Consider the following 57,671-nt stretch of genomic DNA (forward strand, 5'->3'; position numbering starts at 1 on the left):
ATCGAGTGTAATTGCTACCCCGGTCTTGGTTTACTGCATTCACACCGGATTGGCGCACTGATTCCCAAGTGGAATATTTACGATTAGTCACATTATAAATTCCTCCACGTAAGGTGTAGTTTTTATAATTGATGTAACCGGTGATATCGTGAGTGTACCAAGAACCGGTAAGTTTGCCACCTAAATCAACGCGATGTATACCGTGATGACGTGTGCCTGCCACCTCATCGGCGTTTTTGGCTTTAGAATAGGTGGTAGTAATGCCAATTCCCCATTTTTCTTCTGGGTGATCGTAGCCGAATCCAAGCACATAGCGTGCTGGCTGAATCGCATCTAGAATAGGATCGTTTACGCTATCGAGTCTTGGGTCGGTTAGTTTCCGCTCTTTTACTTTTACACGGTTATAAGCAACTGATGAATAAAAACCATCTGGCAGCATAGATAAAATACCGTGTAAGTCAAATTTAGCGACTAAATTTATCCCGTTTAGTGCTACATCTTGAATATTATGGTAGTTAGAGAAACAGTGTGATTTTTGTATTATTCTTTTACATGCTGTCGCAATCATATTTTTATAGTTATTACGGAAATAGCTCACATCAAGGTAACCAAATTGACCTTTAAAGCTAACTCCAATCTCATGATTAGTCGATTTTTCTGGCTCTAACTGGTGGCTACGTTGCTCGCGTTGCACATATTCGTTATCTTTAAGCCCAATATGATCACGTTTACCATAAAGTTCATAGAATGCAGGCACTCTAAAACCGTTTGAAATGCGATAAGAAAGCGATACAAACTCTGTTGGTTTAAGCGTAATCCCGCCATTCCAAGACCAATTTCGATAAGTTCGGCTAAGTGTCCACGGATCATCAGATTTAAATCGATGTTGATCAAAACGCACCCCTAATCCCAAATCCACATACTCGCTTATCACTAGATCGCGGAAGCTAACAAAATGGCTATCGCCTTTAATTTTACGCGGTTCACAGTTTATGATGTCGCCGTGTGTATTATTACACAAAGATACCGTTTCAATACTGCGTGGATTGCGACGATAAATATATGGATTATCTAAACGCCCTCTACCGCGGTAGCTGGTATAACCGCCTTTGGTATATTGGGCAGTCATATCCCCATGATCCATAAGCGAATTAAATCGATCAAAGCCCAACCCTAAATTCAGTTTGTGGGTTTGCTTAAATACGCCTTGACCAGCATTTAGCGCTTTATCAAATTCTAAATGAATGACACGATGCTTTTCTTGGTAATTATTACGCTCAGTTCGATACATCGACCAAGATTTATCCAAAGTCGGACGACAGTTTTTATCTACTACAGGGTAATCACTACAATGTAAGCGATGTAGCCGGCTATATAGTTCAATATCTTGTTTATCCGCACTGAGTTTAATGTTATCCAACCAGCGATTATTCTCTGGTGTATATTGATAGTTAAATCCTAAACGACGTTTGTGGTGACGTTCATCAAAAAACTTCACATGGCTATAGCGCAACCCATAAGGGATCCTTCTATCGAACACTAAGCCATCTAAAATATTATCCCCTTCATAAACAGAAGAGTTCTTACGTGATAAGTTGTCTACCCTGATATTAATATCGTCTTTTGTATAGTAAGCTGGCGTTTGCATATCACGGATATCGTAGCGTTGTTTTGTATCTTCTAAGATTGCGCCAAGATAATGAGACGAGTTAAAGTGATAGCCAAACTTCATAAAAACAGAATTACTCTTGTAATCTAAAGGGTTTGGTGCAATGCGATCTTTACCGGTATATTCTTGGGCTGAGAGCTGCTCAGTGCGATAAGGAATCTGCTCAAGCTGTTTGCGCTCTTCAGGCGTATATTCCGGAAATGTTCTCACTGGGAAATTATCGCGGTTCAACTTAGGCCTTGCACGAGGAGTACAATCTAATGTTGGGCAAGTATCTTCCACAATAAAAAAAGATCCTCCAGGAGCATTCTGTGCGGAACCTGGGTAAAGATCGTAGCGATTTTCAAAGCCGGTTATACGCCGAATATTATGTTTTAATTTATTTGCCTCGGAATGAATTTTGGTCTCTTTACCGTGTCGGTGAGTTGCAATAACAAGTGCTTCAAAACCACCCGCCTCACTAGCCGCTGCGATAGACTGTAAAAAATGGCTATTTTTGCTGGCATAAGAGGTCTTACTATCTAAGCCCCAATGCTGCCCCTCTTTAATAATATCCTGCGCATCTTTAGTACGAAAACCAATAGCACCACCTAGCGCACCAGAGCCATATTCCGCAGAACTTGCTCCTTTGCTTAACTCAATTGAACGAATGTTTTCATACTCAATCTCATTAATTGCACCACCATTAGCATCTGAACCTAGCGTATGATAATGCTGCGCTTGTGGTAGCCCATCAACAAGTAAGCTGACACGGTTTTTATCTACACCTCGAATGGCATAGCCACTACTTGCACCGCGACCTTGTTCCACCACCGAAATACCAGGGTCATAGCGAGTTAAATCACGAATACCAAGAATTTGATTTTTACTCATTTCGTGATAATTTTTCACTACTTTCCCCAAGCCAGTTACTTCGTTTTGACGTTCGTGAGCATAATGGCTCTCTGTCACAATAACTTCATCCAGAACAGCTAGATCGTTATTTTCTTCTATTTTTTTATTTTCAGTCGCAGCACCGTATGAATGAGAAAGAGCAAATAACACTGTTAAGGCAACAGGTGAATAGCGAAAATGATGATATTTCATTATCATTAGGTAGGGTCTCCTTTATTTAAATTTTGCAAATTTTTATAAAAAATTGCCCGCTTGCTATCTACAACCAGCAAAAGGGAATTATGATTATTTTTCTATTTGACGTTTTCCGCCGAATGTAATACTGACTTTATCTTTATCCGTTTCTGCACTATGTACAATACCACCTAATTCCGTCGCCTTAGGGCCATAAAAACCCCCTTCAAATTGAGCATTCATATGCACTACCGTGCCACCATTCGTACTTTTCGGATCAAGATTAAAACCAGAATCGCCCGTTTTGGCTGTGCCTGCAAAACCATTCCCTTTCAGCTCGCCTTCAAGTGTCAGCATTGGGCGTTCTTCAACACCATCATTAGCAATCAGCTTGCCATTAATTTTTTTATTAGCAAAATCTACATCGAATAGTGAACGAGTACCACTTTCGCTGTTACTTGGCGATTCAGCCCCTGCCGAGCCAGATTTACTGTACATTACCCCGTCCCAAGTACCTCGATATTTTACCGTCCCTGTTGGCAAATCTGCCACAGCTGTACGTTCTCCTACTAAATATTGGTGAGCAGTATCACTATTCTTATTTCCCTCGCTATAAATCCCAAATTTGACATAATCTAAATTATTACAGCAGACTGAAACTCGATACGTTTTACCATCAATAGTACGGGTAACCAAATCATCAAATTTCATCTCGGCAAAGCTTTTTTTGCCTTCCGCAATAAGTGGAATCTGCTTATTGTTAATAATCAAATGTGTCGCATTCCCGAAAGTATCCATCTCAGATTTATTTAAATCTTTAAGATTAATTTTGAAAGCATCTAAGGTACGTTCACTATCATTTTCTTTGGCATCTCGTTTACCGGCAAAGACAACAAATACCGACTTATCATCAGCTAAGAATTTACCGGCAAGTTCTTGAGCCTCCCCACCAAAAAATCCACCTTCAAGTGTCGTAGAGCTTTTACCAAAATAAGGATCATTGGCATTTTTTGCGTTTGCTTTACCAGAAAAGCGATTACCTTTAATTTTTGCATCAATATCGTAAATTGGTGTAATTTTTTGCTCTTTGATACGACTAACATACCCATTACGAACCAATGTTCCAGTCAAAGTTTTATTAGCAAAATCAGCCGTAAATTCTCCTGTATGCCCCATTGGTTTTGTAGAATCATCAACATTAATATCGTGACTATTTTCCGGTATGGCGCCAATATTGATGCCTGCGGAATTAGAAAAATATTTACTATCTCTCCCTTTTCTCGCATCGGTAGTAAAATCCCAATATCCTTTATAAGTAGCTTTTTGAGTAGGTATTGCTTTTGCCGGCTCTATACCTAAATAGTAAACATACCCATGTGCACCTATTCTCAAAATTTCGTTAGACTTTATTTCAGGTTTTGCACCAGAATGCAGAACATAGCCAGAACGGACAAAATTAAAATCTCTAGTATGCAACTTATGATTTCCATCATGAGTATGGCTAAATCCATCATCACTACTACCGTACTTTTTAACCTCTTCTTCATGCGGAATTTTTGTCAGATCTCCAGTAATCTCTGTTATATCACCAATAGGGGCTACATCTTCCCTCCCCTTCGGATGGAGATTACGACGCGGAATTTTGGCTGAAAAACCAAACCCCGGCTGCAATAAAGCTTCAGCTTCAGAAGCGCTTACTGTACGTCTTGCGTTACTATTATCATCTTGTAAACTTGGCTTTTTGGGGGTAGTTTTCGTTTGAGATTCAACTTTGGCAGATTGAACATCAAAGCTTCCACCATTTGAGGAACAAGCAGCAAGTAGCGCCGCATTAAGCAGTACAAAACTACTTTTAAGTTTAAACATAATGTCTCCTTTTAAATATCTTTATGAAATAATAATCATTATCATTTTAATTTATTATGTAAACTAATGTAAAGGTTTGAACTTTATTATTTTCAGGATCATGTTAATCATTTCAAGGTGGAAACGCTTGTTTTTAGATTAGATAAAAAATAAGGAGGGTCGAAATAGAGGGTATACAGAAAGTGCTTATAGCCAAAAAATAGTCTATTGTTATTGAATACAAACGGTCTATTTTGTCACATTTTTGCCAAATTTGGTTAAAAACCAACCGCTTGTAATCTTAACTGAATATAGATAGTTCTTTATTTTTTCTACAGATCTACAGGGTTGGGTTTACCGCAGAATTGTACTTGCCAGTAACCATCATCAGCGCCCGATAGTCTACAGAAAAAGTAGGAGAAACTGTGTTAATGTGATGAAATAAAGAACGTCAATCAACTAATAGTGGAAAACCGCCCAAATCTTTTAGGCGATTAACCATTGCACAGAAAAGTTCTGCCGTGCGCTCGGTATCATACAACGCAGAATGCGCTTGCTTACCGTCAAACGGGATTTTTGCCACTTGGCAGGCTTTTACCAACACGGTTTGCCCATACATAAAACCGGCAAGGGTAGCGGTGTCAAACATCGCAAAAGGGTGAAAAGGATCACGCTTGGCATTAATTCGTTTAATCGCAGCCTGTAAAAAGCCCTGATCGAACGCGGCATTGTGGGCAACAATCACCGCCCGTTGGCAGCCTTGCTCCTTCATTGCTCTGCGAACCATTTTGAACATTTCCGGAATCGCAATATTCTCCGCAACCGCACCTCTTAGAGGGTTATCAATATCAATCCCGTTGAATTTTAATGATTCAGGATTAATATTCGCCCCTTCAAATGGCGCAATATGAAAATGGCATTGTTGATCCGGCACTAGATAACCTTGCTCGTCCATTTTTAAAGTAATTGCCGCCAATTCCAATAAGGCATCAGTTTGGGCATTTAAGCCTGCTGTTTCCACATCAATCACAACCGGTAAATAGCCACGAAAACGATGCTTTAATAATTTATAATCTATTTGTTCCGTTGTCTGTTCCATTTATCTATCAACCTAAAATACAAGCGGTCTGATTTGCAAAATTTTTTACAAATCCGACCGCTTGAATATTCATATTCGCAAAAATTAGTTTCCTAACGCTGCTTTCGCATCTTTATTCTCAATAAATTCGATTTTATAACCGTCCGGATCTTCAGCAAAGGCAATCACAGTTGTTCCACCCAATACCGGGCCCGGCTCACGGGTAATTTTACCGCCTGCCGCACGCACATCTTCAATGGTTTTGTAAATATCATCTACGCCTAACGCAATATGGCCATAAGCCGTGCCTAGCTCATATTTATCCACACCCCAGTTATAAGTCAGCTCAATCACCGCACTTTCGCTTTCATCAGCATAGCCTAAAAAAGCGAGCGAGTATTTATACTGTTCGTTCTCACTTCTACGCAATAAGCGCATACCTAACACATCGGTATAAAACTTAATTGAGCGCTCTAAATCTCCAACTCGTAACATTGTATGTAAAATTCGCATATTTTCTTCCCCCTGAAGTTAAAAAACGACCCCTATTATGGCATAATCTTGGCTTAAAATCATTTTCTTTACACCTTTTGGGATTATTTATGGCTCACGATCACGATTCGCCGTCAAAACTTGAAATTTCAACCCACGCTGCACTGCCAATGGTATTAATGCTGTTTATTGAAATGGCTCTTAACTTCTACTCTGCACCGAAAAATTCAATTTTTATTTCTCCTTACTTATTGGCGTTTTTCGTGACCTCATTAATCAGCTTTTTAGTGCTATGGAAAGGCGAAATCTGCCGAGGACAAGCCAGCCGTTTAAGCTTTATTTTACCCTTTTTACTTATTTTCGCCGTAGGGAATTTCCTTTATTCCATAGGCTTTACGCCAAAGCATAACCCAATGGCGGTGGCAAGCATTGCTGCAGTTTTTGCCTGCTTAATCTACTTCCGCCTGCCGGAAGATCAAACCTTATATAACACATTGATGTATTGTGGTTTGGCTATATCAAGTATTGGTATTATCCAATATTTAGCCATTTATTGGTTTGAACTGCCTTCATTGTTTAACGGGATTCGAGCCAACAATTTCGCCCAAGTGCTGTTAGGCATTTTATTAGCCGGCTGGTATTTAATGTTAGCGAAAAGCCGTTTAGATGTTTTCCTCAAGCTATTAGTCAAAGCAGCCCTTGTAGTGCTAATCCTCAATTATTGCTGGACAGCTTTTGTGCTTTATCAACATCTACAAATTATGCCTGATATGCCATTGCTTTCATTTAGCATCTATTTTGCAGCACAATTTGTGATTTTATTGATGTTGGCGTGGTTATTACTTGGAAAAAACATCAAAAATCCGACCGCTTGGACAGTTGCTACGCTGTTAGCGATTTTATACCCTTTCGCTAATGTAGTCTGATTTATGAAACGGGCATTAAAATTTTTCGGCATTGCAACCGTTCTATCTGTTGCGGCAATCTACTATTTTTTAATGCCCAGCCACTATCTTGCCACGCCGATTAACTGGATTTTGCCGAAAGCGTGGAAAGTTCAACTCCCACAAGGCTTAAACCTGAATTGGCAAGGCTCATCACTTGCTCAATTTCAACTCTCTTATCGAGATTGCCCGCTACTAAGTGCCGATAAAACCGATTTGGGTTGGATTGAGAAAAACCATCTTTCTGTCGATAAATTGGATATTGATTACCGCTGCCTTGCCTTGTTTCCACAAAATGAACACAGCAATTCCGACACTTCACTCAACGCATTGCTGGCGGTTATTCCTGATGGGGAAGCGACTATCCACTCCCTTAACTGGAAAAATTTGCCTGCCGATTTCAATCCAAGAATTACGCAGTTATTCGAGCAAACCTCTATTAACCTTTCGCTTTCAAAGGGTGGAATTCAAGCAACTGCCGCCCAACAAGCGGTCGATTTTGCTGCACATTTTGCAAACGGCAAACTCAATGCCAAGCTGGATTATCACCCCAACCGACAAGAACAACATCACCTCACGCTTACTGCCGATATTGAGGACAATTTTACTCAACTGCCGCCTACTCTTTCCGCGGAATATGCTTGGCAATTATCGGATGAAATCATCGCCAATAAAGCCCTGCAAAAAGGGCGTTCCACTCTCAGTTGGCAAAAAAATGCCGAACAAAAGTTGCAGGGCAACTGGCAGGTTGAACTTGCTAAAAGTGAAAACAATAAACTGGATTTCCCTTTTCTGTTTGATGGGGAAAGCCTAGAAATTCAACAAGGGCGGTTTGATTGGCACCTAACCCAACAATTTCCACTGCAAGGGTTTGTTAGCACCAAGCTCACACCGAAATCATTCAACCAAAACGGCTTTTTTCCGCTCAAAACGGCGATTCGTATCAGCCTGCTTTCCCAAAACAGTTGGGGTAAAGGTAATATTGTAATCTCTAATTCAGAGGGAGAAATTACCGAAAAAGGGCTGAATTTACCGCTTCGCTTAACAGGTAATATCAAACACGGCAATTTTATTCTTTACAGTAGCGTGCCACTGGATTTTCAAGGTAATTTTGACGATTTAAGCGTAAAATTTTTGCCTAGCTCATTGCTTCGTCTGACCGGTAAAGAGCGGTATTTAACTATTGAAGATTTACGTTTTCCGCTTGCCGGAATCAAAATTGACAAGCACGGCATTCACGGACGACTGCACGCAATTTTAAGAGGGCAAAGCCCTGATTTTAACAAAATCGAGTTCCATTTAGACGGACAAGCACAAAATTTTAAGGCCGGAGCCTTAACTTTTTTCCAAGATCCTAAAGATGCCAACGCAGTAAAAGACAGTTGGAAATGGCGAATTTGGGGAACATCTACCCTCAAAGCCTTCAACAGTAAAGTGAATTTAAGCGGCAGAGGACAATGGCATAAACAGCTTGTGCGGTTGGAAGAACTCAAAGGCGATTTAGCCACCGTAAAGCTGGCAGATACAACCATTTCTAAAATCACGCTTAACAATACGCAAGCTATTCGATTTAATGTTAAAAAATTCACCCTTGACGGAGCGGTAATGTTGCAATCGCCTGAGATTGCCTTCAGTTATGGCGGTGTGCTACCCAAACCACGAGTGAATCTCGCCTTTGATGGTGAAGTCGAAAAACTACGTTTTAAAGGAGCGGTGAATACCACCGAACTCGGCCCACTCAAACTGTTCGCCCGCCGCCAATTAAGCCAAGATGCCAGCCAAATTATCGGCAAACTTTATTGGCCGGAGCAATCTGCTCAAGGATTCCAGCCGCTTTTTCCGTTTCGAAGCCAATGGGTGATCAACAACGGTACAATTCGGGGCGAAACGGCGTTTAGTGCCGGCAGTAAAAACGGGCTGATTGCCGGTGGGCATTTAGCCATTCGTAACGGCGGTTTATCTTTGCCTAATGGCGAGGCAAAAGGGATTGAATTTTCGCTTCCCTACCGCTACCAAAACGGACGCTTTCATTTCGGAGCCAAAAAGCCGCTTGATGTAAAAATTGCTCAGATTAAATTAGGTGATTTAGCATTAGATAACGCTTCAATGAAACTCAACGGTTACTACCCTTATACCAAGGCGAAGCCATTGAATTTAAGTGAATTATCTTTTGAGCTTTTTGGCGGTAAGCTGAATATAAAACGCTTTGCACTGCCACAAACCGAGCTGGCTTATCTTAATTTAGAGCGGATTGATTTTGAGCAAATTTTACAATTTATGCAATATCAGCAAATTGATCTCAAAGGCAAAGCCAATGCCATCTTGCCGTTTTGGTTAAGTGGAAAACCTTGCTATATTTGCGATGGCTTACTGACACAGGCGGAAACCTCCTATTTAACCTTTACCCCTGAATTATTGTCAGAAATGCAGAAAAGTGGTTACACCGAGCAAATTTTGTTACATTTGGTAGATAAAAGCACGATTAATGATTTTCGCAGTCTGATTAATGTCGGGCCGAAAGGCGATTTAGTATTAGACGGAAAATTAAAATTATCTTCCAATCAAAATAAATCAAAAGTGAATTTAAACTATAATCACCGAGAAAATATGTTTGATTTGTGGCACTTAATTAACTATGGCTCACAATTTGAACAAAAATTAGAAAATTACCTCTATCAAAAACTGGAACGATGATAAAGAATGGAATAAATATGAAACCGGCCACATTTTATTTTGCAATATTTTTACTGAATTTGACCGCTTGTACGCCAAAAGTACAGCTTGAAACGCCAAGTGAAGGCATTACGATTAATATGAATGTGGTCGTTGATCACCGCATTGATGTGAAGATGGACGAGAAATCCCGAGCGGTGATCACGAAAAGTGAAAACAAAACGAAAAATTAGCTGAAGATGACCATTTGGTGATCTTTAAATTGTGCATAAATATCGGCTAATTTTTCCCCTGTCGGTAGCACTAAATCAGGCGTTAAATCAAACATCGGCACAATCACAAACTCCCGATTTTTCATCTCGATATGCGGCACGTTCAAACGCTCGGTTTGAATTTGCTGATTGCCGTACAAAATAATATCCAGATCTAAAGTTCTCTCCCCCCAACGGCGTACACGCACTCTGCCCTGTTCGTTTTCAATGCTTTGTAATTTATCCAGCAACGCTGTGGGCGATAAGTCGGTACTAAATTTCGCTACCGCATTAACATAATCAGGCTGATCTTGCGGCCCGACAGGCTTTGAGCCGTAAAACGGGCTGATTTCAAACTCATTTGCAAATTTTTTCAATTTTTCGACCGCTTGTTTAAGCTGTTCAAGCGGATTATCAAGGTTTGATCCTAAGGCGATATAGACTGTTTCCATCATTTTCCTTTCCTAAAAAGTAGGGGCTAAAAATCTTTCACCCTAAATAATATTTAAAATAAGGGCGAAAAATTTTTCGCCCCTACCATATTATTCTGCTTTCGCAGATTTTGATTTTTTCTTAAAGGTTCTGCAGCGACGTTTTTTCTTCGCTTCAGGTTGAACATTCGGTAAATGACGAACCGATTTCAGCAATTCAGTACGCTGACCGTCATTGCTAAATTGGTATTCGTGCCACCAAGCGGAAAGTTCAACCAAATCGCCGCCTTCAATTTCTGCACGCATCACTAATAAATCAAACCCTGCACGGAATTTGACGTGTTCAAGGGTTTGTTGCGGTCGGTTGCCACTTCGTTTCATCATCTGAAATTGCAATGCCCAAATATCTCGAATGACTGAAGTGTGTCTGCGGTGCAACGCAATCGCCTTGCAACTTTCCGCCAGCACATCATTTGCTGCCAGCATCATTGCATCGTGGCTGTTGAAGCCACCTTCGTTTTTAAGCTGCTCCATTTTCTCCCGGAGCGGATACCAAAGTAGTGCAGCAAATAAAAACGCAGGATTTACCGGTAATTTATCGGCAATTCGCTCATCAGTTGAATTTAACGCTTTGGTAATCATTCTTTCGGCATAGGAATCACCTTTGGCAGTAAAAAATGCCGGCAATACCGGAAACAAGAATTGCCATAGTTCATATTCACGCAAAAGCTGATAAGTTTTCAGCCCTGCACCGGTTTGTAATAATTTGAGTGATTCATCAAACAAACGGGCTGCCGGAATGTTGGTTAACAACACAGCCATATCCCGAATTGGGGAGGCAGTGGCTTTATCCAAGAACATATCCAACTTCGCCATAAAACGAACGGCTCGCAACATTCTCACCGGATCTTCTTGGTAACGAATAGTAGGCTCTCCGATAAGCGAAAGTTTACCTGCTCGTAAGTCTTCAATGCCGTTGAAGAAATCAAAAATAAGATTGCGTTTTATATCGTAATATAAGGCGTTTACGGTGAAATCACGGCGCTCTGCATCTTCACGGAGCGTACCGTAAACATTATCACGCAGTAGCATTCCTTCATCGCTGACTTTAGAAATTTTGTCATTGCGATGAGATTCGTGTCCAGCACGGAAAGTCGCCACTTCAAAAATTTCACGACCATACACAATATGTGCTAAGCGGAAACGACGACCAATTAAACGGCATTGTCTGCCAAAAATACGCTGAATTTCTTCAGGTCTCGCATTAGTCGCAATATCGAAATCTTTAGGCTTTTTCTCCAAGAGTAGATCTCGAATACAGCCACCTACAATATAAGCTTCATAACCGGCAATCTGCAATTTATCGACAATCGAAATTGCATTTTTAGGAAAATCCTTCGGGCTAATTCCATATTGGCTGGCATTTACTGCAAATTTCTTGTGTAACAAATGAGAAGGAGGATTATCTTGTTGTTTCTTCCCACTCTTGTGAAGTTTATTCTCTGTGATTTTAGGCTCTGAGCGTTTAGGACGATGATTTTTTAGCTCAGTCCTTTTTTCACTCACTACTTTTTCATTTTTCTGAGCCGACTTTTTAGGCTTCGAAAATAATGATTTAATATAATTAAAAATAATACACCTCTAAATAGTAAATGCCTCTTAAAAAAGAGGCACCCTGTAAAGTTGATTATAAGCCTAGCTGCTTTTCTCGAATTTCAGCTAAAGTTTTACAGTCAATACATAAATCAGCTGTTGGGCGTGCTTCTAAACGTTTAATCCCAATTTCTACACCACAAGTTTCGCAAAAACCGTAGTCATCTTCTTGAATTTTGTATAATGTTTGCTCAATCTTTTTCAGTAACTTACGCTCACGATCTCGATTACGTAGCTCTAAGCTAAATTCTTCTTCTTGGCTTGCGCGGTCATTTGGATCAGCAAAATTAGTCATATCTTCTTGAAGTTGGCTTTTTGTACGCTCCGCTTCTTCCATAATTTGGCTATGCCACGCTTTCAGAATTTTAGTGAAATGCTCACGTTGGGCTTCATTCATATATTCTTCATCTTTTTTCGGCTCATAAGGCTCAACGCCAGCTAATGCCAATAAACCAAGAGATGTGGTTTTAGCCACTTGAGTCATAGATCTACTCCTTGTTTGGAATTTTCATCGTTAAAATTATATCCGAATAAAACTAGCTTACTTTTAACTTACTTTTTTCGGGCTTTTTTGTAATGGCGGCTATAAATAACACGAAATGGAGTAACTAAGCAAATAAATTTGCAAAAATTTTGCATGCGAGTTGATTTATTTCGCAAAAAACAATAGCCGAATTAAGATTCGGCTATTTTTACAATGCTTTCTTTCTCCTTTATATCTACCAACTATTTGCCCAAGTAGCGAGCCATTTCTGAATAGTGTCGGAAGAAGGCGGATCAAAGCTTAATATTTTATAAGTAGGCATTTGGCTAAACGCAGGATCTGTCCCCTCAAGTAACACAGGATTCATCACATTATGGTATGAAATAATGTGCTGAGATTCAGGCTGGTGTAAAAATGCCAGAAATTGATTCGCCAACGCTTTTTGTTTGCTTGTTTTGAGAATAGCCGCATTTTCAACTTGAGTAAGATGCCCCTCCTCAAAGGCTGCTGCCACATATTTATCGGTCTTATCATACCATTGATGATATAAAGGCGAAGTAGTGTAACTTAACACTAGGTCTGATTCCCCTTTTAAAAAGGCACCATAAGTTTCAGACCAGCCTTTTCCAACCGTTACCGTATGTTTAGCCAATGTTTTCCAAGCATTTTCTGCCTCATTATCATACACTTGGTTCACCCATAATAGAAAACCTCGTCCAACACTACTGGTTCTCGGATCTTGATAAATCACTTTTAAATCTTGGCGTTCTACCAACTCTTTTAGGCTTTTAGGTGGATTAGCTAACTTTTCTTTATCATAAATAAAAGCGTAAGATCCCATATCATAAGGGAAGAAAATCTTATCTTTAATTTCCAATTTGGTTTTTGCCTCAAATTCGCTAAATAAACCTGATTTTTCAGCTTCCGGCTGTAAGAAATTATCAATACCGACCACGACATCGGCTTTTGTTTTTTTCCCTTCTAAACGTAAGCGGTTAAACATCGTGACACTATCGTCAAACGGCATAAATTTAAGATCACAGCCACACACCTTCTCAAAATTCTGTTCTAATTTAGCTGCCGGGCCATATTCCGAGGCAAAAGAGCTATAGGTATAAACCGTTAAAGTTGGCTGATTAGCGAATGCTACTGTGCTTAATAAAGCAAATGAAGATAAAATGAATTTCATAAAGTGTCCTTCTAAATTAAATGAATAGAAGGATTTAAGAGAGGCAAATTTGCTATCTCAAATCCCTACGCTGATATTAATCAGATCAGGTTCTATGGGTATTTCTCAGCAACAAGCGGTGTGATTTAGTGAAAAATTTGCAAAGTTTCGCTCAAAAACAACCGCTTGTAGCACCCCAATGAGAACGCCGTATTGTAGAAAGTTTACTGCTGAATTTCAACCATAAGCAAACGTTTGCCATTGCCCCTAAAAATCATTATACTATCGCCCTAGTCCAAATAAGGAACTAGAAATGAATCGCATACATCATAATATATACAAAATCCCCCACAGCTACGCATCTTTGTTTGAGGCGTAGCTGTTTTTTTATTCATTTCTTAACTTAATCTCAACGCCCTCCTTGCTTTGATAAGCCAATAGTTAAGCATGGGCGTTTGTTACGTAAATTCACCATATCGAAAGGAACAGCATAAATGAGCCAACTGATTCGTACCCTAAAAGGTCATATCCGTGATGAAATCATCAAGCAAGGCGGCTGGGTAAATGCACATGCACACGCAGACCGTGCCTTTACTATGACACCAGAAAAAATCACTGTTTACCAAAATGCGAATCTGCAACAAAAATGGGATTTAGTCGATGAAGTGAAACGTAATTCTACGGTGGAAGACTACTACCGCCGCTTTTCACAAGCGATTGAGTTAATGATTTCTCAAGGAGTGACTGCCTTCGGAACCTTTGTCGATATTGACCAAGTGTGCGAAGACCGAGCTATCATTGCGGCTCATAAAGCCCGTGAAGTCTATAAAAACGACATTATCCTCAAGTTTGCCAACCAAACGCTCAAAGGCGTGATTGAGCCAAATGCAAAAAAATGGTTCGATATTGGATCTGAAATGGTGGATATGATTGGTGGCTTGCCTTACCGTGACGAACTGGATTACGGCAAAGGGCTAGAGGCAATGGATATTTTAATGGATAAAGCCAAATCGCTCGGCAAAATGCTCCACGTCCACGTTGATCAATTTAACTCACCTAAAGAAAAAGAGACCGAACAACTGTGTGATAAATCGATTGAGCATGGTATGCAAGGGCGAGTGGTTGCCATTCACGGAATTTCCATCGGTTCGCACCCGAAAGAATATCGAAAAATGCTTTACCAAAAAATGCGTGATAGCCAAATGATGGTTATTGCCTGTCCGATGGCGTGGATTGATAGCGGACGTAAGGAAGATTTACAACCGTTCCATAACGCTTTAACCCCTGCTGATGAACTCATTCCTGAAGGCATTACCGTTGCTATCGGCACAGATAATATTTGCGATTATATGGTCCCACTTTGTGAAGGGGATATGTGGCAGGAATTAAGCCTTTTATCAGCAGGCTGTCGTTTTACTAACCTAGAAGAAATGGCAAATATTGCTAGTATCAATGGTCGAAAAGTACTGGGTTTAGTCTAACCGAATAAATGAAAGGCGAACCCTTAGGTCCGCCTTTAATAACAGCATAACCGATTATTTAAACAAGTTACCCAAAATCCCTTTTGCCGCTTGAGCTAATAAGTCATTTGCATCAAAGTTTTTTAAGTCTTCAACATTACCATTCGGGGTTAAAGTATCCACGATTTTTGGCAAGAACTGGGCTAATAAATCGCTCGCATCAGCAGCATCAACACCCGCTTCTTGAGCCACATTTTGAATGTTTTTTTGCCCGAACACATTACTGATTTGTTCGCCCGAAACAGGTGCATTATCTTCATCGCTGCTGATCCAAGTACGTAACACATTATCTAATCCGCCTTGTTGGAATTTGGCAATCAGCCCTTCAATCCCACCTTGTGAGGCGAGTAAATTTTGAATTAATTGAGTTGCAGTTGATTGGTTATTGCCACTCAATACTGAAGAAGCCAATGAACCTAAAATATTTCCTAACATAATTTCTCCTATGCAAGCGGTACAATTTTGCGAAAATTTTGCAAAAAAACAGCAAACTTCGACCGCTTGTAATCACTTTAACGAGCTAAAATAGCTCGCACTCTTTCCAAATCTTCCGGCGTATCCACCCCCACTTGCGGGGCTTCTTTCGCCAGTTCGATATGAATTTTTTCACCGTGCCATAAGGCTCTTAATTGCTCAAGAGACTCAAGTTGTTCTAATTGTGTCGGCTGCCACGCCACATATTGCTTCACAAAGCCGGCTCGATAAGCGTAAATGCCGATATGGCGTAAATAACCTTGAGCAGCAACAAAACTGTCATCACAATCTGGGAAACTGTCTCTGGCAAACGGAATGCTGGCTCGGGAAAAATAGAGTGCCATTCCGTTTTTGTCTGCCACCACTTTCACCGCATTCGGGTTAAATAGCTCTTCTCGGGTCACTAATTTCACCCCAAGTGTTGCCATATTGACTTGATAAGTGTCTAAATTGCGAGCTACTTGAGCAACAATTACCGGTGGAGTCAGCGGTTCATCACCCTGAATATTCACAATAATTTCGCTGTCGGCAATCTGCATTTTTTCGATCACTTCCGCCAAACGCTCAGTGCCAGAATTGTGTTTCTCCGAAGTCATACACACTTCTGCCCCAAAAGATTGAGCGAGGGCTTCAATTTCAGGGTGATCAGTAGCGATAATCACACGGCTTGCTCCGGCAAGTTGAGCTTTTTCCCAAACGTGTTGAATCATCGGTTTGCCTGCAATATCCAACAATGGCTTGCGAGGCAAACGGCTAGAAGCGTAACGAGCAGGAATAATTACAGTGAATTTCATAAGCTATCCTTATGCTTCTTGAGCATCTAAGAAACGTTCTGCATCAAGGGCTGCCATACAACCTGTGCCGGCAGAAGTAATCGCTTGGCGATAGTTGTGATCCATTACATCACCTGCGGCAAATACACCTTCTACAGAAGTAGCGGTAGCATTGCCTTCCAAACCTGATTTTACTTTAATGTAGCCGTTTTCAAGTTCTAATTGCCCTTCAAACATTGCCGTATTCGGTGCGTGACCAATCGCCACAAAGAAACCATCAACCTTAATTTCTTCGCTCAATTCTTCTTTGGTTGATGTTAAACGTAAGCCGGTAACGCCCATATTATCGCCTAGTACCTCATCAACAGTACGGTCGGTATGTAGAATAATTTTGCCTTCTTCAATACGTTTTTGCAGACGACCAAGCAAGATTTTTTCAGCGCGGAAGCTGTCACGGCGGTGAATTAAATGCACTTCGCTTGCTAAATTTGCCAAATAAAGGGCTTCTTCCACGGCAGTATTTCCGCCGCCAACCACAGCAACCGGTTTATTGCGATAGAAGAAGCCATCACAAGTTGTACAAGCCGACACGCCTTTGCCTTTGAAATGCTCTTCAGAAGGCAAACCTAAGTATTTCGCCGAAGCACCGGTGGCAATAATTAACGCATCACAGGTGAAGGTGTGTAAATCCCCTTTTAGCGTGAATGGGCGTTTAGATAAATCCACGGAATGAATATGATCAAACACAATCTCGGTTTCAAATTTTTCAGCGTGTTTGAGCATTTTATTCATTAGCTCGGTGCCGGTAATTTGCTCAAATTCCCCCGGCCAGTTCTCGATTTCATCGGTTGTGGTGAGCTGCCCACCTTGTTGCATACCGGTGACTAAAACCGGGTTTAAATTGGCACGGGCGGCATACACCGCTGCGGTATAACCGGCAGGCCCTGAGCCTAAAATTAAAAGTTTGGTGTGTTTAGTGGTCATAATGAATCCTCTGAATAAATATTACTGCTTATTTTAGCCTAAATTTCAGTTCAACTCTATTTTCGTTTTCGCTCATCTTTTTTCGATTTTGTGACAAAGTTAACAGAAATCCGGCAAGTTTTCTTGTAAATTGTGACAGTTTAATTCATTTAAAAGGGGCAAAAAGATGAAAAAATTAATTAATTCAATAGAAACCGTCTTAGATGAGCAACTTTCCGGTTTTGTGAAAGCACATTCTGATTTAACACTTAACACAGAACCTGTCTATATTTACCGCACGCCTCCAAGTAATCAACCTAAAGTAGCCCTTATTTCCGGTGGTGGGAGCGGACACGAGCCAATGCACGCCGGTTTTATCGGTAAAGGAATGTTAGACGGAGCTTGCCCCGGAGCAATCTTTACATCTCCAACGCCGGATCAAATGTTTGAATGCGGTTTAGCGGTTGATCGTGGCGAGGGCGTGTTGCTCATCATTAAAAACTATACCGGCGATGTGCTGAATTTTGAAACGGCTACCGAGCTACTTGCAGATAGCGGTGTAAAAGTCGCAACCGTATTGGTTGATGATGATGTGGCAGTAAAAGACAGCTTATATACTGCCGGTCGCCGTGGTGTTGCAAATACGGTATTGATTGAAAAGCTATTAGGTGCTGCAGCGGATAAAGGCTATAGCTTATCCGAATTAGCCAAATTAGGGCATCAGTTAAACAATAACGGGCATTCTATCGGAATTGCCTTATCTGCTTGTACTGTGCCGGCTGCCGGTAAGCCATCATTTACTTTAGCTGAAAATGAGATGGAATTTGGGGTAGGTATTCACGGAGAACCGGGCATTGAACGTCGCCCTTTTGAAAATCTGGATAGTACCGTGAAACAAATGTTTGAGACCTTAATTGCTCACGGCGATTATCAACGTAAAATTCGCCATTGGAATACACAAACCCAACAATGGAATGAAATCGAAGAAAGCAAAGTGGCATTGAAAAAAGGTGATCGTGTCATTGCTTTAGTTAATAACTTAGGAGCAGTGCCACTCTCAGAACTTTACGCAGTCTATGATGCATTGGAAAAAGAGTGCCAAACTTTCGGCTTAAACATTGAACGCTGCCTTGTAGGATCATATTGTACCTCGCTGGATATGCAAGGTATCTCTATCACATTACTGAAAGTTGATGAGGATATTCTCAAACTATGGGATGCTCCGGTAAATACACCGGCAATGCGTTGGGGTGAGTAATTAGATTGAAAGGATAAGTTATGACAATATCAAAACAACAGATCTTAAAATGGCTTGAAAATTGCCAACAGGTAATGACTGAAAAACGGGATTATTTAACCGAATTGGATACCGTTATTGGCGATGGCGATCACGGTTTAAATATGCAGCGTGGATTTAGTAAAGCACTTGAAAAAGCCCATACCGTGCAAGATAAAGATATCGGCACCCTGCTTAAAACCGTTGGAATGACATTATTATCGCAAGTAGGGGGAGCGAGCGGCCCTCTCTATGGTTCATTTTTTATTAAAGCGGCTCAAGGTGCTACAGGCAAAGAGCAACTGAGCTTTAACGAGTTACTGGCACTTCTACAGCAAGGAGCAGAAGCTATCGTACAACGTGGACACGCACAAGTTGGCGATAAAACGATGTGTGATTTATGGCTGCCATTACTCGAAGACTTAGCTCAAGCCGATAGCACTCAACCAATTGCTCAAATCTTATTACAAGCGGTCGAAAAAGCAGAAAATTTTGCAAATCAAACCGCTCCATTAATGGCGAAAAAAGGGCGTGCCAGTTACTTGGGGGAACGTAGTATCGGGCATACCGATCCGGGAGCAACGTCCAGCTACTATATTTTTAAAGCCTTAGCTGAAGCATTACAGTAGGAGGGGTAAATGGTTAATTTAGTGATTGTTTCACATAGTGCTAAACTGGCGGAAGGCGTGGGGGAAATTTTGGCTCAAATGGCACAGGGGGGCTGTAAAATCGCCCTTGCCGGCGGCATTGAGGATACCTCAAATCCTATCGGCACTGATGCGGTAAAAATAATGCAAGCGATTGAATCGGTATTTAGCCCAGACGGTGTGATTGTGTTTGTCGATTTAGGCAGTGCAATTTTAAGTACCCAAACCGCCATAGATTTACTGGAGCCGGAACTTGCCGAAAAAGTGATCATTAGCTACGCTCCTTTAGTTGAAGGTGCTTTTGCTGCTGTAGTTGCAGCCTCTGCCGGCGATAGTTTAGAAGCGGTATTAAATGAAGCGAACGAAGCCGCTGCTCTTAAGCAGGAACAAGCCAATTAGTAAAAATGCCGTATCGAAAAATACGGCATTTTAGTTTTATTAGTACAATAGTGAATAAAGCTGTCTTCTAAATTTCGGCACAATCGGGTCTGTACCCAGTGCAGATAAGATTGCCAGAAATTGGCTTTTTACCTCGCCGTTCGCTACATTTAAATCCGATTTTAACCAATCAAACAGTAACGTGAGTGCTTCTTCATTTTTATGAGCTTGGTGTAGCTGATTCGCTAGCTTAATTGCAATTTCAGGGGTTTTGCTGTTCGCATAATCCACTTGAAGTTGCTGTAATTCCGGCGATTCACTCGCTTGTTCCAATAATTCGATTTGAGCTTGTAAACCGTGCCATCGGCTGTCTCTGTCTTGAATCGGAATTGCTTTAAGGATTTCACGAGCCTCTTCCACGCTTTTCATTGCAATGTAAGTTTCGGCATAGAGCAAAGCGAAATCGCTGTTTTTCTTATCCGTCATTTCCCACGCTGATTTCAGCAGCGGTAAGGCTTCGGTATAACGTTGATCTTGCAATAACTCCAATGCTTGTTGGAATTTCAGATCTTCCTCTTTCGGTAAAATATTTGCCAGACGAATCCGCAATTCCTGCTCACTCACCACACCTTGAATCGCATCAATCGGCTGACCGCCGGCAAACAAATAAAGCGTTGGAATTTGCTGAATGCGAAATTGGGCAGCCAATGCTTGTTGCTCATCACAATTTACCGTCGCCAATAAAAATTGGTTAGGGTTTTCATCCGAAATACGACGTAGTAAGGCATCCATTTCCAATGAAGCCACTTCTCTTGGCGAAATAAAATGAAACACCGTCGGCACTTGTGCCGCTGCTGCCCATACTTCACTAAAATTCTGCTCGTTTACATTTACAAAGTAGTCCATACAAAACCTTCTTAAGCTAAAAATTACTTTTTATATTGTAGCATTAATAAGAAGTTTCAATAGGTAGCCCGTTTCTCTCCCACGCTTCAAAACCACCTTTTACACTATAAACATTTTCAAACCCTTGTTCGATTAAAAATTGCGCGGTACTTTGGCTACTGACACCGTGATAGCAAATCACAACCACAGGTTCGTCATAATCGACCTCATCTAAAAACTTACCATAACTCTGGTTGGTTAAATGAAACGCATCCTGTGGGTGGCTGTAAACATAACGGCGGGCATCACGTACATCAGCAAGTACTGCACCTTCATTTTCCATTAATTCCCAAGCCTGTTGCGGGCTAATTTCTTTAAATGTAGTTTCCATAATCACTTTCCCTCAAAAAACGTGCAACTATACCATAAAATTCTAAAAAGAATGGCTATTATTCCAAGTTGAAAATTTGATGTTTGTCAGATATAATTGCGAACTATTTTCAAATGCACTGATTTAAAACTGCCACAGTTTGAGGATTTTATGGAGCAATTATTTCAATTTTTAGAACATTATACTGACTTTGTTATATTAGGATTACTAGGCTTATTAAGCGTAATCTGCCTTTGGAAAGCTATTGAACGTATTATGTTTTATTCCAAAGTAGATATTTCAAAATACGATACCCTCGAAGAATTAGAAATCGATTTAACCCACAATTTAACTACCATTTCGACTATCGGCTCTAATGCCCCTTATATCGGCTTATTAGGAACCGTTGTCGGTATTCTTTTAACTTTCTATCATTTAGGTCAATCAGGTGGTGATATTGATGCAGCCTCTATTATGGTAAACCTTTCTTTAGCTCTAAAAGCCACTGCTGTCGGTATCTTAGTGGCAATTATTGCAATGGTTTTCTACAATGGTTTTGGTCGTAAAGTGGAAGAAAACAAACTGAAATGGTTGGCATTACAATCAAAAAAGCCTCATCAAGCGGTGTGATTTAGTCCATTTTTTGCAAATTAATAAGGCAGAACAATGAAAAAATTCGATGAAATCAACATCATTCCATTTATTGATATTATGTTGGTATTACTGGCTATCGTGTTAGTTACCGCCTCTTTCATTTCTCAGGGCAAAATCCAAGTAAATGTACCGAAAGCAAGTACAACACAGCCAATGAAAGTAGACGATTTAGCGAAGCTTTTAACCATTACCGAAAATAATGAGTTTTTCTTTAATGATCAAGCAATAACTAAAGAGCAATTAATTGCTGAAGTTGCCACTTGGGATAAAAGCCAAAAAGTGTCACTCAAAGTTGATGGTGCAGTCGCCTTCGAAAAATTTGTGGAATTAACCGATATCCTTTCTGCAAATGAAATTAAAAATGTGGCAATCATTACTAAAAAAGAAACTGCTCCAGCACCTTCAAGCACACCTGATAGCCCTGCACAAGTGCCAGCAGTCGCACCTTAAATAGGGTAAACAGGTATGAAAAAAAAACATTCTCGTATCGGCTTAGTGGCATCTTTGGCTATTCACACTGCCTTAATTGGTGGCACTTTTGCTTGGTTACATAACCACAAAGTGGAAAAAATTGCCGAGCAAAACTCTCTTTCTATGGAAATGGTGGCAGCATTATTAGAGCAACCTCAGGTTGCTGTTGCTCCGGATCCCATTACCGAAGAGGTCAAAGAAATCGAACCGGAGAAGGCAGAAGTACCACCTGAACCTAAGCTTACTCCGGAGCCAACTCCAGAGTCGGAGGCAATTCCAGATCCTACGCTAAAGCCGAAAAAGGAAAAACCGAAAGAAGAAAAGCGTAAAGAGCGACACCACCATAAACATAATCATCGTCACAAAGAGAAAAGGGAAGAGCTACAAGAGCAAGAAAAGCCGAAAGATAAGCCTAAAGAGCGCCCTAAACATCATCACAAGCATATTAAAGCATTAGAGCGCGGGCCAGAGATAAAACAAGGTATTGTCGCCAAAGCGATTCCAAATGCGGCTGAAGGTGAAAAAGTGGTTGCTGGTGTGGTTGGAGGGCAAAAAAACGGTTCGCCAAATTCAACTTCAACTACAGGCTCTACAAATGGCGGAGCAAGTGGTGGTAACGCCAGTGAACTTGCTGCTTATAAAGTCGCATTACAGCGAGCATTACAGCGTAAGGCGAATAACTCTTACCCTCAGCGTGAAAAAATGATGCGGAAAACCGGTACAGTTACGATTAAATTTACCGTTACATCGTCCGGTTCAATTACAAATGTATCCGTACTCAATTCATCGGGAAATAGTAATTTAGATAACGCTGCGGTACGCAGTGCAGAAGGTTTGAGTATGCCTCCGCCACCGGCAGGCTTCCCTCCTACGGTAACAGTACCGGTAAGATTTGCCCTTGAATAAGAACCTGCCCTCAAAAGCAATTTACTTTTGAGGGCTTTTTATTGCAAAAAATTGACTAAAAATGACCGCTTACTGCTTGCGAATATCGCTATTTCTCACATTCGGACTCACTTCACCCGTACGAGTTTCTGTGCTTAACGAGGTAGAATTTACTTTCGTAAAAGTATAATCCGCTTTGCTAAATTCACCTGTTTGATTATTTAAGAAAAAATTGCGGTACTCTTTTACCCATAATGCCGTTGCACCACAAACTGCCACAGGCATAACTACTAAATTCACAAATGGAATCATCGTGAATAGGCTCACCAAAGCACCAAAGGTAAAATTTAAAGTGCGAGACTGCGACAACGCATTTCGCATACGCTGAAAACTGATTTTATGGTTATCAAACGGATAGTCACAATATTGAATGGCAATCAACCAAGCACCGAAGATAAAAGTCAACACAGGTACTACGGTTTGTCCAACCACAGGCAAAAAGCCCAACACAAAAAGAGCAATCAGCCTTGGAATGCTATACATCATTTTTTGCCATTCTCGTTTCAGCATTCGAGGCACATCTTTTAACATTGCACCGAATGACATATCGCCCAAAGGCTCGCCGGTAAGTTGCAGTTCGACTTTTTCTGCTAATAACGCATTAAAGGGAGCAGCAACAAAGTTAGCCAAGGTAGTAAAAGCAAAATAAAATCCCACTAATATCATCAAAAAAATTAGTGGAATCAGTACAAAGCTAAGCCATTCCAGCCAGCTTGGCAGTAACATATCCAACAAGCCACCGATATTGGCAAAAAATCCCCAAATCAGCCCTACCATCAGCACGGTATTAATAAGAATTGGGAAAATCACAAAAGGCAAAAATTGACGTTGTAACAATAACCGCCAGCCATATATAAAATAATGAAAGCCTAATCCGACTTGATTTTGCGGCTCAGAAAAAACTGAAGACATAATGATTCCTTATTTTCTATCAAAATTAATCAGAAATATGGTAAGCTACGCACATTATTTTCGCAAATATGAAAATACATTTTTTATTGATTATTTGATAAAGAGGACACAATGGAACTGCATATTATTTTTTTTATTCTTGCCGGGCTACTGATTGCTGTACTAATTGGATTTAGCCTTTGGTCCGCTCGTCGTGAAAAATCAAATATTTTTTCAAATACATTCTCGACTAGACCTATTGCTGTACCACCACAGAATAATAAAATGAGCAATAGCATCCCAACCTCATTACAGCCACAAAATGAGGATTATCAAGCAATGTCTGTGCCGGAAGAAAATCCGCAACAGATACAACAGGAAGTTGAAAGCTCGCTGCAAAATATCAAAATCAGTTTGCCGGGCGGAAATCCTCAGCAACAGCCTGAGCAAATTCAGCCGATACAATCGGTAGCAGAACCAACGGTTAGCACTTACGGCCAGAAAATTTCTAATCAGCAACATATCCAATACAATACGCCGGATTTTGCAAACCCAATGGTGAACACAGCGGTGGAAGAAACACCTCAAGCAGTAGTTATCGAACCTCAAGAAACCCAATCGGCAGCGGAAGAAAATCCATTTGTAACCCTCTATCTTTACGCACCACAAAATGAAGCTTTCCGCGGTGATTTTGTAGTACATTATTTAGAAGAAGTTGGCTTACGTTTTGGCGAACACCAAATTTTCCACCGCCATCAACATATTGATGATTCATTAAGTCCGATTATTTTCAGTGCAGCAAATTTAATGAACCCAGGAACCTTTGATTTAAATAATATCTCAAACTTTGCGACAGCTGGTTTAGTGCTATTTATGCAACTTCCAACCGAAGGCAATGATGTGGCTAATATGAAGTTGTTAATCAGTAACGCTGAACACTTAGCAGCATCGTTAGGAGGATTCTTATATGACGATAACCAACAGCCTTTTGGCGAAGAATCCCGCCAACGTTATATGCAACGTGTAATGCACTAATTGCAAAAAAATTGATAAATCCGACCGCTTGTACAAGCGGTCTTTTTTGTAGAGAATTTTACCAATGTCTTTATTTAACCAAGCCTCTTTATTTGAAGAGAATGCTACGCCCGAGTTAGTCGAGAAAATCGAAGCCCTTCGCCAAACATTACGTCAATACGAGTATGAATATCACGTTTTAGATAACCCAAGCGTACCTGATGCCGAATACGACCGTTTAATAAACGAGTTGAAAAATCTGGAATGGCAGCACCCAGAACTGATTACCGCTGACTCGCCAACTCAACGGGTTGGAGCAAAACCGCTGGCAGGCTTTGCCCAAGTCACCCACGAAATGCCTATGCTTTCGTTGGATAATGCCTTCTCTGATGAAGACTTAGACGGCTTTTTACGCCGAATGGAAAGCTATATCACCGCCTCTCCCTCGCAACTGGAATTTTGTTGCGAGCCTAAATTAGACGGCTTGGCAGTGAGCATTTTATACGAAAACGGCATACTCACCCGAGCCGCAACCCGTGGCGATGGCACAACCGGCGAAGAGATTACCGCCAATATCCGCACCATTCGCAATGTTCCGTTAAAGCTCAATACTGCCAATCCACCGGCTCGGTTAGAGGTGCGTGGTGAAGTCTTTATGCCACAATCAGGCTTTAATGAACTGAATGAGAAAGCCTTAGCCAAAGGCGAAAAAACCTTTGCCAACCCTCGTAATGCCGCAGCAGGTTCACTTCGCCAGTTAGATCCGAAAATCACCCGCCAGCGTCCGTTAGTGCTGAATGCTTACGGCATTGGAGTATATGAAAGCGATGACGAACTGCCCGCCACCCATTTCGAGCGTTTGCAATGGCTGAAATCGCTAGGCATTCCCGTGAATAATGAAATCCGCTTGGCTCAAGGTAAGCCCGCACTACTTGCGTATTACGCCGAGATTCAGGCTAAACGCCCAACATTAGGCTATGATATTGACGGCACAGTGTTGAAAGTCAATGACATTGCCCTACAAGAGCAACTCGGGTTTATCTCTCGCTCCCCTCGTTGGGCGATTGCGTATAAATTTCCGGCTCAAGAAGAAATGACTATTTTGAAAGAAGTGGATTTCCAAGTAGGACGTACCGGGGCAATCACACCTGTGGCGAAATTAGAGCCTGTTTTTGTCGCAGGCGTAACGGTAAGTAACGCAACGCTACACAACGGTGATGAAATCGAGCGACTTGGCATTGTGATTGGCGATACAGTAATTATTCGCCGAGCCGGCGATGTGATCCCACAAATTACCGGCGTGGTGTTAGAACGCCGACCTGAAAATGCAAAAAAAATTGAATTTCCAACCGCTTGTCCTATCTGTCACTCCGCCGTTATTCGGGTAGAAGGCGAGGCAGTAGCACGCTGTACCGGTGGTTTATTCTGCGAGGCTCAACGTAAAGAAGCCTTGAAACATTTCGTCTCACGCAAAGCGATGGATATTGACGGTGTAGGCGAAAAATTAATTGAACAGCTGATGGCTCGTGAGTTAATTAAAACTCCTGCCGATCTGTTCAAGCTCGATCACACAACTTTAATGCAATTAGAACGAATGGGGGAAAAATCCGCCCAAAATGCGTTAAACAGCATCGAAAAAGCGAAAAATACTACCCTTCCTCGCTTTTTATTCTCATTAGGCATTCGAGAAGTAGGTGAAGCAACCGCTCTCAACCTGGCGAACCACTTTGGTAGCTTAGAGGCAATTCGCCAAGCCACTTTTGAGCAATTAAAAGAGGTGCAAGATGTGGGCGAAGTGGTAGCGAACCGTATTGTTAGCTTCTGGCAAGAATCGCATAACGTGGAAGTGGTGGAAGATTTGATCGCTCAAGGCGTACGCTGGGAAAACGTTGTGAAAGCCGAAATCGCAGATAACCCGTTAAAAGATAAAAATGTGGTCTTAACCGGCACCCTAACCCAACTTACCCGTGATGAAGCCAAAGCCCTATTACAAAGTTTGGGCTGTAAAGTCTCCGGCTCGGTTTCCAGCAAAACCGATTACTTAATCGCCGGCGAAAAAGCCGGTTCCAAGCTGGCAAAAGCTCAAGAGTTGGGAATTCAGATTTTAAGCGAGCAACAATTTATTGAGCTTACTCAACATTAACAAACAAAGGGGCAGATGATTGAAATCTGCCCCTTATTCTATCTATTGAATGCTTAAAAGCATTAACCAATCAATTTAAACTGCTGAGCTAAAAACAGTAACGTAAAGCTAGTTAAGTAAATTAAGCCGATAACTGCCAACCAAAATAACCAGCCTTTTGCACGATGCTCACCTTTTAGCACTAAAGAGAAATTTAACCACGCAAAAACAGGGGTAGAAACAAATGATGAAATCATTGCAAATTGTAACATTTTCGCCACATCACTCATAAATTGGCTAATAATTAAAATGCCGATGAGTGCAGTTACCGTCATCCAAATACTTAACTCTGTTTGTGAATGTTGCTTACGCCCGCTAATTAAACGTAACGCTTCTGCATTCGCTCGTGAATATCCATCAATAACAGTGATCGTTGTGCCGAACATACACATAAATGCAATAAATGCGATTAAAAGCTTAGACCAGTCGCCAATCGCAAAAGCATACATTTTAATTAATTGAGCAATATAGGCAACACCGGCTTGTTCTACTTTTTCACCTGAACCGTACTGTACTAACGCACCCAATGCTAAAAAGACAATCGCCAAAATTGCCGTGCCGATATAGCCCACATTAAAATCAAAAATACCGTCCTCATAATTCACTTTGCTTAAACGTTTTTTCGCAATAACCCACATTGAGTTAATAGCAGAAATTTCGATTGGTGCTGGCATCCAGCCCATTAATGCAACGATGAACGCAAGTGCTGCTAAATTCCACGGCGAAGGCTCTACGAAATCTGGAGCAATTTCAACGCCACCTTTTAAAGCAGCAATGATCACGGCAGATACCGTAGAGATGGTTAAAGCAATCATAATCCATTTAGATAATGTATCTAAGAATTTATATTGCCCTAGAAGTAAAATACCCCAAGTGACCACAATCACAATAGTTCCTGCCATTGGAATGCTTAAATCTAACGGAATACCTAAAGCAGAAAAAATAAATTTTAGAATCGCTGCTGAAACAATCGCCACCGCAGCTGTGTTAATCATTGCAGCAAAAACGTTAAGGATAAAGAAAATAATAAGATAAAACTTTCCTTTTTCTTTGTAGCCTTCCAATAAAGTTTTACCGCTAGCTAAGGTATATTGCACACCAAAGCGGAAAAACGGATATTTAAATAAATTGGCTAACAGAATAATAATCGCCAGCTGCCAGCCATAAATCGCACCAGATTGTGTAGAGGCAATAATATGCGAACCACCCACTGCCGCAGATGCCATCAAAATCCCCGGCCCCATTGCAGCAAATTTACTTTTCCATGTTGAATGTTCTGCTTGTTGTGTCATATTGATCCTTTTAATCATTAAAATATATAAAACTTAAAAAAGGATTTCATTCTACTCATAAAATAAATTGAAAAATAGAGCCTTTTATCTTATGTCTAAAAGTGCTTATTTTTTTATTCTACCCATCACAATGAACTTCCTATATTCATCAAAATAAACCAATAAAAAACAGAACTTAAAACTATAAAAACTAAAATAAAAAGATAAAAATAAATTTTAATTTATTCGACACAACAGAAGGGATAGTATTTAATTGGTAGAAATTTTCCGCTTGAAGGCAATAAAAAAGTGCGTTTCCGCACTTTTTACTAAAATGATTTAATTACTCAACCAATGCTCACCGTTGCCATTAGCTGGTGGATTAATCGGTTGGTTATTATTCTTACCTGGAATAATAATTTGAGGTTGATCGTACATACATTTGTTGTTCGACAATATATCACAGGGAATAGCACATACAGCAGGGGCAGAAAGGCGACAACTTGAACCACCTTTTTGATTACAATTCTCTAATGCATTTTCTTCAGCAAGACTACTAACGATACTATACCCAAAATCATCGAAGCCTTGACCATCTTTATAACCTTGTGCAAAAGCAAGACACATATTACTAAACGAGAAGATCATTTGGCAATTACGACCACCGTTCTTTTCACACTGTTTAAACGCATCTTGCTTCGCATTTTCTAAATTTTTAGACGGATTATCAGTCACCCACATCATATTTTGTTCAGGTGACATATAAATTGATGACCATAAACGAGGCTGTGTTTTACGCTTTGCTAAGTCCTCTTTACTAGCAATAGTTACTGCTTCTTTATATTCACCACATTTAAACTCTTTTTCGACATCACCAAAACCACTCATTTCACGAACAGAGGTGATTTTATTATCAGCATCAGCAAAAAGATATGTCCAAGTCGATCCACCTGTATAAACCTTATCTGTTGTCATAAATATAGTGGTTGCATTACGACCAACTTCATAAGTTTGCAAATCATACAAAGCTAGTTGATAACCATAAACATAGCTTAATTCATTATCTTTTACGCATTGAACCGCTGTATCAGGTAAACGTTTACGTGCAAAAAATTCAGATACATCTTTACCACGCCAATAAACACTATCTAGTGGCTTAATCATTGTAGAACAAGCGGTCAAAAATAATGACGAAATAACAAATAGCAAAGAGCTTATTTTGAAATTCATAATAATTACCTTTAAAAGAAAAAAGAGCAAGCTTTCACTTACTCTTTTTTTATATTACTTAGAATAGCGTTGGAACACTAAACACGCATTCGTACCACCAAAGCCGAAGCTGTTAGACATCACGGTAGTTAATGCTTTGTCTTGACGTTCGGTTACAATATTCATACCTTGAGCTTGCTCATCAAGGGTTTCAATATTAATGCTTGGTGCAATAAAATTGTTATCTAACATTAATAATGAGTAAATTGCCTCGTGCGCACCTGCTGCACCTAATGAGTGTCCGGTCATTGATTTGGTTGATGAAATTGCCGGCGTTTTATCACCAAAAACATTACGAATTGCACCTAACTCTTTCACATCACCTACCGGTGTGGAAGTACCGTGTACGTTGATGTATTCAATTTCGCCATTTACCGTTGCCATCGCTTGTCTCATACAGCGCTCTGCACCTTCACCACTTGGCGCTACCATATCGTAACCGTCTGAGGTTGCACCATAGCCCACAATTTCAGCATAGATTTTTGCACCACGAGCAAGAGCGTGTTCTAACTCTTCCACCACAACCACTGCACCACCACCGGCAATCACAAAACCATCACGATTAGCATCATAAGCACGGCTAGCTTTTGTTGGTGTTTCATTATATTTAGTTGAAACAGCACCCATTGCATCAAACTCGGTTGCACATTCCCAAGAAAGTTCTTCTGCACCACCTGCAAACACCACATCTTGTTTACCTAATTGGATTAACTCCATCGCGTGTCCGATACAGTGAGCAGAAGTCGCACAAGCTGAACTGATTGAATAGTTTACGCCACGAATTTTATAAGGTGTTGCCAAGCATGCTGACACACTTGATGCCATTGTTTTGGTTACTGCGTAAGGCCCAACGGCTTTCACACCACGTGGACCACGTACGGCATCACAAGCTACAAGTTGACTGTGCGCCGAGCCTGTACCAGCTCCGATCACCAAACCGGTACGATCGTTTGAAACTTGTTCCTCGGTTAAGCCTGAGTCTTCGATCGCCTCTTTCATTGAAAGATAAGCGTAAGCCGCAGCATCTCCCATAAAACGATAGATTTTACGGTCAATTAACTCAGCCGGATTTAATTTAATCGTACCTGCCACTTGGCTACGCATACCCACTTCAGCAAACTCAGGCACAAATTCAATGCCTGATTTACCTGCTTTTAGTGATTCCAACACTTCTTCTTTGTTGTTACCGATACTGGAAATTACACCTAATCCTGTAATAACGACTCTTTTCATTTTGTTTCCTTCATCATTTTGATCTGAAAAATACTTGATTCAGCTTACACTTGTTCACTCAAATAAGCTACTAAAACTTGATTATTTTACACAATTTCATTACTGGTCTGAACTCTTTCTATCAAGATAGCGGTTGAATTTCACACATTTTTTGCAAAATAGGGAATGAAATTTAATTTCCCGATTTTTTACCCTATTACATAATAATCACTTTTCCGCTAAAATGCTAAACAGTTCACACTTTAGTAAGGAAAGCTGACGTGAAAACATTAACCCTGACAGCCAACAAAATAACAGCCGTAGAAGGCGCTGCCATTGGGGCGAACCAGGGGAGCTTCGCCCAAAAATTAAACTCTACTAAAGCACGAATTGATCAACTTAATGCATACCGAATAGAACGAGCTATCAATGCTAATAATCATCATTTTATGCATGTTTTCTCTCTCATTCCATTGCTTATTCATCTTAATCACCCTGTGTTACCGGCTTATGTTGAAAATGCACCACAAGGGATTTGGCATTTTCAACTCTCTGACTATCAAAAACAATTTCTGGTTTCTTACCGTTTTGATGAAGCAATCTCTGCCGATCATTTGGGCCCCCATCCCAGCTTTGATGCTCTTTATTCGATGGGTAGCACCGGTACTATTACCCAAACAAGCTGTTCTGATTTAGATTTATGGCTATGCTATCCGAACCATTTTACAATTGAACAATATAAGTTAATGGAGCTTAAAATTAATAAATTGCAAGAATGGGCAAAGACATTCCAAATCGACATCAATATTTATTTAATGAACCCAGAACAATTTAAGAGCCAAACTTATAACAGTAGCGTAACCGATGAACACAGTGGTTCAGCACAGCATTTTTTTCTATTAGATGAATTTTATCGTTCAGCTATTTTACTTGCCGGTAAGCGTTTACTCTGGTTGCATTTGCATAAAAATGAATACCAAAATGTTCGCAATAACCCTGAAATTGACTTAACGGAATGGGTTGATTTCGGCGATTTTTCCAGCCTTTCAACCAGTGAATTTTTTGGTGCAAGCTTATGGCAGCTCTATAAAGGAATTAATAACCCTTATAAATCGGCAATTAAAATTTTATTGCTCGAATGCTATGCTCACACTTACCCTAAAACAAAGCTCATCTCCAAAGAATTTAAGAAAAAACTACTAAGTGACAATGCGTTGGAATACCACTTTGATCCCTACTTAGCCATGCTTGAATTGGTAACAGAACACTTAAGATCACGCAAAGAGTGGGTGAAATTAGACCGCTTGCGAGTCTGTTTTTATGCAAAAGCGGTTGAGGGAGAAATAAATAACAACTGGAGAAGTCGTGATTTAGACGAGCTGGTTAACCAATGGTCTTGGTCAGAAAAACAAATTCAATTACTTCAAAACCGTCAACATTGGAAAATTAAGCAAGTGATGAATCATGAGAATATGCTGATTGATCATTTACTACAAAGTTATCGAAATTTAATTCATTTTGCTCGAAAATTTCATATTAATCCGAGCATTATGACAAATGATACTGATATTTTAATGCGAAAACTTTATTCTGTATTTGAAGCACTTCCAGGAAAAATATCTTTAATTAATCCTAAAATATCGTCCAATTTAGCAGAAAAAGCAATTACATTTATTGAAGCTAAAGTTGGATCTGCGTTGCAACCCGGTTGGTATTTAGTTAATCAGGCACCTAAAAGTCGTTATGACTCTGAAAATCGTTATGTCCATTATAATAAAAGCCCGATTAAGCTTATTGCTTGGGGGTATTTTAACGGCATTATTAACGCAGCAACTAATTTACATACTGTTAGCCCTAATTTAGATATCGAGAAATTGCGACAATTTATCACCGACTTGCGCTTATCTTTCCCAATTCAAGCGCCGGAAGTGACCAATGATGACATGCATCACCCTAATGAAATTCGCAATTTGGTTATAGCGCTTAATTTAGTACAAGACCCAACCGAACATATCGATGAACTACCAAAAAAAGTTTATCCAAGCGATCTGTTTAATTTTGGTAAGGCACAAAAAACGTTAGTTGGTAGTGTGAGCATTATTTATCGAAATGTATGGAATGAAATTCGAACTCAACATTTTGACGGTGAAGATGCTATTTTAAAAGCACTAAAATTGGTATCCAATCGAATTTATCAAGGAAATTCTTCACCTCAATCAGTTAATGTTTTTTGCTATAGTAAATATCTACGTAGTGAGTTACGTGATTTTGTGGCGGATTTAGTTCATAAATGTATTACAATTCAGACTGGTTGTTTACTGCAAGAGAATGAATTTAGCACTTTAAAAGTAGCAGGAAAAACCTGGCAGTTTCTTTTTCATAAAAAAACATTTAGCATTAAACAAATTGATGAACAACAAGCGGTTGAAAATTTAAATTCTTTTGCAAAAACCAAGCAAAATGCTAAAAGCGAAAATGAAAAGAAAAAAGAATTTCCGCAGCAAATTAGTGAATTTGCCAGTGAAGGCTTTTTACAGTTTTTCTTTGAAGACAATGTCGATAATAGTTTTAATGTATATGTTGTAGATGAACGTAATAATGTCGAAAGTTACTATAACTGTTTAGGAAATAAAGAAGAGAAAATCAGGAAAATCAATAAATTACAAAATGAAAAACAATTAAAAACAGAAACGTCAGCATCATTTGGAAGCTTTAACCATCCACAATTTTATCAACTTATTTCACCGAATGGTGAACTATGTATTGTGCCGTTTCAAAGTCGCCAACATTTAGATTATTTAGCACAGAAAAGTTATTAATAATATTATTTATATCATACAGGTGGGAACTATATGTCAGGATTGGTTAGTCCGGAATTAATTAAAACAGTCGCATTACTTGCAACAAGCATCACAATTGTACCACTTTTTAAACGTATTGGTTTAGGAAGCGTATTGGGTTATTTAGTCGCAGGGTGTTTAATCGGGCCATCTGGAATTGGATTATTCCAAGACCCTGCCGCTGTTGTGCATATGGCAGAGCTTGGTGTAGTAATGTTTTTGTTTATTATTGGTTTGGAAATGCACCCGGAACTGCTTTGGGCGATGCGTAAAGCCATTTTCGGGCGAGGTTTCTTACAAGTTGCAATTTGCGGTATTTTATTAACCTTATCCGGTATTTACTTATTAGGTTTTTCCAAAGAAGTAGCGTTTATTGCTGGTATGGGGTTTACGCTATCTTCTACCGCCATTGTAATGCAAGTGCTGGAAGATAAAGGGATAAGCTCCACACCAAAAGGACAACGCATTGTTGCAACTTTACTGTTTGAAGATTTAGCGATTGTGCCATTATTAGCCTCAGTTGCCTTTCTTGCCCCTAACCAAGTAGATGCTGAATCCAGCACTAATTGGTCTGCGATTGGACTGAGTCTTGTCGCAGTGCTAATTTTAATAGCCAGTGGAAAATGGCTGATGAACCCTATTTTCCGTGTTATTTCTAAAGCAAAAGTACGAGAAATGATGACAGCTGCCGCCTTGCTGGTAGTATTAGGCTCTGCCCTTTTAATGGAAATTAGTGGGCTTTCAATGGCTATGGGCGCATTCCTTGCTGGCGTAATGCTTTCGGAATCTTCTTTCCGCCATCAACTAGAAGCTGATATTGAACCCTTCCGTGGTTTACTTTTAGGCTTATTCTTTATGGGCGTCGGAATGTCATTAGACCTAAGCCTAGTCCTCAATAATTGGTTATGGTTATTGGTGATTGTAGCAGTTTATGTTATCGGCAAAGGGCTTGGAATCTTTATTGCTGCCTCTATTACCCGATTAACACTGAATGAATCTATTGTGCGTACTACCATTATGGCTCACGGTGGTGAGTTTGCCTTTGTGCTATTCTCCGCCGCCGCAACCGCAGGGATTTTAAGCCCAGATACTCACGCCACCTTAACCGCTGCGGTGATTGTATCAATGTTACTTTCCCCACTCCTTATTTTAATCAAGCAAGGGGTGAGAAAGAAAAAAGCAAAAAATGAATCCACTAATATGGCCGGAGTTGAATTACCAGAAGATTTAGAAGCCAATGTATTAGTCATCGGTTTTGGGCGCTTTAACCAAATAGTCTGTCAAGCCTTATTAGCCAAAGGACTAAGTGTATCGGTTATTGATTCAAATACTGATCATATTCGTGCTGCAGCTCGTTTTGGTTTTAAACTTTACTATGGTGACGGAGCGAGACTAGATGTACTTCGGGCATCTGGCATCGCCAATGCAAGCTGCGTAATTGTTGGCGTAGGCAATCCGGAAAGAACAGAGAAAATCGTAGAGCTAATTAAATCGGAATATCCCTTAGTACCGGTATTCGCAAGAACTTACGATAGACAAAGTGCGGTTGATTTAGTTAAAAAACACCACGTTGATTATCACATCCGAGAAACCTTTGAATCAGCCCTCGCATTGAGCCAAGCCACCATTGAACGCTTAGGTTCTAGTGAGGAAGAGGCAAAACAAATTATCAGTTATGTTCGCCGATTAGATGCAGAACGCTTTAATGAGGAATTATTACACGGTTTCTCCGCAGAAGTTATCCGCAAATATTGGGTACCAACACCTTGGGTAAATCCACAACACGAAGGTAGCGCACTTAATGAAGAAACGGCTGATATTTTAGAAGAGCTTGGTGAGACAGTAGAAGTTATAAAAGTGGATATCACTGATAAAAATTAAAGAATTTATACTTTGAATCCTTATTCAATATAAGCCTTCCTATACATATCGCATAATCACTCGTAAAAAAGCACCCTATCGGCATAATCTGATAGGGTGTTAATGGTAATAAACCATCGCACGATGACAAGGAGAATATCTATGAAAAAAACAATAAATCAATTTGAACTTACATTTTTTAAGAAAATTTGGCGTGGAGAAGTCAGCCCTAATTTTTCTGCCTCGTTAACCAAATTCATCGCTTTATTAATATCTTTTGCTTTAATCGCTTTCATTACCGCCTGATTAAAATAGGCTTCCGTATCTTTATCTACTGCTGTTTTTACTGCAACTGGATTTTCTTTTATCAGCAACGGTATAGCCGTTTTACCTGTCGGCGTTGCCGTTTTGTTTGAGCTAAAAATTTCAGTCGGTAAGCCAATAAATTTAGTGCCGTTCGAGCCGGTAACGTTGATGTGAATTTGCCCTTTTAAACTATGTGCCACTTCAATATCGTTAATTGCCGGTGGTTGTTTACCGGTTGCTTTTGCATACGTTTTCGCCGGATGTGGCATCATTGTCGTTTTGGCTAAATCTTGCTGCGTGGTATAAATGAGCAAGTAAATATATTCTTGGTTCATTGCCGGTGTTAAATTGAGTTCTGCCCCTAAACGATTGCCTTTGAGCCCTCGTTCTTCCAATAATTTAAACTCAGAAGAAGGGTAAGTTGCCGCTACATTAAAGTGACTATCCAATACGACTGCTGTTGGCACAAAAACATTTTTGTCCATTACCGGGCTTTCGATTTCAATTTCCAATGTGCCTTGATTTGCCGGAATACGATAGGCAGCTACCGGGCTGGCAATACCGGCAAATGCTGTGGTAAATGCTTGTTTGTGTTGTTCGCTTAATTCTGTTTTTACGGTTTGTGAAAATGGCACATCTTGCCATTGAATTTGAGCTAATTCAGACGAGTTAATATGAATAGGTTTAACTGCCGAACTGTTTGCCATACTCGGAGACACCACAAAAAGGTGGGCGAATAATATTGCTGTCGAAAGAAGCGTTTTTTTCATATTAACCTCTAAAAATTATAAAATAGGATAAAGTGATGAAATAGTGGGTAGGTTAGTCCTACCCACATAAAGGTTTGATGATTACCACCAAGCTTCAAATTGAACACCGGTGATAAACTCGCCGTCTTTGGCTTTATAGCCGGCATTGGTACGAGTTTCTGTATTGAATTTGTCATTCCAACGTGCATAAGTACCAAACACACGAATTGCAGGGCGAGCCCAAATGCTGTTACCTGCTTGCCATTGTTGTGCAACGGTGTATTTCACTAAGTCGTTTTTCTTGCCTGTGGCTTGATCTTTAATACGGTCATAACCGACTTCTAATAATGTACTCATTGTGTCATTCCATTTATACATTGGGCGGATACCTGCTGAGTACCAAGTTTTACCTTGTTTATTATCTAGTTTTGTTTTTTCGTAGATTAAGGCATACATTACTTCAACTTTATCGCTTGCTTGTACAACCCCTTGGTTGATTAAACGAAGCATATTGCCTTTATTATCGGCTTTTGAACCCTGTGCATGACCGTTATTCCAAGAAGTCATAGAATCGGTTGCATATTGTGCGGTAAATTTATTGAAACCACCAAAGAAGTTACCTTGGGTGTATTCCGCTGTTACCATATAACCGTTTTTAGTTGCTTTGTCATTATTCAGTTTTGTGCCATCTTTGGTATGAGCATTACCGTAATCAAAACCTAACTCTAATGATCCGTCTTTCCAAAGTTCAATACCGGCTAAGCGAACATCAAAAATATCATTATAGACCTCTTTTTTCGCATCACGGTTACTTACATACGCTTTTTTAGCGTAGTCATAGTAATAAGAGAACGCACCGTCTTTCTCTGTATCTCGAGTAACCGCTAAAGAGAGTTTTCCGAAGCCTAAATCGACATTTTCAACCCCTGCACCCGGGCCTGAAATATCCCAGTAGTAGAAGTCATTCATATGAACATCGTGGCGTTGATAGAAACGTTTACCTGCCCATAAGGTTGCACCCGGTAAGCTATCTGCAAAGTTTTTGAATTGTACGTTTAATTCACGTAATGCCGGGCTAGTTTCTGTCCAGTCGTTATTATGAAGTGTACCGCCATAAGCAAGATTGGTATCAAAATAGATAGATTTTTCACCACTTTTGAATAGTTCCTGACCTAATTTCAATTCTGCATAAGTATCAGATTCGTTACCCAAACGGTATTTTGAACCACCGCCATTAACAGTAAACGCAGATTGTTCACCACCACCAGATGTCCAACCTATACCTGAACGAGCATAACCGTGAAAATCGACCGCTGATGCACTGGCTGCGAACATTGCACCACTAATTGCAACTGCTAGGACTGTTTTTTTCATAATAGAACCTCTCTTAAGATTTGATTTTACTTAGGTTAAGTATTAATTGATTAGAAGATTGAAAATATCTCCTAAAATCAGTAATAAACTGAAATTGTTATACCCCTTTTTCAACAAACAAACGTTTGCAAGCTATACCGTCTTCCTTAAATAAATGACAACGTTCCGGCAATATACCGATATTCATCTCATCGCCTTCATTAACTAAAACTACATCATTTTGACGATAAATAAACGTTGGTTGTTTGATTTCAGGAATTTCAAGGTGGATTTGTGTTTCATTTCCGAGTAATTCCACAACTTGCACAATACCGTGTAAGGTCACTTGGGTTTGATCCGACGGAAGTAAATGTTCGGGACGGATGCCTAACGATAAGTTATCTCCAACATTCACCCCTTCGCCGGAAACCGGAATCCAAAAATTATGATGATTCGCATCAGGTAATTCAATTTTTACCCGTTCTGGCTCTACCGCAATAACTTTTACCGGTAAAAAGTTCATTTTAGGTGAGCCGATAAACCCTGCTACAAAACGGTTTGCCGGATAATGATAAAGCTCTAACGGTTTACCTACTTGAGCAATACCGCCGGCATTTAATACCACGATTTTGTCCGCTAATGTCATTGCTTCAACTTGATCGTGGGTAACATAAATCATTGTGCGGTTTAATTTTTTATGTAATTTGGAAATTTCTACCCGCATTTGTACACGCAATGCGGCATCAAGGTTGGAAAGTGGTTCATCGAGTAAAAACACTTCCGGCTGGGAAACCAGTGTTCTACCAATAGCCACCCGTTGACGTTGTCCACCGGAAAGTGCTTTAGGTTTTCTGTCTAATAAGTGAGCCAGCTGTAAGATTTCGGCAACTTGGTTAACTCGCTGATCCCGCTCTGCTTTACTCACGCCTGCTAGTTTCAAGCCAAAAGACATATTCTCGGCAACGTCTAAATGTGGATAAAGCGCATAAGATTGGAATACCATCCCAATCCCTCGCTTAGACGGTTCAACATCATTCATTAATTTATCGCCGATATAAAGCTCACCTGTCGTAATATCTTCAAGCCCTGCAATCATTCGCAATAGTGTGGATTTACCACAACCTGAGGGGCCAACGAAAACAACGAATTCCCCCTCATTAATTTCTAAATTAATATCCTTAGAAATATGAACATCACCATACGATTTTCCCACGTTACGCAATGATACATTCGCCATAATTAAACCTCTTTATTTTGCTTGTGGTTTGAATTTAGGCTGAATAGTCGCCTTTTTATCTAATGAAGAAATCATCCCAGAGTACTTTTTTTTAGGGTTAGAACTCTAATTACCTAAAAAAACCTAATTCAGGGAAATTTAATAAATTTTGTGATCGAGCTCTCATTTTTAACGCTTATTTTTGTGAAGCTGATCACAAAAGAATGAAAAATGTTACTTAGTTCATACTTTTAACTTGGGGGGCGTAGAGCAAAGGGTGATCTCAAATAGATTGTATAGCCCATAATTTGCAATAATTTTAATAGGGGTTGTGGATATCCGTTTCTTCTTTTATTTAACTTCAAGGAGTTTTTTATGAAAAACAAATGTGTCAAATTCACCTTAGCTACGCTTGCTACATTAGTTTTGTCCGGAACAGTGATGGCAAAAATGACAGAAGGCAAACTGGTTATTTGGATTAATGGTGACAAAGGGTATAACGGGCTTGCCGAAGTAGGAAAAAGGTTTGAACAAGATACCGGCATTCAAGTTTTAGTTGAACATCCAGATAAATTAGAAGAAAAATTTGCACAGGTTGCCTCAACTGGTGATGGTCCAGATATTATGTTCTGGGCTCACGACCGCTTTGGTGGTTATGCACAATCAGGTTTATTGTCTGAAGTGAATGTAAGCAAAGAATTTAAAGATAAATTTGTTGATTTTGCTTGGGATGCAGAAACTTACAACGGGAAAATTATCGGTTATCCGGTTGCTATTGAAGCCATTTCACTCATTTATAATAAAGATTTAGTTAAAGAAGCACCAAAATCTTGGGAAGAAATTATTGAATTAGATAAAAAACTCAAAAAAGAGGGCAAAAATGCGATTATGTGGAACTTAGCAGAACCTTATTTCACATGGCCGATTGCTGCTTCAAACGGAGCTTATGCGTTTAAATTTGCTAATGGTAAATACGATTCAAAAGATATTGGCGTGAATAATGAAGGAGCAGTAAAAGCACTACAATTTGTGGTAGATATGGTGAAAAATAAACATATTAGTGCTGATATGGACTATGCTGTTGCCGAAGCTTCTTTCAATAAAGGACAAAGTGCCTTAACCATCAATGGTCCTTGGTCTTGGGGCAACATTGATAAAAGCGGCATTAAATATGGTGTAACTTTACTACCGACATTAAATGGTCAAGCCTCCAAACCATTCGTAGGAGTATTAAGTGCCGGTGTTAACAGCTCAAGCCCAAATAAAGATTTAGCCAAAGAATTCTTAGAGAATTATTTACTCACCGATGACGGTTTAGATGCAGTCAATAAAGATAAACCTTTAGGTGCGGTAGCGTTAAAATCTTACCAAGAGAAATTAGCGGCTGATCCTCGTATTGCAGCAACCATGGCAAATGCGAAAAATGGTGAAATTATGCCAAATATTCCGCAAATGTCGTCTTTCTGGTATGCCGAAAAATCTGCTATCAATAATGCAGTAACCGGTCGTCAATCGGTGAAAGAAGCATTAGATGATGCACATTCACGCATTCAAAAACAACAATAATTCTTTATCATTAAGAGTGGGTTATTATGGCCCACTCTATTTTTAGATTCACCCTAATATAATAAAAGTACAGTAAAAGTACAGTAACAAAATGCAGTAAAAATTCGAGGTGCTGTTATGCTAACTCAAACTCAATCCAAATCTACTCATTGGCTCAAATATCTCTTAGCCGGATTAGTCTTGCTCCTTGACTTCTATCTTGTTGTATTAATGTACTCACAAGGTGAATATCTTTTTGCTATTTTAACGCTGATTATTCTAACCTCCGGTGTCTATATTTTTACCAATAAAAACGCCTACGCTTGGCGGTATGTTTACCCAGGCATTACCGGAATGGTAATTTTTATTTTGTTTCCGCTGGTTGCGACTATTGCAATTGCGTTTACCAACTATAGTGGTTCTAATCAATTATCCTTTGAACGAGCGGTATCCGTCTTAACTGAACAACGCTATTTTTCCGGAGATAAATATCAATTCACCCTTTATCCACAAGCAGATAATCAATATCGAATTGCATTAACCAACCCAGCAACAGAACAAACTTTTGTGTCAGAGCCAATTTCATTGACTACTGGAACGAATGTAGTTGTGACCGAGCAAAACAGACCAACCGGCGAGGCCGCTCCTCTTAAAGTGATTACACAAAATCGGGCTGCACTTCAATCAATGAAAGTGGTTTTACCGAACAGTAATGAATTGACAATGAGCTCATTACGTCAATTCTCCGAGCAAAAACCACGCTATCAATTTGATGAAGAAAATAAAATATTACTCAATAATGAGACAGGCAAACGTTACCAAGCAAATGATGAAACCGGCTTCTTCCAAGCAATTGATAACAACGGTAATTGGCAAAGTGAAACGCTTGAGCCGGGTTATACTGTTACATCAGGCTTTAATAACTTCATTAAAATTTTTACCGATGAGGGTATTCAAAAACCTTTTGTCCAAATATTTATTTGGACAGTAGTATTCTCTTTATTAACTGTCGTCTTTACCGTTATTCTCGGTATGGTGCTTGCCTGCTTGGTGCAATGGGAAGCCTTAAAAGGTAAAGCGATATATCGTGTCTTGTTGATTTTACCTTATGCCGTACCATCATTTATTTCGATTCTGATCTTTAAAGGGTTATTTAACCAAAGTTTTGGTGAGATCAATATGATTTTAAACCAACTATTCGGTATCAGCCCTGAATGGTTTAACGATCCCCTCCTTGCTAAAGTGATGATCCTCATTGTCAATACATGGTTAGGTTACCCTTATATGATGATTTTATGTATGGGGTTACTCAAAGCTATTCCGGCTGATTTATATGAAGCCTCCGCAATGGACGGTGCTTCCACTTGGCAAAACTTCAGTAAAATCACTTTCCCATTACTGTTAAAACCACTTACTCCGTTAATGATTGCTTCGTTTGCATTTAACTTTAACAACTTTGTGTTAATTCAACTATTAACAAACGGTCGCCCGGATATGATTGGCACAACCACCCCAGCCGGTTATACCGATTTATTAGTCAGCTATACCTACCGCATTGCCTTTGAAGGAAGTGGGACGCAAGATTTCGGCTTAGCAGCTGCCATCGCAACCATTATTTTCTTATTAGTCGGTGGCTTGGCACTCTTAAATATCAAAGCAACCAAAATGGAATTATAAAAGCGGGAGGGATTTAACAACCTCTACCCAAACTAACTTTAGGAGTTATATATGGCAATTGTTCAATCTAAATCTGTGCGTTATCGGGTATGGGCAACCCATTTCATCTTAATTTGTTTTCTTGCCTTAATTATTTTCCCTTTATTAATGGTCATTGGCATTTCGTTAAGACCGGGAAATCTGGCGATCGGCGATATTATTCCAAGCCAAATTTCGTGGGAACATTGGCAAGCCGCTCTTGGTTTTGATGTGACGCACGCCGATGGTACAGTCACACCACCTCCATTCCCGGTGCTACGCTGGTTATGGAATTCCATCAAAGTGGCGACTATCACCTCTATCGGCATTGTAACCTTATCTACAACCTGTGCTTATGCGTTTGCCCGAATGAAATTTAAAGGCAAAAAAACGATTCTACAAGGTATGCTGATTTTCCAAATGTTCCCGGCAGTGCTTTCCTTAGTTGCCTTATATGCGTTGTTTGATCGTCTTGGGCAGTATGTACCGTTTCTTGGCTTAAACACACACGGTGGTGTCATTTTTGCCTACTTAGGCGGGATTGCCTTACACGTTTGGACAATCAAAGGCTACTTTGAAACGATTGACGGATCACTGGAAGAAGCCGCTTCCCTTGATGGGGCAACCCCGTGGCAAGCGTTCCGGTTAATCTTATTACCGCTTTCAGTGCCGATTTTGGCGGTAGTTTTCATTCTTTCATTTATTGCCGCCATTACCGAAGTACCGGTTGCTTCACTCTTATTGCGCGATGTAAACAGCTACACCTTAGCCGTTGGTATGCAACAATACCTCTATCCGCAAAACTACTTATGGGGTGACTTCGCAGCAGCGGCGGTCTTATCCGCAATTCCGATTACGCTGGTCTTCTTATTGGCACAACGCTGGTTAATCGGTGGTTTAACTGCCGGCGGCGTGAAAGGCTAATTTGCAAAAAATTCTCAAAAAACGACCGCTTGTCAAGCTGGCATTGCGGTCGTCAATCTTTATTTAGGGGTGTCTATGAAAAATGCGTTACCTTACCTTTGCTTATTCTATACCTCAAGCCTTTTTGCCCAATCTTGGCAACATTCTCATTTTTCTGATTTTAACGATAATCTCGAAAAACAGCTGTTTCAATCCCAAGCTCAATTAGAAAAAGGGAGTTATCCGCTTAAGTTTGAATTCGGCGGACACTGTTATCAACCTCAACAAGCAATCAAATTAAATCAATCGGTTACGTTAGTCCCTTGTGTGAATGAAGCTCCACAACTGCGGCTATTTCGTCAGGGCAACTATCTGGCACAAATTGATATGCGAAGTGGCACGCCAATGCTCAAAATCAGCGTAGAACAGCAACCACAGCATAATGAAGCCATACTTCAACACTGCCCGAATTGGGATAAAAAACCGATTGAAATTGATGTTTCCTCCACTTTTGCTGAAGGTGAATTAGTTAAGGACTTTTATTCAGGCAATACCGCCATTGTTAGAAACGGCAAAGTCACCTTGATGCCAGATGAAAACGCAAGCGGTCTGATTTTGCTGGAAAAAAGCAATACCGAAAATACGGCAACGTTTGATTGGAAAAATGCCACCGTCTATTTTGTGCTGACCGACCGCTTCTATAACGGCGATCCGACCAATGACCACAGCTACAACCGCCAAAAAGACGGAATGCAAGAAATCGGCACCTTTCACGGTGGTGATTTAAAAGGATTAACCGAAAAGCTCGATTACCTACAACAACTTGGGGTCAATGTATTGTGGATTAGCTCTCCGTTAGAACAGATGCACGGTTGGGTTGGCGGTGGTGATAAGGGGGATTTTCCACATTACGGCTATCACGGTTACTATCATTTAGATTGGACAAAAGTAGATGCCAATATGGGCACTGAAGACGATTTAAGCCGCTTTGTTCAACAAGCCCACCAACATGGAATTCGAGTACTGTTTGATGTGGTGATGAACCATACCGGTTATGCGACGCTCGCCGATATGCAGGAATTTAACTTTGGTAGATTTTACTTAACACCGGACGAAATCAGCCGCACATTAGGCGAAAAATGGACACACTGGAAACCAAAATCAGGGCAAAATTGGCACAGTTTCAATGATTTCATTCGCTTTAATGATAATCAGGCTTGGCAAAATTGGTGGGGAAAAGAATGGGTTCGAGCCGACATTGCCGATTACGACAGCCCTAAATTTGACGATTTAAAAATGTCGCTCTCTGCCCTTCCTGATCTAAAAACCGAGAGTGAACAAGCGGTCAAATTGCCTGAATTTTTTGCACATAAAAATACCAATGCCAAAACATTACCAAACGCTAAAGTGCGTGATTATTTAATTGGTTGGTTATCCGATTGGGTCAGAAAATATGGTATTGACGGCTTTCGGGTGGATACTGCCAAACACGTTGAAAAATCGACGTGGCTGGCATTAAAACAATCAGCACAACAAGCCTTAAGCGAATGGCAACAAGCCAATCCGAATGCTGGTTTTAATGATCGCTTTTGGATGACAGGGGAAGCGTGGGGACACGGTGTGTTCAAAAGTGACTATTACCAAAACGGCTTTGATGCGATGATTAATTTTGATTTTCAAGATCAGGCTAAGAAAGGGTTAAACTGCTTTGCTCATATTGCTCCTGTTTATGCTGAAATGAATCATAAATTAGATGATTTTAATGTATTGAGCTATTTATCTTCACACGATACTCGATTATTTTTCCATTCGGATAGTGAACAAAATATCGAAAAACACAAAACCGCCGCAAATTTGCTGTTGCTTTCACCCGGTGCAGTGCAAATCTATTATGGCGATGAAACTGGTCGGGCATTCGGTGCGACCGGTTCAGACCTGATACAAGGCACCCGGTCGGATATGAATTGGCAAGAGTTGCAGCAAGATCCTCAGAAACAGGCATTGCATCAACATTGGCAAAAGTTGACACAATTCCGCCAACGCCATCCGGCTATTGGCGCAGGTGTCCATCAACTCATCAAAAATGATAGCTACCTTGCATTTAAGCGTGTGTTGAATGAAGATAAAGTGATGGTGGTTTGGGCCGGAAATTAAATCTACTTTGGCTTCAAGTTTTCTCTCTTCTGGGGAAAACTTGAAGCCGGTTCGGGAATAACAAGTTGCAAAAAATTACTAAAAATAGACCGCTTGTTCCTCCAGTAATTGTGATCAATGATACCCCATCAACATCAGCAGTTCTTTCGTATAGCTGATTGCTTCGTTACGATTCGTCACACCAATTTTCTGATAAAGATTTCGGATATGGGTTTTAATCGTGGTTGCAGCAACTTGCAATTCATCTGAAATTTGTTCATTGCTATATCCGGAGTAAATCAAACCCAATACTTGCCATTCCCGCTGAGTGAGCGGACTAATTTTTAAGAGTTCCGGCACTTTCGGATTTTTCAATAATTGATTCACAAAGTTTTCATCAAAATGGGCAAATTTTTGGCGATAAAATTGATTGATGTTGCGTAAAATAAACTGTGCTTTGTGCAATACCAGTTCGTCTAGCACATTAAGTTGCAATAAATGGCGAATCTGCTGTGCCATTACATCCCCTTCAATCACAAACGCACTGATAAAATTCGTTTGCCGCGTGAGTTTTAGTGCCTGAATTAAATCTTGCTGAGCAAATTCTTTCTCGCCTTGTAAAAAATAAAGCCGGTTACGAACAATTAATGCGCGATTTAAATCGCTAATCAGAGAAAATTTTTCAGCCGTTTCAATTAAATTATCTAAAATGGCTTTCGCCTCGTGATATTCCTCAAGCAAGATTCGAGCCCGTGCAATATTTCGCCATTGTACTTGGGTAAAATGATTTTTATCTGAAACCGGTGAGGGGTTTTGAATTAACCAGTTCCTCACCGCAGAAACATCATTAGTCATCTGCCAATAAAATATACGCACCTGATCGGCGTTAGCAATCCAATCGTGGTGATAAGAATGAGAATGTTCTAATTGTTCGACCTCGCCTAATAATCGGGCAGTGTTATCCAAATTGCCTCGAGCCAACGAGATCTTCGTAAGTAAGGTTAAGCATTGTAACTTGTCTTCAAATTTAGATAAGGCATTCATTCCGGCAACTGCCATTGATTCAGCTTTATCTAAGTTATACCATTCCCATAAAATCTTGCCTTTAGAACGTAGCAAAAATTCATACATCGGCACTTTTTGTAGATGGTTTTCTTTCACAAACTCGCTTGCTTTATCTAACATTTCATAGGCTGCTTGTGAAAACCCTTGGGCAAGCAAAATTTCAGATTGTTGAAGCTGTGACCACAAAATATTGTGGTAAGTATGATGCTGACGTGCCATTCGTTCCGCTTTTTGTAACATTGCTAACGCTTCTGCCAGATTGCCGTGGCAATGATGAGCTTCGCCAATAATGGAGGTCGCCACAATATGAGCGTAATAAGCATTTTCCGAAAGATCGTTTAACGCTTCAGACGCTAATTGAAGTGCAGTATTTTCATCTCCGGAATTGATAGCCACTTGTGCCCGTAACACATTAAATTCCGCATTGGCAGTTTTGCTCAATTCAATCTTATTTTCAGTTAATGCACGAGAAAAATCCGCTAAAATACCACCTACTTCAATATGGCGGTGCTGGCTTTGTACCAACCAGGCTTTGAGTAACACCAAATTAGTATGTTCTGTTAAATGGGCATAATCTAGGCAATTTAAACTCTCTTCTAATAGTTTTAATTCACCTTGATGAAATACCGTCCAAGCGTGTTTGCCTAAAATATTGAGCAACAATCCAGTATCCGATAACTGCATTGCATGATGTAAGGCTTCTGTAACATAACCTAATTGTAACCACGCATTTGCTGCTTTTTGATGCAACTGCGGTAATTCAGCATATAACTCATTTTGGCAACATACATTTAAAAAAGAAGCAAAAAGCGGATGAAATTTCCACCAGCTGTCATCACTACTCTGCCATTTACTGTTTGCCATTTGCTGTAAAAACAAACCTTGTTTTTCGAGAGACTCTAATTTAGTGCGACTGTTTTGCTCACCTGTTACGGCCTGCACTAAAAACTCATTCATTGAATGCAAAACCGAACAACGTAAAATAAACAGACGCGTTTCTTCATCTACTTTATTAAGCACTTCATCGGCTAAGTATTCGTTAATATGAAAATGGTTTGATTTGGCTAAACGTTTGGCAATGTCTTGCAGTGGTACTTGTAGTGCGTGTGATTTATTTTTCGCAAAAAGGCTAATTAGCTGAAGGGCTGTTGGCCACCCTTCAACTTCATTACACAGAGAAATAATATCTTGCTGATTTAACTCTGCACCTAATCTTGCTTGAAAAAAAGCTGTGCTTTCTTGGTGATCAAACATGAGCTGGTTAATATCAATTTCCAATAATTGTTCTTGCACTCTTAAACTGGCAATACTTAATGGCGGAATAGAGCGAGAAATCAGGATAAGCGTCATATTAGACGGCTGATGTTTAATCCAATATTTTAATGCTTCGTGAATTTCATCATTTTCAATAATATGATAATCATCAATAGCAAGATAAAAATGCTCTGAAAATGCCGCGGCTTTAATCAATAATTGATTAAACAAAGCTAATAAATTAGCTTTGCGATTTTCCTCTAACAGTACATCTATTTCTTCATTAATTGCAGAATGCAATGCCGCGCTAAAATAAGCGGCAAAACGATCTGAATTATTATCTCCTTCATCTAACGCATACCAGCCGATATTCTTTTTATTTTCAATCCATTGGGAAACCAGTGTGGTTTTGCCATAACCTGCCGGTGCATTTATCAACACAACTGGATAACTGCAAGATTTGTCTAATTCTTGAATTAAACGTTTTCGAGGAATACTGTTTTGTAATCGAAAAGAACAAACAAGTTTTGATGGTATTAACATAATAAATTTAATTTTCTCTCATAACAAAATGGGGATGACACATACTCCATTTATGTTCTAACTACTTCCTAATAATCATACCACACAAGATGATTACAAGGATGATTTGATTTTATTTGGATTTTACATAATAGCGGTATTCATATTTAACTGGGGGTTTCCTATGACATTTAATTCTATTGTAGCAAAATACTGTCGCTATTTTGATGTGGCAGATCCAAAACAATTAACCTTACAGCAGTGGTATCAAGTTGTTGCTGAAGGTTCCCTTGAGCTTATTTATAGCCAACCAGCAAACAAACCGACAGAATCACGCCATGTGAACTACCTCTCAATGGAGTTCTTAATTGGTCGATTAACCGGCAATAATTTAATGAATTTAGGTTATTACGAACAAATTCGTGACTATCTTAAACAATATCAAGTTGAATTAGTAGATGTTTTAGAACAAGAGCGAGATCCGGCATTAGGCAATGGCGGATTAGGTCGTCTTGCTGCCTGTTTTTTAGACTCAATGGCAACAGTCGGACAAAATGCAACCGGTTATGGGCTTCACTATCAATATGGTCTTTTTAAACAAAGTTTCAAAGAGGGAATGCAAAAAGAAGCACCGGATACTTGGGCTCGTGACAGCTACCCATGGCATCGTTTCAATCCATCTAAAACTCGCCATATCGGGTTTGGTGGAAAAATCAAACATATCCAAGCCGATCAATATGAATGGCAGCCTAAATTGACCATTCAAGGCAAAGCCTTTGACTTGCCGATTGTCGGTTATAAAAATAACATCATTCAACCGTTACGTTTATGGCAAGCAGATAGCGACCAATCTTTTGATTTTGATGCCTTTAATGAGGGTAAATTTTTAAGTGCAGATAAAACGATTGTCAATGCAGCCGCCCTAACTCAAGTGCTTTATCCTAACGATAACCATAAAGCCGGACAAAAATTACGCTTAATGCAGCAATACTTCCATTGTGCCTGCTCAGTTGCCGATATTTTAGATCGTCACATTAGCGAAGGTTATGCATTAGAAGATTTAGCAAAACGCCAAGTTATTCAACTCAATGATACCCACCCAACGCTCGCGATACCTGAATTGATGCGTGTGCTATTAGATGAACACCAATTCACTTGGGAACAGGCTTGGAATATTTGCAGCAATACTTTTGCTTACACTAACCATACTTTATTACCTGAAGCACTTGAACAATGGGATCAACGCCTATTTAAGCAGCTATTACCTCGCCATTATCAAATTGTGGAAAAAATTAACGATATTTTCCACGACAAAGTACAGGCAGAATTTGGCGATGATGCCAAAATTTGGGAAAAATTAGCCGTGCTATTTGACTATCGAGTACGTATGGCGAACCTTTGCGTGGTTACCTGTTTCCGTGTAAACGGTGTTGCGGAAATTCATTCCGATCTCTTAGTAACCGACTTATTCCCGGAATATCATAAATTATTCCCAACAAAATTCTGCAACGTCACCAACGGCATTACACCTCGCCGCTGGATTCGACAAGCCAATCCACAATTAAGTGATTTATTAGATCGTACTTTAAAACAAGATTGGACACATAATCTAGAATTATTAAAAGGCGTTGAGCAATATGCTGATGACACCGGTTTCCGTGAAGAATATCAACGTATAAAACGCAATAACAAAGTGGTTTTAGCCAATGAAATCCATAAAACATTAGGGTTAAATGTCAATCCTAATGCAATTTTTGATGTGCAAATTAAGCGTTTTCACGAATACAAACGCCAACATTTGAATTTATTAAATATTATTGCGACCTATCAATCGCTAAAAGCTAATCCGAACCAAGATTATACACCACGCGTATTCTTATTCTCAGGCAAAGCGGCTCCCGGTTATTATTTAGCAAAAAATATTATTCACGCCATTAATAATGTGGCAGATATTATTAATAACGATAAACAGGTGAATGATCGACTACAAGTGGCATTCTTACCGGATTATCGAGTCAGCCTTGCGGAAAAAATTATTCCGGCAGCCGATGTATCAGAACAGATTTCAATGGCAGGTAAAGAAGCCTCCGGTACCGGTAATATGAAATTAGCACTCAACGGAGCATTAACCTTAGGTACGCTAGACGGTGCCAATGTTGAAATTGCTGATATGGTCGGTGAGGAGAATGTCTTTATCTTCGGTCACACCGTAGAAAGTGTGCGGGAGTTATTAGCAAAAGGCTACCAACCGAAAGCCTATTATAACCAAGATCCGATTCTGAAAAATGCAGTTGATTTCTTAGCCACAGGAAAAGCCTCTAACGGAGATAAAGAGACATTCAAGCTAATGTTAGATAGTCTGTTGGAACGCGATCCATTCTTAGTCTTTGCCGATTTTGATAGCTATCGCCAAGCACAAGAGAAAATTGGTGTAGCCTATTTAGATCAAGAAACTTGGCTGCGTAGTGCAATTTTAAATACTGCTCGTTTGGGTGCATTTAGCTCAGACCGCTCAATTAAAGATTATCAACAACGTATTTGGTTGAATAGATAATAAATTCGGGCGACTTCTACAATAAAGGAAGTCGCCTATTTTCTGCTGTATTTCATGTATATTTATATATGGAGAGAAATGATGAAAATAACTGCCAAACAATATTATCGGGCTGGAATTATGCCCTATTTTTTCGATGAGCGTGGTGTAAAAAAAACAGCATCTGAAAAAATAAAACACTCGTTATTCAAAGCCTTTAACGGCAATACTCAAGCAAGAGAAACACCTATCCCTACGGTCAAAATTTTTTACCAGCACCAACCCTGTTTTTTACCTTTTCATTTAGCGGATAAAAAACATCCGTTAACCGGTACTTGGCAGCTACAACTAGAAAATTCAAACCAAATTATTTCCGGCAAAATTAAAGCAAGGGGAATTGCATTACCTCAAGATTTGCCCTTAGGTTATCACCAATTACAGCTAAAAACGGTAGATAAAACCTTTAATTGCACCATTATTATCGCTCCGGAACGTTGCTACCAACCCCAAGCCGTGCTTGAGCAAAAAAAATTATGGGGAACCTTCCTACAACTATACACCTTAAAATCAGCCCACAACTGGGGGATTGGCGATTTTGGCGATTTAAAAAACTTCATTCAACAGATTGCCCCTTACCAAGCAGATTTTATCGGCTTGAACCCGATTCACTCACTTTTTCCGGCAAACCCGAATTCTGCCAGCCCATACAGCCCGTCCTCTCGCCGATGGCTGAATATTGCTTACATTGATATCAATCAGCTAGCAGAATTTCAACAAAGTGATGAAGCACAAACTTGGTTTCATTCTGATGAAATCCAGCAACAGTTATCAGAATTACGCACTCAGGATTGGTTGAATTACGAGCAAATCATTCCGTTGAAATTGAAAGGGCTACGCTTTGCTTTCGCAAAATTTCAGCAAAATATGACCGCTTGCGCTGCCCCTGCTTTTATCGAATTTGTACAAAAAGGTGGTGAAAGCCTACAAGTTCAAGCCACATTTGATGCCCTTCATCAGCATCTATCGGCACAATTTGCCGACCAATGGGGCTGGGATTTCTGGGAGAAAGCCTACCAAGACTACCACTCCGCAGCCGTACAGCAATTTCGAGAAACGCATAAAACCGACATAGAATTTTACCTTTGGTTACAATTCGTTGCCGATCAACAGTTAGCCGAATGTGATGCCATTTGCCGTCAGCAAAATATGTGCATAGGTATGTATCGCGATCTCGCCGTTGGTGTCAGCCCGAATGGTGCAGAAACGTGGAATGACAAACAACTTTATTGCTTAAATGCCTCTGTCGGCGCTCCGCCTGATGTATTAGGTCCGCAAGGACAAAACTGGGGCTTAACCCCAATGAATCCGCATGTATTAAAGCAACAAGCCTACCGTCCGTTTATTGAGTTAGTCAGAGCTAATATGAGCCATTGCGGTGCATTACGCCTCGATCATATTATGTCTTTATTGCGATTATGGTGGATTCCAAAAGGCGACAGTGCGGTTAACGGTGCTTATATCCGTTATCCGGTTGATGATTTAATTGCTATTTTGGCACTGGAAAGCCAACGCCATCAATGCCTGATTATCGGTGAAGATTTAGGTACTGTGCCAAAAGAAATTGTGAGCAAACTCAAAAATGCGGGGATTTTATCTTACAAAATTTTCTATTTTGAATTTGATGAACAAGGGAAGAGTCGAGACTTACAGCATTACCCTTACCAAGCAATGACCACATTAAGCACCCACGATTTACCGACTATCAATGGTTATTGGCGTGGCTATGATTTTGAATTAGGCGAAAAATTCGGTGTCTATCCCAATGCGGATATTTTGGCAATCCTTAAGCAAGAGCGAGTTAATGCCAAAGCCAAAATCTTACAACGCTTACAAGAACATAACGTAGAAATAGCACCTGAAATTAGCGAACAGCTTAGTTCACCAGTGAATACCGCATTTATTCACCGTTTACAAACCTATGTTGCAAATGTAAGCAGCGGATTATTCGGCTTCCAACCCGAAGACTGGTTAGGTATGACTGAGCCGGTTAACATTCCGGGAACCAGTACACAATATGCAAACTGGCGACGTCGGCTGAGTGTTAACCTCGAGGAGATCTTCACAGATAAAGATATTCAAGCCTTATTAAAAGAAGTTAATTTAATCCGTAAAAATCAATAAAAGTTAGATAAGAAAAAAGGCGACTTTCCGTCGCCTTTTGGGCTTATATGCTTGATCTCTATCTTTATCCACCTGAAACCCACAACATAATCGCTAGCACTTGAGGTAGCATAATACGCAAAAACATTACTAGTGGGTAAACAGTTGCATAGGATAACGCTGCAGCGCCATTTCCCTCTTTAATTTCATTGGCAAATGCCAGTGCCGGTGGGTCTGTCATTGAGCCTGCCAATAATCCGCAAATCGTTAAGTAATTGACTTTGCTGTAAAATCTGGCAATCAGGCCTACAATCATTAACGGTACAAAAGTGATGATTGCCCCATAGATTATCCATTCTAGCCCCTCACTACTCAGTAGTGTTTCCAAAAATCTGCCGCCTGATTTTAACCCAACCACTGCTAAAAACAGCACAATGCCAATTTCACGCAAGGCAAGATTCGCACTGGGTGGCATAAACCAGTAGAGTTTGCGGAAACTGCCGATTCTGGCAAGAATAAGTGCAACTACCAGTGGACCACCAGCCAATCCTAGCTTTAACGCCACCGGGAAGCCCGGCAAATAAATCGGGATAGAGCCAAGTAATACCCCTAACCCAATGCCGATAAAAATCGGCAACATTTGCACTTGCTGTAATTTTGATTGAGCATTGCCGATAATAGTCATCACCATTTCAATGTCGGCTTGACGCCCGACTAAATTCAGCACATCACCAAATTGCAAGGTCATATCACCGGTTGGAATCAGCTCTACGCCGGCACGGTTAAGCCGTGAAATGACTACATCGTATTTCCCTTTTAGCATTAATTGGCGAATTTGTTTGCCAAATACCCTTTCATTTGTGACCACTGCACGTTCTGAGCGGTAAATTGTACCTTTAGTGGAAACCGACACATCAACCGCTTCACCTAAAATAATCTGCATTTTGCGTAGTGCGGCTTCATCACCAACTAAATGTAAAATATCACCAACTTGCAACACGGTATCTACTCGAGGAATAAAAAGATCTTCGCCTCGTTTTAAACGGGAATAGGCAACCTCGTGCAAGTTAAAATCCGGAAGTTGTTTTAAGGTTAAACCGTTAATATTTGGGTTAGTTAAACGAACATTTAAGGTGCTGAGTTTTTCTCTGCCTCGATTTTGCTCTTGGTTGAACGCCTCTGCCTCACTATCAACATTTACTCGAAATACAACCCGAATCAGCCACATTGAAAGTAAAATACCGATAATCCCAAACGGGTAGGCAATCGCATAGCTCATCCCCATAATCTCGGTAACGCTTTCACCGCTCAATTCCGCTAACACTTGCTGACCAGCACCCAAAGATGGGGTATTGGTAACCGCTCCGGAGAAAATGCCTAAAATCACAGGTAAGGGAACATTGAAGAATTTATGAATCAGGATAACCAACAAACCGCTAATCAGTACAATTAAGACTGCAAAGCCATTGAGTTTTAATCCTGAATGTTTGAGAGAAGCAAAAAAGCCGGGACCGACTTGAATACCAATGGAATAAACAAATAGAATCAACCCGAACTCTTGAATGAAGTGGAGAGTGTGGGCGTCAAGTTTAACATCAAATTGAGCCATAAAATGGGAGACGAATAAACCGCCAAACAGCACGCCACCAATGCCTAGCCCCACGCCTCTAATTTTTATATGACCAACCCATAAACCGAGTACTGCCACTAAAGATAACAAACTGACAGTAAGTGCTATTTCGCTCATTACAGCCTCTATCTAATTTAAATACCTCAAAAATGGTATCTGATTTTAGCAAATCTCCCGAAGTAAAAATGCGATCTATATCACAAAAAATAAATATTGATAGTATTACTCCATTTCTCCTGTTCAAAAAAGTTCCCGAATTTTAAAAAATTTCTCGACAACTGCATTTTTTTGGGTAAATTAAACACTATTTTTTATTACTTAAGGACAAACACAATGTTATCAAACGAAGTTTTTATTTCGATTATCGTGTTGTTGGTGTTGAGCTTGCTCAGAATCAATGTGGTAATCGCCCTTATTATTTCCGCTCTAACTTGCGGACTTATTGGCAATCTTGGCGTTGAAGGTGTAGGATTTGCAGATGCACTCCAAAAAACCATTAAGAGTTTTACCGGCGGCTTAGGCGGTGGTGCGGAAACTGCAATGAACTATGCCGTTCTTGGTGCATTTGCCGTTGCACTTTCAAAATCAGGCGTGACCGATTTATTAGCCTATAAAGTGATCAAATCCTTTGGTCACAGCCCGTCAGGTCGCTCCGTTACTTGGTTTAAATACATTGTATTATTTGTGTTAGTGGCATTTGCAATGTCATCTCAAAACCTAATTCCAATTCATATTGCCTTTATTCCGATTTTAATTCCACCACTATTAAGCGTAATGAATAAATTGCAAATTGACCGCCGTGCGGTAGCTTGTGCTTTAACCTTTGGTTTAACCGCCACTTATATGTTGATTCCGGCAGGTTTCGGGCAGATCTTTATTGAAAGCATCTTAGTGAAAAATATCAACCAAGCCGGTGAACCGTTCCAATTAGTGACCACCACAGCGGAAATGACAAAAGCGATGTTAATTCCTGTTTCCGGTATGATTTTAGGCTTACTGTTTGCATTCTTTGTATCATACCGTAAACCGCGTGTGTATGTTGAAAATACCCCTGAACCAACCGCAGATGATATTGAAGCCCGTGTTGCAAACGTTAAGCCATTCCATATCGGCATTAGTATTGTGGCGATTATCGCGACCTGTTCGGTGCAATTAGCAACAAATTCGACTATTATCGGCGGCTTAGTCGGTCTGGTTATTTTTGCCTTAGGCGGTGTGTTTAGACTGAAAGAAAGTAACGATGTCTTCCAAGCCGGCTTACGTTTAATGGCGATGATTGGCTTTGTGATGATTGCCGCATCAGGCTTTGCCGGTGTAGTCAATTCAACAGGCGGTGTGCCGGCATTAGTAGAAAGCCTGCGTGATGTGATTTCTTCAAAAGAAATGGCAGCCTTGTTAATGTTAGTGGTTGGCTTATTTATCACAATGGGTATCGGCTCTTCATTCTCAACGGTGCCAATTATTACCTCAATTTATGTGCCGCTTTGTGTTTCATTCGGCTTCTCGCCACTGGCGACAATGGCGATTGTCGGTGTTGCTGCTGCACTCGGTGATGCAGGTTCTCCGGCATCAGATTCCACACTTGGTCCAACCTCCGGCTTAAATGCTGATGGCAAACACGACCACATTTGGGATTCTGTAGTGCCAACATTTATCCACTTTAACATTCCATTATTAGTGTTCGGCTGGATTGCAGCAATGACACTTTAAGCTATAATACGCAAAATTTTTGCTAAAAATGACCGCTTGTAGCCGTTACAAGCGGTCTATTTTCTTCTTTATTTTGCAAACCCTACTAATTAGGATAACCAATGAAATTTATCTCTTTTAATATCAACGGATTACGAGCCAGACCACATCAGCTCGAAGCGATTATCGAAAAACACCAGCCCGATGTACTCGGATTACAAGAAATCAAAGTTGCCGATGAAGATTTTCCTTACGATTTAGTCAATCACTTAGGCTACCACGTTTTCCACCACGGGCAGAAAGGTCATTACGGCGTGGCATTACTGACTAAAAAAGAGCCTATAGCGGTGCGTAAAGGCTTCCCGACAGATGTGCTTGATGCTCAAAAACGAATGATTATGGCGGATATCGAGACCGATTTCGGCGTGCTAACCGTATTAAACGGCTATTTCCCACAGGGGGAAAATCGCAGCCACGAAACCAAATTCCCGGCAAAACAAAAATTCTATGCTGATTTGCAGAACTACTTGGAAAGCGAATTAAAGCCGGAAAATCCGATTATTATTATGGGCGATATGAACATCAGCCCGACTGATTTGGATATCGGCATCGGCGAGCCAAACCGCAAACGCTGGCTGCGTGACGGTAAATGTTCATTCTTACCCGAAGAGCGTGAATGGCTAGATCGCTTATACAGCTACGGCTTGGTTGATACTTTCCGTGCAGGCAACCCAGACGTGAACGATAAGTTCTCTTGGTTTGACTACCGTTCAAAAGGTTTTGATGATAATCGTGGCTTGCGTATTGATTTAATTCTTGCTTCAAAATCACTTGCTGAGCGTTGCGTGGAAACAGGCATTGATTTAGACATTCGAGCAATGGAAAAACCGTCTGACCACTCCCCTGTTTGGGCAACCTTTAAATAAAGTTGCAAAAAAATCTGAGTTTTCAACCGCTTGTCAGTTTTTAGCCCTACAAGCGGTTATTTTTTCTCACTTTTTTGCACTTTTTACGCTGTACTATATCCCTATTCAAATCTGTGATACAATCAAACACTATTTTTAGATTATTTTTGGATTATGAACAAACGTTTAACCGTTATTTTACTGATTATTGTTGCCGTACTTGGTGGCTGGTATTACAGCTTACAAGAGAAAGAGAATACGGGGCTTGATCAGCTTATTAAAAAGGAAGGACAGCCTGAATATGTGGGGAATAAAATGTCCACCACGGTCTATGATCTAAAAGGAAACCCACAATATTTCGC

General features: G+C 40.1%; 45 protein-coding genes and 1 riboswitch (2 of these 46 cut by a window edge). Of the genes, 23 read left to right on the plus strand and 22 right to left on the minus strand.

The genetic code is table 11. From position 1 onward, the window contains the following. The 4 genes from EL242_RS10735 to gloA form a co-directional block, all read right to left on the minus strand. Positions 1–2,761 carry the 5' portion of a lactoferrin/transferrin family TonB-dependent receptor gene (locus tag EL242_RS10735; RefSeq protein WP_232019672.1) on the minus strand. 50 nt of this gene lie to the left of the window's left edge, so the window shows 2,761 of its 2,811 coding nt (coding positions 1–2,761); its start codon is at positions 2,759–2,761; its stop codon lies off the left edge, out of view. Between the two features lie 87 nt (positions 2,762–2,848). Continuing rightward, positions 2,849–4,603: a transferrin-binding protein-like solute binding protein gene (locus tag EL242_RS10740; RefSeq protein ID WP_126302580.1), complete on the minus strand. Its 1,755-nt coding sequence runs from the start codon at positions 4,601–4,603 to the stop codon at positions 2,849–2,851. A 430-nt stretch (positions 4,604–5,033) separates the two neighbouring features. Continuing rightward, a complete protein-coding gene (gene rnt, locus EL242_RS10745) occupies positions 5,034–5,681 on the minus strand; it encodes a ribonuclease T (RefSeq protein WP_126302581.1) in 648 nt (215 codons plus the stop codon). Positions 5,682–5,765: 84 nt separating this feature from the next. Then, positions 5,766–6,173 (minus strand): lactoylglutathione lyase, encoded by a 408-nt coding sequence (gene gloA / locus EL242_RS10750; protein WP_006247971.1) that lies wholly within the window; start codon positions 6,171–6,173, stop codon positions 5,766–5,768. Positions 6,174–6,262: 89 nt separating this feature from the next. Here gloA and EL242_RS10755 point away from each other — a divergent pair, with 89 nt between their 5' ends. The 3 genes from EL242_RS10755 to EL242_RS10770 are packed head-to-tail and all read left to right on the plus strand — an operon-like array spanning position 6,263 to position 10,002. Next, positions 6,263–7,078 carry a hypothetical protein gene (locus tag EL242_RS10755; RefSeq protein ID WP_126302582.1) on the plus strand — a complete coding sequence of 272 codons (816 nt, stop codon included), beginning with the start codon at positions 6,263–6,265 and terminating at the stop codon, positions 7,076–7,078. Positions 7,079–7,081: 3 nt separating this feature from the next. Continuing rightward, on the plus strand, positions 7,082–9,790 hold the full coding sequence (locus EL242_RS10765) for a YdbH family protein (RefSeq protein WP_197720730.1): 2,709 nt from the start codon (positions 7,082–7,084) through the stop codon (positions 9,788–9,790). Positions 9,791–9,807: 17 nt separating this feature from the next. Beyond that, complete coding sequence (locus EL242_RS10770) at positions 9,808–10,002, plus strand: YnbE family lipoprotein (RefSeq protein ID WP_006247973.1); 195 nt, start codon at positions 9,808–9,810, stop codon at positions 10,000–10,002. Here EL242_RS10770 and folK read toward each other — a convergent pair. The 4 genes from folK to thiB form a co-directional block, all read right to left on the minus strand. After that, complete coding sequence (gene folK / locus EL242_RS10775) at positions 9,999–10,472, minus strand: 2-amino-4-hydroxy-6-hydroxymethyldihydropteridine diphosphokinase (protein ID WP_126302755.1); 474 nt, start codon at positions 10,470–10,472, stop codon at positions 9,999–10,001. The two genes, EL242_RS10770 and folK, sit on opposite strands and share 4 nt — an antisense overlap. 90 nt (positions 10,473–10,562) lie before the next feature. Beyond that, entirely contained in the window at positions 10,563–11,960 is a 1,398-nt protein-coding gene (gene pcnB, locus EL242_RS10780; protein WP_232019713.1) for a polynucleotide adenylyltransferase PcnB, read from the minus strand. Between the two features lie 178 nt (positions 11,961–12,138). Continuing rightward, positions 12,139–12,588 (minus strand): RNA polymerase-binding protein DksA, encoded by a 450-nt coding sequence (gene dksA / locus EL242_RS10785; protein WP_126302583.1) that lies wholly within the window; start codon positions 12,586–12,588, stop codon positions 12,139–12,141. A gap of 235 nt (positions 12,589–12,823) precedes the next feature. Next, positions 12,824–13,777 (minus strand): thiamine ABC transporter substrate binding subunit, encoded by a 954-nt coding sequence (thiB, locus tag EL242_RS10790; RefSeq protein WP_126302584.1) that lies wholly within the window; start codon positions 13,775–13,777, stop codon positions 12,824–12,826. Positions 13,778–13,821: 44 nt separating this feature from the next. After that, a riboswitch (TPP riboswitch) is annotated at positions 13,822–13,965 on the minus strand. Between the two features lie 285 nt (positions 13,966–14,250). On the opposite strand from thiB, the gene EL242_RS10795 reads away from it, so the two are divergent. Further along, complete coding sequence (locus tag EL242_RS10795; protein WP_126302585.1) at positions 14,251–15,237, plus strand: amidohydrolase family protein; 987 nt, start codon at positions 14,251–14,253, stop codon at positions 15,235–15,237. 54 nt (positions 15,238–15,291) lie between these two features. Here the strand turns inward: EL242_RS10795 and EL242_RS10800 are convergent, their stop codons facing one another. From EL242_RS10800 to trxB, 3 genes are all read right to left on the minus strand, one after another. Then, positions 15,292–15,711, minus strand: a complete 420-nt coding sequence (locus EL242_RS10800; protein ID WP_126302586.1) for a YidB family protein — start codon at positions 15,709–15,711, stop codon at positions 15,292–15,294. A 77-nt stretch (positions 15,712–15,788) separates the two neighbouring features. Next, a complete protein-coding gene (kdsB, locus tag EL242_RS10805) occupies positions 15,789–16,544 on the minus strand; it encodes a 3-deoxy-manno-octulosonate cytidylyltransferase (RefSeq protein WP_126302587.1) in 756 nt (251 codons plus the stop codon). Between the two features lie 9 nt (positions 16,545–16,553). Beyond that, positions 16,554–17,507, minus strand: a complete 954-nt coding sequence (gene trxB, locus EL242_RS10810) for a thioredoxin-disulfide reductase (RefSeq protein ID WP_126302588.1) — start codon at positions 17,505–17,507, stop codon at positions 16,554–16,556. A gap of 166 nt (positions 17,508–17,673) precedes the next feature. Between trxB and dhaK the strand changes: the two genes are divergently transcribed. From dhaK to dhaM, 3 genes are read left to right on the plus strand one after another with little or no spacing between them, the layout of a single operon-like run. Then, positions 17,674–18,744, plus strand: coding sequence for a dihydroxyacetone kinase subunit DhaK (gene dhaK / locus EL242_RS10815; protein WP_126302589.1), 1,071 nt, complete (start codon positions 17,674–17,676; stop codon positions 18,742–18,744). Positions 18,745–18,764: 20 nt separating this feature from the next. After that, the gene (gene dhaL, locus EL242_RS10820) at positions 18,765–19,391 is read left to right on the plus strand and encodes a dihydroxyacetone kinase subunit DhaL (RefSeq protein WP_126302590.1); all 627 of its coding nucleotides are present in this window, start codon (positions 18,765–18,767) and stop codon (positions 19,389–19,391) included. 9 nt (positions 19,392–19,400) lie between these two features. After that, positions 19,401–19,808 (plus strand): dihydroxyacetone kinase phosphoryl donor subunit DhaM, encoded by a 408-nt coding sequence (gene dhaM / locus EL242_RS10825; RefSeq protein ID WP_006252179.1) that lies wholly within the window; start codon positions 19,401–19,403, stop codon positions 19,806–19,808. Positions 19,809–19,847: 39 nt separating this feature from the next. On the opposite strand, the gene EL242_RS10830 is transcribed toward dhaM, so the two are convergent. Further along, complete coding sequence (locus tag EL242_RS10830) at positions 19,848–20,693, minus strand: co-chaperone YbbN (protein ID WP_126302591.1); 846 nt, start codon at positions 20,691–20,693, stop codon at positions 19,848–19,850. A gap of 43 nt (positions 20,694–20,736) precedes the next feature. Further along, positions 20,737–21,063, minus strand: coding sequence for a thiosulfate sulfurtransferase GlpE (gene glpE, locus EL242_RS10835; protein ID WP_126302592.1), 327 nt, complete (start codon positions 21,061–21,063; stop codon positions 20,737–20,739). A 150-nt stretch (positions 21,064–21,213) separates the two neighbouring features. Between glpE and exbB the strand changes: the two genes are divergently transcribed. Genes exbB through EL242_RS10850 form a run of 3 tightly spaced genes read left to right on the plus strand, consistent with a single transcriptional unit; the run spans position 21,214 to position 23,073 of the window. Then, positions 21,214–21,672 (plus strand): TonB-system energizer ExbB, encoded by a 459-nt coding sequence (gene exbB / locus EL242_RS10840; RefSeq protein WP_126302593.1) that lies wholly within the window; start codon positions 21,214–21,216, stop codon positions 21,670–21,672. Between the two features lie 36 nt (positions 21,673–21,708). After that, positions 21,709–22,146: a TonB system transport protein ExbD gene (gene exbD, locus EL242_RS10845; RefSeq protein ID WP_126302594.1), complete on the plus strand. Its 438-nt coding sequence runs from the start codon at positions 21,709–21,711 to the stop codon at positions 22,144–22,146. A gap of 15 nt (positions 22,147–22,161) precedes the next feature. Beyond that, on the plus strand, positions 22,162–23,073 hold the full coding sequence (locus tag EL242_RS10850) for a TonB family protein (protein WP_126302595.1): 912 nt from the start codon (positions 22,162–22,164) through the stop codon (positions 23,071–23,073). Positions 23,074–23,142: 69 nt separating this feature from the next. Here the strand turns inward: EL242_RS10850 and cysZ are convergent, their stop codons facing one another. Next, complete coding sequence (gene cysZ / locus EL242_RS10855) at positions 23,143–24,024, minus strand: sulfate transporter CysZ (RefSeq protein ID WP_126302596.1); 882 nt, start codon at positions 24,022–24,024, stop codon at positions 23,143–23,145. A 111-nt stretch (positions 24,025–24,135) separates the two neighbouring features. Between cysZ and zipA the strand changes: the two genes are divergently transcribed. Beyond that, on the plus strand, positions 24,136–25,038 hold the full coding sequence (zipA, locus tag EL242_RS10860) for a cell division protein ZipA (protein WP_126302597.1): 903 nt from the start codon (positions 24,136–24,138) through the stop codon (positions 25,036–25,038). 64 nt (positions 25,039–25,102) lie between these two features. Beyond that, on the plus strand, positions 25,103–27,160 hold the full coding sequence (gene ligA / locus EL242_RS10865; RefSeq protein ID WP_126302598.1) for an NAD-dependent DNA ligase LigA: 2,058 nt from the start codon (positions 25,103–25,105) through the stop codon (positions 27,158–27,160). 62 nt (positions 27,161–27,222) lie between these two features. Here ligA and EL242_RS10870 read toward each other — a convergent pair whose 3' ends face one another. From EL242_RS10870 to fabB, 3 genes are all read right to left on the minus strand, one after another. Continuing rightward, the gene (locus tag EL242_RS10870; RefSeq protein WP_126302599.1) at positions 27,223–28,491 is read right to left on the minus strand and encodes an NRAMP family divalent metal transporter; all 1,269 of its coding nucleotides are present in this window, start codon (positions 28,489–28,491) and stop codon (positions 27,223–27,225) included. Between the two features lie 318 nt (positions 28,492–28,809). Next, entirely contained in the window at positions 28,810–29,700 is an 891-nt protein-coding gene (locus EL242_RS10875) for a DUF4189 domain-containing protein (protein ID WP_232019673.1), read from the minus strand. 54 nt (positions 29,701–29,754) lie between these two features. Beyond that, the gene (fabB, locus tag EL242_RS10880) at positions 29,755–30,972 is read right to left on the minus strand and encodes a beta-ketoacyl-ACP synthase I (RefSeq protein ID WP_006247997.1); all 1,218 of its coding nucleotides are present in this window, start codon (positions 30,970–30,972) and stop codon (positions 29,755–29,757) included. Positions 30,973–31,232: 260 nt separating this feature from the next. Here fabB and EL242_RS10885 point away from each other — a divergent pair, with 260 nt between their 5' ends. Beyond that, positions 31,233–33,770, plus strand: coding sequence for a class I adenylate cyclase (locus tag EL242_RS10885; protein WP_126302600.1), 2,538 nt, complete (start codon positions 31,233–31,235; stop codon positions 33,768–33,770). Positions 33,771–33,803: 33 nt separating this feature from the next. Further along, positions 33,804–35,672 carry a monovalent cation:proton antiporter-2 (CPA2) family protein gene (locus EL242_RS10890; protein ID WP_126302601.1) on the plus strand — a complete coding sequence of 623 codons (1,869 nt, stop codon included), beginning with the start codon at positions 33,804–33,806 and terminating at the stop codon, positions 35,670–35,672. Between the two features lie 158 nt (positions 35,673–35,830). On the opposite strand, the gene malM is transcribed toward EL242_RS10890, so the two are convergent. From malM to malK, 3 genes are all read right to left on the minus strand, one after another. Beyond that, positions 35,831–36,727, minus strand: a complete 897-nt coding sequence (gene malM, locus EL242_RS10895) for a maltose operon protein MalM (protein ID WP_126302602.1) — start codon at positions 36,725–36,727, stop codon at positions 35,831–35,833. Positions 36,728–36,808: 81 nt separating this feature from the next. Then, complete coding sequence (locus EL242_RS10900) at positions 36,809–38,080, minus strand: maltoporin (RefSeq protein WP_126302603.1); 1,272 nt, start codon at positions 38,078–38,080, stop codon at positions 36,809–36,811. Between the two features lie 97 nt (positions 38,081–38,177). Further along, entirely contained in the window at positions 38,178–39,296 is a 1,119-nt protein-coding gene (malK, locus tag EL242_RS10905) for a maltose/maltodextrin ABC transporter ATP-binding protein MalK (protein WP_126302604.1), read from the minus strand. 354 nt (positions 39,297–39,650) lie between these two features. Here malK and malE point away from each other — a divergent pair, with 354 nt between their 5' ends. The 4 genes from malE to EL242_RS10925 all read left to right on the plus strand — a co-directional run bounded on the left by malE (position 39,651) and on the right by EL242_RS10925 (position 45,572). Next, positions 39,651–40,841, plus strand: a complete 1,191-nt coding sequence (gene malE / locus EL242_RS10910) for a maltose/maltodextrin ABC transporter substrate-binding protein MalE (protein WP_126302605.1) — start codon at positions 39,651–39,653, stop codon at positions 40,839–40,841. Between the two features lie 117 nt (positions 40,842–40,958). Further along, a complete protein-coding gene (malF, locus tag EL242_RS10915) occupies positions 40,959–42,497 on the plus strand; it encodes a maltose ABC transporter permease MalF (RefSeq protein ID WP_126302606.1) in 1,539 nt (512 codons plus the stop codon). A gap of 51 nt (positions 42,498–42,548) precedes the next feature. Continuing rightward, on the plus strand, positions 42,549–43,439 hold the full coding sequence (gene malG, locus EL242_RS10920) for a maltose ABC transporter permease MalG (RefSeq protein ID WP_006248005.1): 891 nt from the start codon (positions 42,549–42,551) through the stop codon (positions 43,437–43,439). Positions 43,440–43,514: 75 nt separating this feature from the next. Continuing rightward, complete coding sequence (locus EL242_RS10925) at positions 43,515–45,572, plus strand: alpha-amylase (RefSeq protein WP_126302607.1); 2,058 nt, start codon at positions 43,515–43,517, stop codon at positions 45,570–45,572. Between the two features lie 114 nt (positions 45,573–45,686). Here the strand turns inward: EL242_RS10925 and malT are convergent, their stop codons facing one another. Beyond that, complete coding sequence (gene malT, locus EL242_RS10930; RefSeq protein WP_126302608.1) at positions 45,687–48,413, minus strand: HTH-type transcriptional regulator MalT; 2,727 nt, start codon at positions 48,411–48,413, stop codon at positions 45,687–45,689. A 163-nt stretch (positions 48,414–48,576) separates the two neighbouring features. Here malT and malP point away from each other — a divergent pair, with 163 nt between their 5' ends. Together malP and malQ are read left to right on the plus strand one after the other, a co-directional pair. Continuing rightward, the gene (gene malP, locus EL242_RS10935) at positions 48,577–50,946 is read left to right on the plus strand and encodes a maltodextrin phosphorylase (RefSeq protein WP_126302609.1); all 2,370 of its coding nucleotides are present in this window, start codon (positions 48,577–48,579) and stop codon (positions 50,944–50,946) included. A gap of 81 nt (positions 50,947–51,027) precedes the next feature. Continuing rightward, entirely contained in the window at positions 51,028–53,106 is a 2,079-nt protein-coding gene (gene malQ, locus EL242_RS10940; RefSeq protein ID WP_126302758.1) for a 4-alpha-glucanotransferase, read from the plus strand. A 64-nt stretch (positions 53,107–53,170) separates the two neighbouring features. Here the strand turns inward: malQ and EL242_RS10945 are convergent, their stop codons facing one another. After that, a complete protein-coding gene (locus EL242_RS10945; RefSeq protein ID WP_126302610.1) occupies positions 53,171–54,832 on the minus strand; it encodes a putative transporter in 1,662 nt (553 codons plus the stop codon). Between the two features lie 216 nt (positions 54,833–55,048). Here EL242_RS10945 and EL242_RS10950 point away from each other — a divergent pair, with 216 nt between their 5' ends. From EL242_RS10950 to lptC, 3 genes are all read left to right on the plus strand, one after another. Then, positions 55,049–56,425 carry a Na+/H+ antiporter family protein gene (locus EL242_RS10950; RefSeq protein ID WP_126302611.1) on the plus strand — a complete coding sequence of 459 codons (1,377 nt, stop codon included), beginning with the start codon at positions 55,049–55,051 and terminating at the stop codon, positions 56,423–56,425. A 101-nt stretch (positions 56,426–56,526) separates the two neighbouring features. Beyond that, on the plus strand, positions 56,527–57,330 hold the full coding sequence (gene xthA / locus EL242_RS10955) for an exodeoxyribonuclease III (protein WP_006253743.1): 804 nt from the start codon (positions 56,527–56,529) through the stop codon (positions 57,328–57,330). Between the two features lie 153 nt (positions 57,331–57,483). Next, positions 57,484–57,671, plus strand: the start of a protein-coding gene (gene lptC, locus EL242_RS10960) for an LPS export ABC transporter periplasmic protein LptC (protein ID WP_126302612.1). It continues 397 nt past the right edge of the window; the window shows 188 of its 585 coding nt (coding positions 1–188); it begins with the start codon at positions 57,484–57,486; the stop codon falls past the right edge of the window.

The organism is Mannheimia haemolytica (genome assembly GCA_900638155.1).
Classification (GTDB): domain Bacteria; phylum Pseudomonadota; class Gammaproteobacteria; order Enterobacterales; family Pasteurellaceae; genus Mannheimia; species Mannheimia glucosida.

What these genes read in the sequence shown, in the direction of transcription:
- EL242_RS10740 (WP_126302580.1), bottom strand. Translation starts at nt 4,603, where the DNA reads ATGTTTAAACTTAAAAGTAGTTTTGTACTGCTTAATGCGGCGCTACTT.
- rnt (WP_126302581.1), bottom strand. Translation starts at nt 5,681, where the DNA reads ATGGAACAGACAACGGAACAAATAGATTATAAATTATTAAAGCATCGT.
- gloA (WP_006247971.1), bottom strand. Translation starts at nt 6,173, where the DNA reads ATGCGAATTTTACATACAATGTTACGAGTTGGAGATTTAGAGCGCTCA.
- EL242_RS10755 (WP_126302582.1), top strand. Translation starts at nt 6,263, where the DNA reads ATGGCTCACGATCACGATTCGCCGTCAAAACTTGAAATTTCAACCCAC.
- EL242_RS10765 (WP_197720730.1), top strand. Translation starts at nt 7,082, where the DNA reads ATGAAACGGGCATTAAAATTTTTCGGCATTGCAACCGTTCTATCTGTT.
- EL242_RS10770 (WP_006247973.1), top strand. Translation starts at nt 9,808, where the DNA reads ATGAAACCGGCCACATTTTATTTTGCAATATTTTTACTGAATTTGACC.
- folK (WP_126302755.1), bottom strand. Translation starts at nt 10,472, where the DNA reads ATGGAAACAGTCTATATCGCCTTAGGATCAAACCTTGATAATCCGCTT.
- dksA (WP_126302583.1), bottom strand. Translation starts at nt 12,588, where the DNA reads ATGACTCAAGTGGCTAAAACCACATCTCTTGGTTTATTGGCATTAGCT.
- thiB (WP_126302584.1), bottom strand. Translation starts at nt 13,777, where the DNA reads ATGAAATTCATTTTATCTTCATTTGCTTTATTAAGCACAGTAGCATTC.
- EL242_RS10795 (WP_126302585.1), top strand. Translation starts at nt 14,251, where the DNA reads ATGAGCCAACTGATTCGTACCCTAAAAGGTCATATCCGTGATGAAATC.
- EL242_RS10800 (WP_126302586.1), bottom strand. Translation starts at nt 15,711, where the DNA reads ATGTTAGGAAATATTTTAGGTTCATTGGCTTCTTCAGTATTGAGTGGC.
- kdsB (WP_126302587.1), bottom strand. Translation starts at nt 16,544, where the DNA reads ATGAAATTCACTGTAATTATTCCTGCTCGTTACGCTTCTAGCCGTTTG.
- trxB (WP_126302588.1), bottom strand. Translation starts at nt 17,507, where the DNA reads ATGACCACTAAACACACCAAACTTTTAATTTTAGGCTCAGGGCCTGCC.
- dhaK (WP_126302589.1), top strand. Translation starts at nt 17,674, where the DNA reads ATGAAAAAATTAATTAATTCAATAGAAACCGTCTTAGATGAGCAACTT.
- dhaL (WP_126302590.1), top strand. Translation starts at nt 18,765, where the DNA reads ATGACAATATCAAAACAACAGATCTTAAAATGGCTTGAAAATTGCCAA.
- dhaM (WP_006252179.1), top strand. Translation starts at nt 19,401, where the DNA reads ATGGTTAATTTAGTGATTGTTTCACATAGTGCTAAACTGGCGGAAGGC.
- EL242_RS10830 (WP_126302591.1), bottom strand. Translation starts at nt 20,693, where the DNA reads ATGGACTACTTTGTAAATGTAAACGAGCAGAATTTTAGTGAAGTATGG.
- glpE (WP_126302592.1), bottom strand. Translation starts at nt 21,063, where the DNA reads ATGGAAACTACATTTAAAGAAATTAGCCCGCAACAGGCTTGGGAATTA.
- exbB (WP_126302593.1), top strand. Translation starts at nt 21,214, where the DNA reads ATGGAGCAATTATTTCAATTTTTAGAACATTATACTGACTTTGTTATA.
- exbD (WP_126302594.1), top strand. Translation starts at nt 21,709, where the DNA reads ATGAAAAAATTCGATGAAATCAACATCATTCCATTTATTGATATTATG.
- EL242_RS10850 (WP_126302595.1), top strand. Translation starts at nt 22,162, where the DNA reads ATGAAAAAAAAACATTCTCGTATCGGCTTAGTGGCATCTTTGGCTATT.
- cysZ (WP_126302596.1), bottom strand. Translation starts at nt 24,024, where the DNA reads ATGTCTTCAGTTTTTTCTGAGCCGCAAAATCAAGTCGGATTAGGCTTT.
- zipA (WP_126302597.1), top strand. Translation starts at nt 24,136, where the DNA reads ATGGAACTGCATATTATTTTTTTTATTCTTGCCGGGCTACTGATTGCT.
- ligA (WP_126302598.1), top strand. Translation starts at nt 25,103, where the DNA reads ATGTCTTTATTTAACCAAGCCTCTTTATTTGAAGAGAATGCTACGCCC.
- EL242_RS10870 (WP_126302599.1), bottom strand. Translation starts at nt 28,491, where the DNA reads ATGACACAACAAGCAGAACATTCAACATGGAAAAGTAAATTTGCTGCA.
- EL242_RS10875 (WP_232019673.1), bottom strand. Translation starts at nt 29,700, where the DNA reads ATGAATTTCAAAATAAGCTCTTTGCTATTTGTTATTTCGTCATTATTT.
- fabB (WP_006247997.1), bottom strand. Translation starts at nt 30,972, where the DNA reads ATGAAAAGAGTCGTTATTACAGGATTAGGTGTAATTTCCAGTATCGGT.
- EL242_RS10890 (WP_126302601.1), top strand. Translation starts at nt 33,804, where the DNA reads ATGTCAGGATTGGTTAGTCCGGAATTAATTAAAACAGTCGCATTACTT.
- malM (WP_126302602.1), bottom strand. Translation starts at nt 36,727, where the DNA reads ATGAAAAAAACGCTTCTTTCGACAGCAATATTATTCGCCCACCTTTTT.
- EL242_RS10900 (WP_126302603.1), bottom strand. Translation starts at nt 38,080, where the DNA reads ATGAAAAAAACAGTCCTAGCAGTTGCAATTAGTGGTGCAATGTTCGCA.
- malK (WP_126302604.1), bottom strand. Translation starts at nt 39,296, where the DNA reads ATGGCGAATGTATCATTGCGTAACGTGGGAAAATCGTATGGTGATGTT.
- malE (WP_126302605.1), top strand. Translation starts at nt 39,651, where the DNA reads ATGAAAAACAAATGTGTCAAATTCACCTTAGCTACGCTTGCTACATTA.
- malF (WP_126302606.1), top strand. Translation starts at nt 40,959, where the DNA reads ATGCTAACTCAAACTCAATCCAAATCTACTCATTGGCTCAAATATCTC.
- malG (WP_006248005.1), top strand. Translation starts at nt 42,549, where the DNA reads ATGGCAATTGTTCAATCTAAATCTGTGCGTTATCGGGTATGGGCAACC.
- EL242_RS10925 (WP_126302607.1), top strand. Translation starts at nt 43,515, where the DNA reads ATGAAAAATGCGTTACCTTACCTTTGCTTATTCTATACCTCAAGCCTT.
- malT (WP_126302608.1), bottom strand. Translation starts at nt 48,413, where the DNA reads ATGTTAATACCATCAAAACTTGTTTGTTCTTTTCGATTACAAAACAGT.
- malP (WP_126302609.1), top strand. Translation starts at nt 48,577, where the DNA reads ATGACATTTAATTCTATTGTAGCAAAATACTGTCGCTATTTTGATGTG.
- malQ (WP_126302758.1), top strand. Translation starts at nt 51,028, where the DNA reads ATGAAAATAACTGCCAAACAATATTATCGGGCTGGAATTATGCCCTAT.
- EL242_RS10945 (WP_126302610.1), bottom strand. Translation starts at nt 54,832, where the DNA reads ATGAGCGAAATAGCACTTACTGTCAGTTTGTTATCTTTAGTGGCAGTA.
- EL242_RS10950 (WP_126302611.1), top strand. Translation starts at nt 55,049, where the DNA reads ATGTTATCAAACGAAGTTTTTATTTCGATTATCGTGTTGTTGGTGTTG.
- xthA (WP_006253743.1), top strand. Translation starts at nt 56,527, where the DNA reads ATGAAATTTATCTCTTTTAATATCAACGGATTACGAGCCAGACCACAT.